This window comes from Parasphingorhabdus sp. JC815, from assembly GCF_040717415.1.
In the GTDB taxonomy this organism is placed as follows: Bacteria; Pseudomonadota; Alphaproteobacteria; order Sphingomonadales; family Sphingomonadaceae; genus Parasphingorhabdus.
Genome location: NZ_JBFEFM010000001.1, coordinates 114,212 through 171,882, shown reverse-complemented (window position 1 = coordinate 171,882; position 57,671 = coordinate 114,212). Strand labels below are relative to the sequence as shown.

53 protein-coding genes (2 of these 53 running past the window's edge) are annotated in these 57,671 nt (G+C 50.2%); 34 read left to right on the top strand and 19 right to left on the bottom strand.

What is annotated here, in order from left to right; all coding sequences use genetic code 11:
• Positions 1-612, top strand: the final stretch of a protein-coding gene (locus AB1K62_RS00825; protein ID WP_367000472.1) for a helicase HerA-like domain-containing protein. It extends 969 nt beyond the left edge of the window; the window shows 612 of its 1,581 coding nt (coding positions 970-1,581); its start codon lies beyond the left edge, outside the window; the stop codon is at positions 610-612.
• Positions 613-657: 45 nt separating this feature from the next.
• On the opposite strand, the gene AB1K62_RS00820 is transcribed toward AB1K62_RS00825, so the two are convergent.
• Both AB1K62_RS00820 and queF read right to left on the bottom strand, forming a co-directional pair.
• Positions 658-1,062 (bottom strand): thioesterase family protein, encoded by a 405-nt coding sequence (locus tag AB1K62_RS00820; protein ID WP_367000471.1) that lies wholly within the window; start codon positions 1,060-1,062, stop codon positions 658-660.
• Between the two features lie 121 nt (positions 1,063-1,183).
• Entirely contained in the window at positions 1,184-1,654 is a 471-nt protein-coding gene (gene queF, locus AB1K62_RS00815; RefSeq protein ID WP_367000469.1) for a preQ(1) synthase, read from the bottom strand.
• Between the two features lie 104 nt (positions 1,655-1,758).
• Here queF and AB1K62_RS00810 point away from each other — a divergent pair, with 104 nt between their 5' ends.
• The 4 genes from AB1K62_RS00810 to AB1K62_RS00795 all read left to right on the top strand — a co-directional run bounded on the left by AB1K62_RS00810 (position 1,759) and on the right by AB1K62_RS00795 (position 6,753).
• Positions 1,759-3,225 (top strand): hypothetical protein, encoded by a 1,467-nt coding sequence (locus AB1K62_RS00810; RefSeq protein ID WP_367000467.1) that lies wholly within the window; start codon positions 1,759-1,761, stop codon positions 3,223-3,225.
• A 192-nt stretch (positions 3,226-3,417) separates the two neighbouring features.
• Positions 3,418-4,254, top strand: a complete 837-nt coding sequence (gene sseA, locus AB1K62_RS00805; RefSeq protein WP_367000465.1) for a 3-mercaptopyruvate sulfurtransferase — start codon at positions 3,418-3,420, stop codon at positions 4,252-4,254.
• 4 nt (positions 4,255-4,258) lie between these two features.
• The gene (gene metC / locus AB1K62_RS00800; protein ID WP_367000463.1) at positions 4,259-5,461 is read left to right on the top strand and encodes a cystathionine beta-lyase; all 1,203 of its coding nucleotides are present in this window, start codon (positions 4,259-4,261) and stop codon (positions 5,459-5,461) included.
• Complete coding sequence (locus tag AB1K62_RS00795) at positions 5,458-6,753, top strand: mechanosensitive ion channel domain-containing protein (protein WP_367000461.1); 1,296 nt, start codon at positions 5,458-5,460, stop codon at positions 6,751-6,753. Before metC ends, AB1K62_RS00795 begins: the two co-directional genes overlap by 4 nt.
• Positions 6,754-6,757: 4 nt before the next feature.
• Here AB1K62_RS00795 and AB1K62_RS00790 read toward each other — a convergent pair whose 3' ends face one another.
• Complete coding sequence (locus AB1K62_RS00790) at positions 6,758-7,126, bottom strand: hypothetical protein (protein ID WP_367000459.1); 369 nt, start codon at positions 7,124-7,126, stop codon at positions 6,758-6,760.
• A gap of 258 nt (positions 7,127-7,384) precedes the next feature.
• On the opposite strand from AB1K62_RS00790, the gene AB1K62_RS00785 reads away from it, so the two are divergent.
• Complete coding sequence (locus AB1K62_RS00785; protein ID WP_367000457.1) at positions 7,385-8,155, top strand: TorF family putative porin; 771 nt, start codon at positions 7,385-7,387, stop codon at positions 8,153-8,155.
• A gap of 148 nt (positions 8,156-8,303) precedes the next feature.
• On the opposite strand, the gene AB1K62_RS00780 is transcribed toward AB1K62_RS00785, so the two are convergent.
• Positions 8,304-9,449, bottom strand: a complete 1,146-nt coding sequence (locus tag AB1K62_RS00780) for an epoxide hydrolase family protein (RefSeq protein ID WP_367000455.1) — start codon at positions 9,447-9,449, stop codon at positions 8,304-8,306.
• 112 nt (positions 9,450-9,561) lie between these two features.
• On the bottom strand, positions 9,562-10,431 hold the full coding sequence (locus AB1K62_RS00775) for a 3-hydroxyacyl-CoA dehydrogenase NAD-binding domain-containing protein (RefSeq protein WP_367000453.1): 870 nt from the start codon (positions 10,429-10,431) through the stop codon (positions 9,562-9,564).
• 90 nt (positions 10,432-10,521) lie between these two features.
• Between AB1K62_RS00775 and AB1K62_RS00770 the strand changes: the two genes are divergently transcribed.
• On the top strand, positions 10,522-11,649 hold the full coding sequence (locus AB1K62_RS00770) for a DUF1176 domain-containing protein (RefSeq protein ID WP_367000451.1): 1,128 nt from the start codon (positions 10,522-10,524) through the stop codon (positions 11,647-11,649).
• A gap of 12 nt (positions 11,650-11,661) precedes the next feature.
• Here the strand turns inward: AB1K62_RS00770 and egtD are convergent, their stop codons facing one another.
• From egtD to gluQRS, 5 genes are all read right to left on the bottom strand, one after another.
• Positions 11,662-12,621, bottom strand: coding sequence for an L-histidine N(alpha)-methyltransferase (gene egtD, locus AB1K62_RS00765; protein WP_367000450.1), 960 nt, complete (start codon positions 12,619-12,621; stop codon positions 11,662-11,664).
• Positions 12,622-12,672: 51 nt separating this feature from the next.
• Positions 12,673-13,872: an ergothioneine biosynthesis protein EgtB gene (egtB, locus tag AB1K62_RS00760; RefSeq protein WP_367001998.1), complete on the bottom strand. Its 1,200-nt coding sequence runs from the start codon at positions 13,870-13,872 to the stop codon at positions 12,673-12,675.
• 150 nt (positions 13,873-14,022) lie between these two features.
• Positions 14,023-14,601 (bottom strand): cob(I)yrinic acid a,c-diamide adenosyltransferase, encoded by a 579-nt coding sequence (locus AB1K62_RS00755; protein ID WP_367000449.1) that lies wholly within the window; start codon positions 14,599-14,601, stop codon positions 14,023-14,025.
• Positions 14,602-14,613: 12 nt separating this feature from the next.
• Positions 14,614-14,844: an HIG1 domain-containing protein gene (locus AB1K62_RS00750; protein ID WP_367000448.1), complete on the bottom strand. Its 231-nt coding sequence runs from the start codon at positions 14,842-14,844 to the stop codon at positions 14,614-14,616.
• A gap of 9 nt (positions 14,845-14,853) precedes the next feature.
• Positions 14,854-15,744 (bottom strand): tRNA glutamyl-Q(34) synthetase GluQRS, encoded by an 891-nt coding sequence (gene gluQRS / locus AB1K62_RS00745; protein ID WP_367000447.1) that lies wholly within the window; start codon positions 15,742-15,744, stop codon positions 14,854-14,856.
• Positions 15,745-15,841: 97 nt separating this feature from the next.
• Here gluQRS and AB1K62_RS00740 point away from each other — a divergent pair, with 97 nt between their 5' ends.
• Positions 15,842-16,408, top strand: coding sequence for an HNH endonuclease (locus tag AB1K62_RS00740; protein ID WP_367000446.1), 567 nt, complete (start codon positions 15,842-15,844; stop codon positions 16,406-16,408).
• A 97-nt stretch (positions 16,409-16,505) separates the two neighbouring features.
• Positions 16,506-19,223 carry a phosphoenolpyruvate carboxylase gene (gene ppc, locus AB1K62_RS00735; RefSeq protein ID WP_367001996.1) on the top strand — a complete coding sequence of 906 codons (2,718 nt, stop codon included), beginning with the start codon at positions 16,506-16,508 and terminating at the stop codon, positions 19,221-19,223.
• A 40-nt stretch (positions 19,224-19,263) separates the two neighbouring features.
• Here the strand turns inward: ppc and AB1K62_RS00730 are convergent, their stop codons facing one another.
• Positions 19,264-19,527: a DksA/TraR family C4-type zinc finger protein gene (locus AB1K62_RS00730; RefSeq protein ID WP_367000445.1), complete on the bottom strand. Its 264-nt coding sequence runs from the start codon at positions 19,525-19,527 to the stop codon at positions 19,264-19,266.
• Between the two features lie 844 nt (positions 19,528-20,371).
• On the opposite strand from AB1K62_RS00730, the gene AB1K62_RS00725 reads away from it, so the two are divergent.
• Entirely contained in the window at positions 20,372-21,697 is a 1,326-nt protein-coding gene (locus tag AB1K62_RS00725; protein ID WP_367001995.1) for a DNA methyltransferase, read from the top strand.
• On the top strand, positions 21,694-22,062 hold the full coding sequence (locus tag AB1K62_RS00720) for a DUF5681 domain-containing protein (RefSeq protein ID WP_367000444.1): 369 nt from the start codon (positions 21,694-21,696) through the stop codon (positions 22,060-22,062). Before AB1K62_RS00725 ends, AB1K62_RS00720 begins: the two co-directional genes overlap by 4 nt.
• Positions 22,063-22,403: 341 nt before the next feature.
• Here AB1K62_RS00720 and AB1K62_RS00715 read toward each other — a convergent pair whose 3' ends face one another.
• The 4 genes from AB1K62_RS00715 to AB1K62_RS00700 form a co-directional block, all read right to left on the bottom strand.
• Positions 22,404-23,543, bottom strand: coding sequence for an RHS repeat-associated core domain-containing protein (locus tag AB1K62_RS00715; protein WP_367000442.1), 1,140 nt, complete (start codon positions 23,541-23,543; stop codon positions 22,404-22,406).
• A 241-nt stretch (positions 23,544-23,784) separates the two neighbouring features.
• Positions 23,785-24,108 carry a hypothetical protein gene (locus AB1K62_RS00710; RefSeq protein ID WP_367000440.1) on the bottom strand — a complete coding sequence of 108 codons (324 nt, stop codon included), beginning with the start codon at positions 24,106-24,108 and terminating at the stop codon, positions 23,785-23,787.
• 1,084 nt (positions 24,109-25,192) lie between these two features.
• Complete coding sequence (locus AB1K62_RS00705) at positions 25,193-29,545, bottom strand: RHS repeat-associated core domain-containing protein (RefSeq protein WP_367000438.1); 4,353 nt, start codon at positions 29,543-29,545, stop codon at positions 25,193-25,195.
• 146 nt (positions 29,546-29,691) lie between these two features.
• A complete protein-coding gene (locus tag AB1K62_RS00700; RefSeq protein ID WP_367000437.1) occupies positions 29,692-29,913 on the bottom strand; it encodes a hypothetical protein in 222 nt (73 codons plus the stop codon).
• Between the two features lie 595 nt (positions 29,914-30,508).
• On the opposite strand from AB1K62_RS00700, the gene AB1K62_RS00695 reads away from it, so the two are divergent.
• The 12 genes from AB1K62_RS00695 (at position 30,509) to AB1K62_RS00640 (ending at position 46,844) form a co-directional block, all read left to right on the top strand.
• Positions 30,509-34,090, top strand: coding sequence for a hypothetical protein (locus AB1K62_RS00695; RefSeq protein WP_367000436.1), 3,582 nt, complete (start codon positions 30,509-30,511; stop codon positions 34,088-34,090).
• 461 nt (positions 34,091-34,551) lie between these two features.
• Positions 34,552-36,636 carry a TonB-dependent receptor gene (locus AB1K62_RS00690; RefSeq protein WP_367000435.1) on the top strand — a complete coding sequence of 695 codons (2,085 nt, stop codon included), beginning with the start codon at positions 34,552-34,554 and terminating at the stop codon, positions 36,634-36,636.
• Positions 36,637-37,770, top strand: coding sequence for a PepSY-associated TM helix domain-containing protein (locus tag AB1K62_RS00685; RefSeq protein ID WP_367000433.1), 1,134 nt, complete (start codon positions 36,637-36,639; stop codon positions 37,768-37,770). It begins immediately after the preceding gene.
• Between the two features lie 278 nt (positions 37,771-38,048).
• Positions 38,049-38,171 carry a pentapeptide repeat-containing protein gene (locus tag AB1K62_RS00680; protein ID WP_367000431.1) on the top strand — a complete coding sequence of 41 codons (123 nt, stop codon included), beginning with the start codon at positions 38,049-38,051 and terminating at the stop codon, positions 38,169-38,171.
• An 87-nt stretch (positions 38,172-38,258) separates the two neighbouring features.
• The gene (locus AB1K62_RS00675) at positions 38,259-38,555 is read left to right on the top strand and encodes a pentapeptide repeat-containing protein (protein ID WP_367000429.1); all 297 of its coding nucleotides are present in this window, start codon (positions 38,259-38,261) and stop codon (positions 38,553-38,555) included.
• A gap of 392 nt (positions 38,556-38,947) precedes the next feature.
• Positions 38,948-39,181, top strand: a complete 234-nt coding sequence (locus AB1K62_RS00670; RefSeq protein ID WP_367000428.1) for a DUF3489 domain-containing protein — start codon at positions 38,948-38,950, stop codon at positions 39,179-39,181.
• Positions 39,181-39,639, top strand: a complete 459-nt coding sequence (locus AB1K62_RS00665) for a DUF2924 domain-containing protein (protein ID WP_367000426.1) — start codon at positions 39,181-39,183, stop codon at positions 39,637-39,639. Before AB1K62_RS00670 ends, AB1K62_RS00665 begins: the two co-directional genes overlap by 1 nt.
• Entirely contained in the window at positions 39,632-41,248 is a 1,617-nt protein-coding gene (locus AB1K62_RS00660) for a recombinase family protein (protein WP_367000425.1), read from the top strand. The genes AB1K62_RS00665 and AB1K62_RS00660 overlap by 8 nt, the downstream gene beginning before the upstream one ends.
• An 895-nt stretch (positions 41,249-42,143) precedes the next feature.
• Positions 42,144-42,305 (top strand): hypothetical protein, encoded by a 162-nt coding sequence (locus tag AB1K62_RS00655; RefSeq protein ID WP_367000423.1) that lies wholly within the window; start codon positions 42,144-42,146, stop codon positions 42,303-42,305.
• 12 nt (positions 42,306-42,317) lie between these two features.
• Positions 42,318-42,944, top strand: coding sequence for an SOS response-associated peptidase family protein (locus AB1K62_RS00650; protein ID WP_367000421.1), 627 nt, complete (start codon positions 42,318-42,320; stop codon positions 42,942-42,944).
• 388 nt (positions 42,945-43,332) lie between these two features.
• Positions 43,333-45,846 (top strand): hypothetical protein, encoded by a 2,514-nt coding sequence (locus AB1K62_RS00645; RefSeq protein ID WP_367000419.1) that lies wholly within the window; start codon positions 43,333-43,335, stop codon positions 45,844-45,846.
• Positions 45,843-46,844, top strand: a complete 1,002-nt coding sequence (locus tag AB1K62_RS00640) for a hypothetical protein (protein WP_367000417.1) — start codon at positions 45,843-45,845, stop codon at positions 46,842-46,844. The genes AB1K62_RS00645 and AB1K62_RS00640 overlap by 4 nt, the downstream gene beginning before the upstream one ends.
• 370 nt (positions 46,845-47,214) lie before the next feature.
• Here the strand turns inward: AB1K62_RS00640 and AB1K62_RS00635 are convergent, their stop codons facing one another.
• The 3 genes from AB1K62_RS00635 to AB1K62_RS00625 form a co-directional block, all read right to left on the bottom strand.
• Positions 47,215-48,039 (bottom strand): DNA adenine methylase, encoded by an 825-nt coding sequence (locus AB1K62_RS00635; RefSeq protein ID WP_367000416.1) that lies wholly within the window; start codon positions 48,037-48,039, stop codon positions 47,215-47,217.
• Positions 48,040-48,220: 181 nt separating this feature from the next.
• Positions 48,221-49,267 carry a phage portal protein gene (locus tag AB1K62_RS00630; RefSeq protein WP_367000415.1) on the bottom strand — a complete coding sequence of 349 codons (1,047 nt, stop codon included), beginning with the start codon at positions 49,265-49,267 and terminating at the stop codon, positions 48,221-48,223.
• Positions 49,268-49,292: 25 nt separating this feature from the next.
• Positions 49,293-51,152, bottom strand: coding sequence for a terminase family protein (locus AB1K62_RS00625; RefSeq protein ID WP_367000413.1), 1,860 nt, complete (start codon positions 51,150-51,152; stop codon positions 49,293-49,295).
• A 161-nt stretch (positions 51,153-51,313) separates the two neighbouring features.
• Between AB1K62_RS00625 and AB1K62_RS00620 the strand changes: the two genes are divergently transcribed.
• The 11 genes from AB1K62_RS00620 (at position 51,314) to AB1K62_RS00570 (ending at position 57,558) form a co-directional block, all read left to right on the top strand.
• The gene (locus tag AB1K62_RS00620; RefSeq protein ID WP_367000412.1) at positions 51,314-52,156 is read left to right on the top strand and encodes a GPO family capsid scaffolding protein; all 843 of its coding nucleotides are present in this window, start codon (positions 51,314-51,316) and stop codon (positions 52,154-52,156) included.
• 42 nt (positions 52,157-52,198) lie between these two features.
• Positions 52,199-53,320 carry a phage major capsid protein, P2 family gene (locus AB1K62_RS00615; protein ID WP_367000410.1) on the top strand — a complete coding sequence of 374 codons (1,122 nt, stop codon included), beginning with the start codon at positions 52,199-52,201 and terminating at the stop codon, positions 53,318-53,320.
• A gap of 93 nt (positions 53,321-53,413) precedes the next feature.
• Positions 53,414-54,229 (top strand): phage terminase small subunit, encoded by an 816-nt coding sequence (gene gpM, locus AB1K62_RS00610; RefSeq protein WP_367000409.1) that lies wholly within the window; start codon positions 53,414-53,416, stop codon positions 54,227-54,229.
• Positions 54,230-54,352: 123 nt separating this feature from the next.
• On the top strand, positions 54,353-54,847 hold the full coding sequence (locus AB1K62_RS00605; RefSeq protein ID WP_367000408.1) for a head completion/stabilization protein: 495 nt from the start codon (positions 54,353-54,355) through the stop codon (positions 54,845-54,847).
• A complete protein-coding gene (locus AB1K62_RS00600; RefSeq protein WP_367000406.1) occupies positions 54,844-55,053 on the top strand; it encodes a tail protein X in 210 nt (69 codons plus the stop codon). The genes AB1K62_RS00605 and AB1K62_RS00600 overlap by 4 nt, the downstream gene beginning before the upstream one ends.
• A 2-nt stretch (positions 55,054-55,055) precedes the next feature.
• Positions 55,056-55,433, top strand: a complete 378-nt coding sequence (locus AB1K62_RS00595) for a hypothetical protein (RefSeq protein ID WP_367000404.1) — start codon at positions 55,056-55,058, stop codon at positions 55,431-55,433.
• Positions 55,420-55,548, top strand: coding sequence for a hypothetical protein (locus AB1K62_RS00590; protein WP_367000402.1), 129 nt, complete (start codon positions 55,420-55,422; stop codon positions 55,546-55,548). The genes AB1K62_RS00595 and AB1K62_RS00590 overlap by 14 nt, the downstream gene beginning before the upstream one ends.
• On the top strand, positions 55,538-55,990 hold the full coding sequence (locus AB1K62_RS00585) for a D-Ala-D-Ala carboxypeptidase family metallohydrolase (RefSeq protein WP_367000401.1): 453 nt from the start codon (positions 55,538-55,540) through the stop codon (positions 55,988-55,990). The genes AB1K62_RS00590 and AB1K62_RS00585 overlap by 11 nt, the downstream gene beginning before the upstream one ends.
• Positions 55,987-56,622, top strand: a complete 636-nt coding sequence (locus AB1K62_RS00580; RefSeq protein ID WP_367000399.1) for a hypothetical protein — start codon at positions 55,987-55,989, stop codon at positions 56,620-56,622. The genes AB1K62_RS00585 and AB1K62_RS00580 overlap by 4 nt, the downstream gene beginning before the upstream one ends.
• On the top strand, positions 56,615-57,076 hold the full coding sequence (locus AB1K62_RS00575) for a phage tail protein (protein ID WP_367000397.1): 462 nt from the start codon (positions 56,615-56,617) through the stop codon (positions 57,074-57,076). The genes AB1K62_RS00580 and AB1K62_RS00575 overlap by 8 nt, the downstream gene beginning before the upstream one ends.
• A 5-nt stretch (positions 57,077-57,081) precedes the next feature.
• The gene (locus AB1K62_RS00570; protein ID WP_367000395.1) at positions 57,082-57,558 is read left to right on the top strand and encodes a phage virion morphogenesis protein; all 477 of its coding nucleotides are present in this window, start codon (positions 57,082-57,084) and stop codon (positions 57,556-57,558) included.
• 5 nt (positions 57,559-57,563) lie between these two features.
• Here the strand turns inward: AB1K62_RS00570 and AB1K62_RS00565 are convergent, their stop codons facing one another.
• A protein-coding gene (locus AB1K62_RS00565) for a type II toxin-antitoxin system HicB family antitoxin (RefSeq protein ID WP_367000394.1) crosses the window boundary here: on the bottom strand, positions 57,564-57,671 show its 3' portion. It continues 225 nt past the right edge of the window; only the last 108 of its 333 coding nucleotides appear in the window; the start codon falls outside the window, past its right edge; its stop codon occupies positions 57,564-57,566.

Genomic DNA, 57,671 nt, shown 5'->3' with positions numbered 1-57,671 from the left:
CGGGTGCAACATGCGCTGCGTGCCTATACGCCGCGCGACAAAAAAGCGATTAAAGCCGCAGCCGATACTTTCCGTATCAACCCCGATCTAGATGTAGAGGAAGCCATTTCGCAATTGCGGGTAGGTGAAGCGTTAGTCTCCACATTGATGGAAGACGGCGCCCCCTCTATCGTGGAGCGGACAATGATCAAGCCGCCACGCTCTCGTTTGGGACCACTAACCGCTAAAGAACGGGCGATCATAACGTCGATCTCTCCCTACGAAGGAAAATATGACGAAGAAGTAGACCGCGAATCCGCCGAAGAAGTTTTGCTCGCAAAAGCAGCCAATGCAGCGGAAGTAGCAAAGGAAATCGAAGCGACCAGCAAAGAAGAAGTGGCAAAAAAACCACGCAAAACCAAATCAATGTGGGAAAAAGCTACATCAGCCGCTACCAGAGCCGTAGTCAGTTCTGCCGCTCTCATCGTTGTATCAAAGATCACAGGCAAGAAATCACGAAGCAACCCGGCAGCCAGAGCAGCAAGTGCCGCCGCAGGTTCGATTGGTACCAGCCTGGGCGGTTCCATGCTGGGCAGCTTTGCTCGCAATATAATGGGTGGCCTGATGCGTTAATATTGCACATCTTGCGCGGGTTATAACCGCGAAACAAATGCCTTGTTACTTGGGGCCGGTACCAAAAAAATTAGCCGCAATGTCTTTTGCAATGCGCATCGGCCGTAATGTTTCAGCATCAACACAGCACCAACTCGACTGGACTTCGGCCAGAACATCTTCGCCACGCCGTATAATCGTACTGTAAAAAGCACGCGCGCCGTGGACTTTTTCCAGCAATACTTCGGCAATCACATCATCGTTCAAAAATGCGGGCTTCCGATAAGTTATCTCATGCTTCAAAGCTACCCACAAATGGGTCGCAACCGCTTCCGACGGGGCAATTTTCTGCCAGTGGGCAATCACTGCATCCTGAACCCAGGTCAGGTAATTGGCGTTATTTACATGGCCCATGAAATCGATATCATCGGGCTCAATAGCGATATTATGCTGATGGGGGATGCTGGTCATACTTTGATAATAAGGTCTACCGACCGCGATTCATAGGGGCGGAAAGAAAAAACACCATATTAATATGATAAATTACTATGTTCCAGCCAATAAAAATACCTGAATATATGAGAATTACGGATCAGCCGCGTCCCCGATAGGACGCAACCCCCTGATCCGGGACCCACAACCCTTTGGGCGGTTCTCCTGATTGCCAGAATACATCGATAGGAATACCACCTCGGGGATACCAATATCCACCAATACGCAACCATTTGGGTTTCATCTCGCTGTATAGCCGCTGCCCGATACCTACGGTGCAATCTTCATGAAAGGCGGCATGGTTGCGAAAAGATCCCAAAAATAATTTGAGCGACTTGGATTCCACGATGGTTTTATCCGGCGCATAGTCAAGTACCAGATGAGCGAAATCGGGCTGTCCGGTCACCGGACAAAGTGAAGTAAACTCCGGTACAGCAAGACGAGTCAGATACAGCCCATCTGTCCGCGGATTTGGCACATAATCCAAGACTGCTTCTTCAGGTGAGCCGGGTAATGCGCTATCTTGACCTAAAAATCGGGGGGCGCCGTCTAATATGTCTTTATCTGTCATGCAGATCATTTAATGCACGAGACGGCCTATGTCATCCCTGTAAGGATATTCATTTCCGGTTCAGTGGATAGAGCGAAATAAACAGATCAGGGTTCATAAATGCTATGACATTAGATAACATGGGACAAAAATTGCGCGTAAAAACGCTAGCATTGATGGTGGCTAGCGCGCTTTGCCTGCCTTCTGTTCAGGCTCAAACTGTGCCAGGACAAATGACCGATGGTAGTTTGCGCCAGTTACCTTCGGTTAGCGAATATTCCCTTCCACCGGGTGATAGCGGGAAACCGGCTGATAGTGTCGTTCAGGGACCGGTTGAAGAAAATAGTCCACCGCCCCGTCCAGCAATCCAACCTGATGGCGCGCAAACTACGTCGTCCGTTGTTAGGCCGGTACCCGTACCTCCCACACCAAGTACAACTACCAATCCACCTGACCAAGACCAAAGTCAACCGAGCCAAAACCTAGCTACGCCGCAGACAACCTCTGTAGATAATGAGTTGCCAGAAACGGTGGTCAGGCCAATGCAGAGCGCCCCATCCTCGGATAGAGAGCAACCACAACCCGAGGCAACGACCGGTCAGCCTAGCCCAATCCCGTCTGATGACCAATCTACTGGCCAATCCCCAACTACTGGTCAATCAATAGCCGACAATGCGCCAGAAACAGCATCCCTTGAAGATTCTCAGACAAATGGTTTTGGCACCAATCGCCTCTTTTATTTTAGTGGGGCTTTAATCTTTATATTGCTCGCCGCATTGGGGCTTTATTTCTGGCGGAGCAAGAATTCCGTGCCTCATTCCCGAGGAGCGGTGTTGAAGAACTCCGCTTCTGCGCCTGATAAAAAACCGGCATCTGAACCGCGCAAACCGGCACCAAAAATATATTCCCCGCCCAATCCGGCAGAAACCCGAAAACCAGCAAAGTCTAGCTCGGCTTCATCCGACGGGTTTATCACGTCCAAAATTAGCGCCAGTTCTGACAGGAAATTGGCACCAAGGACGATACCTCCCGTAGCTCGCCCAATCCCGCAGGCTCCGTCTCCTCAGTCAGTAATTAAGCAAACAAACCTTGCAGAAGAGACATCGCTCGCTGACAATTTACAAATCGACTTTACTGCCGACGGAGCATCCTGCACTTTGCTGAATGCGGTGTTGAACTACACTATCAAGCTGACCAACATATCGGATCAGGATTTGACCGATATCCGCCTGTCAGGTGCAATGGTGCAGGCGGAGACAGAAAATATCCGGCATAGCACTACGCAATCGGGGGAGATATTGCACAATATTGAAACGCTGTCTGCCGGTGATACTGTAACTCTTAGCGGTGATATCCGCACACCATTACATGCCATCCACCCCATTACTTTCAGAAACCAGGCTCTTTTCATTCCCTTGGTCCATTTTTACACCGTATATAAAGATAGCACAAGCTCACCGCATCAACTGCGCTCGTCCTTCATTATAGGCCAGGAGTATGAACCACCACGCACCAAAATGGCACCCTTTCGGCTTGATCAGGGACCGCGTAATTTTGGCCCTGTTGGAGAACGCCTATTGTTGTCTAGCTAATTCCTTGAGATCCACCTTGCCAACAGAAAAGTGATTTCTTCCAAACATCACATAAGCGGTGGATTTGGCGAGCAATGCAATATAGTTTCAACCACTTGAGCACGAATCGATATTGATCGTTATAAGTGATCGACAATGATTGGCATTTTGAAGCAGAGAGGCTGATCTCTCCGCTGGCACAAGGAGCATATAATGGAACTGCTGGTAACAACCGATTGGCTTGCTAACGAACTGGGCGCGTCGGATTTGCGTATAGTTGATGCCACGAAATTCATGCCCGATGCCGGACGCGATCCGGCAGCAGAATATGAAGCGGGGCACATTCCTGGCGCGGTATTTATGGATCTAAGTGAATTGACCGATAGCAGTAGCTCGGTTGAAAATATGCTTCCTCCTCCCGAGAAATTTGCCAGCCGTATGCAATCCCTTGGTCTTGGTGATGGTAGCCGCATTGTCATTTATGATGATAGCCCGCTAAAAAGCGCCGCGCGTGCTTGGTGGATGCTAACTATCTTTGGCGCACATGAAGTTGCGATACTCGACGGTGGCCTTGCCAAATGGAAAGCAGAAGGCCGTCCACTGGAAACCGGAAAAGAAGCACTTCGACACCGGCATTTCACTGTGTGGAAAGACGACAAGGATGTCCGCACAAAAGCTGATATGCTCGCCAATCTGCATAGCAAAAACGAACAGGTGGTTGACGCACGCCCCGCTGACCGTTTTTCGGGCACGGCAGAAGAAACGCGGCCTGGCCTTAAAGCCGGCCATATTCCGGGCTCTGTAAATATCCCGCACAGCACGTTGTTCAATGCCGATGGTACATGGAAAAATGCTGACGAGATCAAATCCGTATTCGATGATGCCGGTGTTGACCTAGACAAACCGCTCGTAACGACCTGTGGTTCCGGTATTACCGCAGCAGTGGTTTTATTTGCAGCAGTTTTGGCAGGTGCCAATAAAACTGCCCTATATGATGGCAGTTGGGCCGAGTGGGGTGCGGACGCAGATACACCCAAAGCTACCGGCTGAAAAATTGTCCGATAACCAGGACCCGTCCGGCAATAAACCGGCGACACAGGCAGTTACCAGCGGCAGACACAAAAAATGGACTGGCGCTGTAGTCAATCCACCTGTCTGGCGTGCCAGCACGCATCTTTATGACAGCGTAGCAGATTTGCGTGGGGGCCTATCGGCCAATGAAGATGGACACTTTTTTTATGGCCGGCGTGGTTCCCCTACACAATGGTCTCTGGCCGCAGCTCTTACAGAAATGGAACCGGGCGCGGCTGGAACCATGCTCTACCCTTCAGGTGTTTCAGCTATCGCCTGTGCAATGCTGGCGGTCCTTAAACCGGGCGACGAAATATTATTAACCGACAATAGCTATGACCCCAGTCGCAGTTATGCGGACGCGTTCCTGAAACGCATGGGCATAACTGCGCGATATTATGACCCCATGATAGGGGCAGACATCCAGTCGCTGTTCACCGAGCAGACCAAAGCGATATTGCTTGAAAACCCGGGAAGCCTGACTTTTGAGGTGCAGGATGTTCCGGCCATATGCAGTGCTGCGAAACAGGCCGGTATTGCAACGCTTCTGGACAACACCTGGGCAACATCACGGTTTTTTCCGGCGCTTCATTATGGTGTTGATATATCTATTGTCGCTGCGACCAAATATATTGTCGGCCACAGCGACGTGATGATGGGCGCAGCGACTACCCACGATAAATATTGGACACGGCTACGCCGTACGGCTCAACAATTGGGTCAGGTCGTTTCTCCTGATGACGCCTATCTTGCAGCACGCGGATTAAGGACTCTGGAAGTCCGGCTCAAACAGCATGAAAAATCGGCTCTGGCAGTGGCGCAATGGCTAAAAACCCGCCCCGAAGTCGGAAAAGTCCTGCACCCCGCCCTGTCTGATTGTCCTGGTCATGATATCTGGAAACGTGATTTCAACGGATCATCCGGTCTATTTTCGTTCGAGCTTACAAAAGGTAACGAACAATCCCGCGCAGCCTTTATCGATGCACTGGCCTTATTTGGTATAGGTTATAGTTGGGGTGGTTATGAAAGCCTCGCTCTGCCCGTTGATCCCGGCAAACACCGCACTGCGACCGATTGGACCATGAAAGGCGCATTGGTGCGGCTTCATATTGGACTGGAAGATCCTGATGATTTGATAGCGGACCTTGCCAAAGGGTTTGAGCAGTTTAGCATAGCGTCATCATGATGCAGAATATTATCGCCTCCATCAAAAATCTTGTACCCGATACATCGCAAGATTTGCAAGTTATCGAGAGCGGGACGGCTACCGGACTGGTAATATTCGCACTGATCGCGGGTTGGTTGCTTAGCAAATATATCGGCCCAAAGTTACGAAATATCTGGGAAACGCGCGCCGGTTATGAGAGTGAACTCGCCGGACGACGTATCCGTGACATGATCCGACGCACGACCACCTTCATATTATGTGGTTTTTTTCTTTCAATTTGGGATTGGTCGCTCATCCCTCAAGTCATCTTTGGTCTCACCATTGCAATCACACTGGGCCTATTTACCAATGACCTGATCCGTGGTGTACGGATGCCAGACTGGCTTGGCACAGTCATGGGTATTACGGTTTTTTTATCCAGCGCCCTTGGTCTGATCGGGAATTTTGATCGTATCACTCTGGCATTGGACCGTGTTGGGTTCAATGTTGGCACCAACCGTATCTCGCTCCTCACTATTGTCACGATAATCATGACCGCAGTTATTCTGCTAGCTGTAGCGCGCGTTTCGATGAAAATGATTAGTCATGTCATTTCTAATAGCCAGCTAGACGGCGCTCAAAAAGTGCTCGGACAAAAGCTCGCCACTGTCGCCATCCTGGGCGTGGCTTTCATGCTCGGACTCGATGTTCTTGGTATTGACCTTACCGCATTGGCCGTTTTCTCTGGTGCATTTGGTTTGGCGGTTGGTTTCGGGATGCAAAAAACCATCGGTAATCTTATTGCCGGTATTATCCTGCTTATGGACCGGTCAATTAAGCCGGGCGACATCATCGCGGTCGGTGACAGTTTCGGTTGGGTCAACAAAATCGGTGTTCGGGCTGTCTCCATCCTGACCCGTCAGGGGAAAGAACATTTGATCCCCAATGAAAATCTTATGACGCAAGAAGTCGAGAACTGGTCCTATTCCAACAAAAATATTCGGATCAGCATACCGGTTGGCGTATCATACAATAGCGATATGGATCAGGTCATGGAATTGATGGAACAAGCCTGCGTCGATGTCCCCCGTATTCTGAACAATCCCAAACCCGTCGTTCGTATGGTGGAGTTTGGCGAGAGTAGCGTCAATTTTGAAATAAGATGCTGGATCAATGATCCCCAATCAGGGGTAGGTAATTTCAAGTCTGCCGTGCTCAAACGTGTTTGGGATTTATTCAAGGAACATAAAGTCGAGCTACCCTTCCCTCAGCGCGATGTGCATATCAAATCGCTACCTGAAAAAGGCGAACTTCAAATTTCTCCTGAATGAATATTTATTTTTGCAGCAGCTCGAGAGTCCGGCGTCCCGACATTTGGATTTCATGCATCAGTCGCTGAGCTGCATAATCACTTCGCCCGCTGCCAACATTATTTACCTGTAGCAAAGCCTTCGCGCCAATACGCGCCATTACCGCTAGATCATCACACCCCTGGTCAAACCGCCTCCGCGTCATCGAGAAACTATGGCGATAGGCCGTTTCCATCACATCAGGATCAGCCAGAACGAATGACGGCGTTGCCGATGAACCAGCCATATTCGCGACCCAGCAAGCTACAGATTCAACTGCTTTCAACCGGGCAAAACTTTCTGCAAAAGCATCATCCCCGTTATTATTACGTTTGATAGAATCAATTTTCGACATGTTTCCCAAGATATAGCTTTATGGTTAACAAAGTTTATACGCAGGGAAACTCCGGTTTCGTTAACCGGATGTGGCATGATTATCACATTATAGCAGTATGTTACTTTAGCTGTTATTTTTTTGTTGTGCAGCGCAGCAAGATAAGGCAGTTTTCTTTACATGTTTTGAGATTGTCTGCCGCTGGCGGCGCTAGCGCAAAAAAGACAACCGAAACACCATCCAGGAGGGACGATACGCATCAACCAGAAAGGGAATCCTATGCGCACGTCCATTATAACCACATACTTCAAAAATGCCCAAACCGGTATATTCGGTTTTTCGGCCATATTACTGGCATCTATAGCACCGCCTGCCCTTGCCCAAGAAGGCAGCGGTATAACTATATCTGGCAATGCCACATTAACCTCTGATTATCGCTTTCGCGGCCTGTCTTTATCCGATGGCGACATCGCTGCTCAGGGCGGTATAGATGTTGCTCATCAAAGCGGATTTTATGTCGGCGCATGGGCTTCTTCTATTGAAGATAGCCCCACCTTTGGTCACACTGAACTTGACCTTTATGCGGGGTGGACAGGAGAAGTCATGTCCGGACTGAACCTTGATGCAGGGCTGCTTTATTATGTTTATCCGAATGGACAAGGAGGCGCAGCCGGACCAAGTGACTATTTTGAACCCTATGCTTCGGTTTCCACAACTTTGGGTCCGGTTCAACTCGCATCAGGTATCGCTTATGCTTGGAAACAAAACAGCCTTGGCAACCGTGACAATGTCTATATTTATACAGGAATTTCCGGCGGTATTCCCAATACACCGGTTTCACTTAACGCCAGTATTGGCATAAATGATGGTTCATTGGGTAATCCGGTTGGCGTTATCGGTGACAACAATTATATCGACTGGAAACTTGGTGCCGACTGGGCAGTGACCAAAAACCTGACGGCCAGCGTGGCATATATTGATACAGATGCACCATCGGTCAATAATTTTACCGATAGTGCCGTGGTGTTTAGCTTGGGTGTAGCCTTTTAAATCCTCACGGATTTAAATTTAAATGATATTCCTTACGATTGAAAAAGCCGCCCGAGGATATGGGCGGCTTTTTTACTGTCAGTAATAACAGCAGCCAGATTTGATCAACTGCCATCAGTCGACCACTAACCAACGCCAGTATCTGGCGTTACAGGTTCATGCTACCAAAACAGCTACGCACTTCCTCAACAAAAATATCCGGGACTTCCATTGCCGCGAAATGACCACCTTGTTCCGGTTCACTCCAATATTGTAAATTTTTGAACCTTTGCTCTGCCCATCGGCGTGATGGAGTCATAATCTCATCCGGAAATATGCTGCATCCGGTTGGCAGACTAACCGGATCAATATTGGGATTACCAAAACTCTCCCGGTACAAACGGGCAGAAGAAGTGCCTGCGTTATTCAACCAGTATATCATGACATTATCCAGCAGATGATCACGATCAAAACTGTCATCAGGCGTAATTGCGCCATCGGCCCATCCCTGAAACTTTTCAACTATCCACGCCATTTGCCCTACCGGAGAATCGGCAAGGCCATAGCCTAATGTCTGCGGCTTGGTGCGCTGAATCTCTGCATAGCCGCCGCCTTGTGTCTGATAATACGCAAACCGTTCAAACGCCGCCTGCTCCTGCGGTGTCGGATTTTTCAGCAACTCTTCAGAAGGCGAACCGACAACCACAAGGTTGATATGAATCGCCGCGCAATGGCCCAGATTCTGGACACCAATGGCAGACGTCACTATCGCACCCCAATCACCGCCTTGTGCAAAATAGCGGTCATAGCCTAGCCGCGTCATCAATATATCCCAAGCTCCGGCAATTTTTTCTGCACCCCAACCAGTCTCAACAGGTTTGCCTGAAAAACCGAAACCGGGAAGCGAGGGAACAACCAGATGAAATGCGTCCTTAGCTTCTCCACCATGTGCGACAGGGTCAGTCAGCGGGCCGATAACATCCATAAATTCAATTATCGAACCCGGCCAGCCATGCGTCAGGATGAGCGGGCGGGCCGTTGTTTCGGGCGAGCGGATATGCATGAAGTGAATATCCAAACCATTGATCTCTGTCATATGGTGTGAATATTTGTTGAGCAGAGCTTCGCAACGGCGCCAGTCGTATGACTGGCGCCAATATTCGGCAACCTGCTCCACATAAGCCAGCGGTATGCCCTGGCTCCAATTGTCCACAGGCTCTTTCTCGGGAAATCGAGTCATTGCGAGGCGCGTTTTCAGATCGTCCAATGCCGTTTGTGGAATATCAATTCTGAAATCCCTGACCATATCGCTCATTACATTCTCTCCCAGTTGATCCGGCTTTTTTCGCCAGCTTATATGGACAATCTACATTCCTGAGCTGCATTGCCAATCCAAATTGCGCGATTACACTGCTGATATTGCCCACTTACATAGTTGGCGTTGGCGTTTCTCCCGAATAGTCATAAAAACCTTTCCCGGTTTTGCGACCTAACCAACCTGCTTCGACATATTTTAACAAGATCGGAGCCGGGCGATATTTCGGATCACCGAAGTCATTTTGCAGCACCCTCAAGATTTCTAACAGTGTATCAAGCCCGATCATATCTGCCAGAGTGATCGGCCCCATCGGGTGACCAAGACCAAGTTGAACCCCGCGATCAATATCTTCCATAGAAGCAGTGCCTTCACCCAATGCAAAAAAGGCCTCGTTTAACATGGGAAGCAGAATCCGGTTTACGACGAAACATGGCGAATCTTTCGCTAGCACGGCCTGTTTACCTACTGCTTTTACATATTCGTTCGCCATGGCCACGCTTTGGTCACTGGTCGCTAAACCGCGAATAATTTCGACCAACCCCATCAACGGAACCGGATTGAAAAAATGAACCCCTATAAAACGGGACGGATCTTTGACAGCCTGTGCCAGCCGCGTGATAGATATAGAAGACGTATTGGTCGCCAAGAGCGCCTGATGCCCGAGAATCTCAGATGCAGCTCCAAAAATCTGACGTTTTACATCTTCACGTTCCGTTGCGGCTTCGATGATAATATCCGCATCTGCCATTGGATCTAACGTGCCGATTGTTTCAATCCGGTCTAGCGCGGTCTGAGCGGCCTGTTGCTCAATTTTTTCTTTATCGACCAGACGATGCAATTGTTTAGCAATACCGGCTTTGCTCTTCTCGGCAATCTCCTGATTCATATCCGACAGATAAACATGATAGCCCGCTTGCGCGGAGACTTGTGCTATGCCAGCACCCATTTGTCCTGATCCGATGATACCGATTGATTTCATTACTATCCCTTTTAATTGTCGTTACCTGGCTGTTAATATTGACATCATAAGGCACTAGCGATTGTCGATCAAACTGGCTAGATTACAATTATGGCAACTATTATTTCCACTATCAGCTTTTGGACGCTTTTCCTCGCTACGACAGCGAGTGCATCACTGCCTACCCCTGTACCCGGAGAAATCAGAAATTACAAAGACTGGTCGGTGGGCTGTGACAATGGAGGAAATTGTCAGGCCGTTTCGTTGGTGAATGATGTAGCTGGCGGCGGATTTGATAGCTGGGGCGGCCCAGTTGTCGTTACTCGCACACCTGATACTGATGACAATTTAAAGATCCGGGTGCTGTTTCAGAACGATCATATAGATCGTTATCAAATGCTTGTAGATGGCCGTTTGATTGACACCGGACCACTGGTTGAAGGTGACTATCCAATAGAGATTGTCGGAAAAGACGCGGTCAAAGTATCCCAAGCGATAATCAAAGGTAATAATTTACAGGTTATTGGTCCCAATGGCGAGAATTTGACAACGGTATCGCTTTCCGGTTCAGCAGCTGCATTGCGCTATATGGATGTCCAGCAAAAACGCGCCTATACCCGAACAGCACTCGTATCAAAAGGACGACGGAAATTCAGACCGCTCAAATCCGAGATACCAACAATAGTGATCGATCAATGGGCTCCCGCTAACCGTATTCCCGCAACGATAGAAATTGTTGATCTGATCGAAAACTCTGTCTGCAAAGATGAGCGCTTTGGCGTTGTCGAGGATCAAATTTATCCGATGGGACAAAAAGGTGACCGATATCGCGCGCTGGTCCTTATATCTTGTGGCTCTGGCGCCTATAATGTTTCAAGCACTGCTTATATCGGTGAGATCAAGGGTGATGAGAAAGATGGGGCGACTTGGGCGTTCCGTCCTGCGACCTATGATCTACAGCCCGGATGGGGCGCAAAGGGACGTCCACCTTTGCTGGTCAATCCTGATTGGGATGAAGAGCATCAGATATTGAGCAGCTATGCCAAGGGTAGAGGCCTTGGTGATTGCGGCAGTGCAGAGCGATATATTTGGGACGGCCAGCTGTTCCGCTTGATCGAAGCCAGCGCGATGCGGGAATGTCGCGGTGCTTATGAATGGATCACCATATGGCGCGCCAAATATCAAAATGGCAAAGAATTAGCTCAGCAAAGTCCTGCCTCTGACAATATTGTGGAATGATCCTTGGGTGGATTACGGAGCGTTCTTAAACGGATGGGCTTCAGCCAGAACCAGCGAGAAATAATTCTTTTCATCGCTCCATTCGCGCACCGGTGACCATCCCCCTGCCCGCAGCATCAAACGCGCATCTCGCAGACCATATTTATGGCTGTTTTCGATATGAATTTTCTGCCCTTCGGTCATTGTAAAGCGGCTATTATCTATCGCAAAACGAACGTCGGACAGGGCCTCAAGATAAATCTCTATACGCGCATATAAGTCATTCCAGACCGCAATATGCCGAAACTGGTCAACGGGGATATTACCACACAGCTCACGGTTGATCCGGTGCAATAAGTTTAGCGAGAACTGAGCGGTTACTCCGGCGCTGTCATCATAAGCATCAACCAAAATGTCGGCATCCTTGATCCGGTCAAAGCCAATCAGCAACTGCGAGCCTGTGCCCAAAGTTTCCCGCATAAAGCGTAGCAAGTCAACCGAGGTCCGGGCAATCATATTGCCGATGGTCGAGCCGGGGAAGAAACCAAGTTTCGGCATGCCGGATACTTCATCAGGTAAGTTCAGCCGCCGCATGAAATCGGCTTCCAGAGGGTATATCGGAAGCTCGGGAAACTCGGTTTGCAATTGCGCCGCGCTAGCCGCCAAAAACTCCCCCGAAATGTCGATTGGCACATAGGCGGCAGGCTGTACCGCACGCAAAACATGAGGAGTTTTCACCGAACTGCCTGAACCAAACTCTATCACAGCGCGCCCTGCCCCACTTATCTCCGCGACCTCTGCGCTATAGCTTTCCAGTAATTGGGTTTCGGTCCGCGTAGGATAATATTCAGAAAGTTCAGTTATTTCTTCAAACAGCTCCGACCCTCGGCGGTCATAGAGCCATCGGGCCGGAATGGCATAGCTTTGCTGCTCAAAACAGTGCAAAACATCCTTTTTGAAGGCCGGATCAACCTGACTGATTGTCATATCCATTAGATAGCCGTCCTTGGCGGCAGGTGAGTTTTTGAAATTAAAGACCTCGGCTCAAATATCTTTTGCAAGGCGAAGACCCGTAAATTGCCAGCGCTGATGCGGATAAAAAAAGTTGCGATAGCTATCACGGATATGTCCAGGCGGTGTCGCAACACTTCCACCCTTTAGAACAAATTGGCCGGACATGAACTTTCCATTATATTCGCCAACTGCTCCCTCGGCTGGCTTAAAGCCCGGATAAGGACGATAAGCACTGCCAGTCCATTCCCAGACATCACCGCTGCCCGGCAAGCCGGTTCTCGCTGCAATCTCCCATTCAGCTTCGGTCGGCAGACGCGCGTTGGCCCAACTCGCATAAGCATCGGCTTCATAAAGGCTGATATGGCGGACCGGCGCGCATAAAATGAGATCGCGCCACCCCTGCAAGGTAAATTCTTCGGTAATACCGTCCCGTTCGCGCCAGTACAGCGGCGCAGTGATTTCATTCTCCTGTAGCCAAGCCCAACCTTCGGATAGCCAATATAACGGATCTGCGTAGCCACCATCTGCGATAAATTGTTGCCACTCTTCATTTGTCACCGGGCGATCGGCAATGGCATGTGGATGCAACATCACTTCGTGGCGCGGACCTTCGCAATCAAAAGCAAAATCCTTGCTACCGTGCCCGATCGAATGAATGCCTGTTGCCCCCTCAATCCAGCCCAGCGGCGTTTCGGTAAAGGCCCGTCGCGGTTTTGGGTCCAGCAATGCGGGACCAAGCGGATTACATGAAAACAAGTGCAATATGTCAGTCAGCAACAGTTCCTGATGCTGTTGTTCGTGATGCAGGCCCAGTTCAACCAGATCCAATGCCTCAGCAGAAAAACCTGCCATTGCCGACAGCATAGCCGCATCAACATGAGAACGATAATCCAGCACCTCCTCCAGAGAAGGACGGGTCAAAAGCCCCCGTGCAGGCCGTTGATGTCGCGGGCCTTCAGCCTCATAATAGCTGTTGAACAAATAGGCATAGGCTTCGTTAAATAGATAATAATCTTGCACATTGTCGCGCAGCAGAAAAGTTTCAAAAAACCAGCTTGTATGCGCCAGATGCCATTTAGCCGGTGAAGCATCTTCCATCGACTGGGCGGTGGCATCGGCATCACTCAATCCTGCAATCAGCGAAACGCTGTAAGAACGAATATTCCTGAACCTGTCTGCAAGACCCTGCCAACGAGAGGAATCTGCTGAATTAACAGAATGCGCCTTAATGGTATTGGCTTGGTCAGCGATCAATCCTACTCCGTTTTATCGGCAATCTACAGAACATAGGACGAACGAGCGTAGCGTCAACCAACTAAATTACAACATGGTTTATTGGATTATATTATTTAAAACGCGTATAAATGATAGCAAAGCGGATTAGCGCGATGCTCCCGGAACCCATAAAATATCAGCTTTGCCGCCATTATTCAGCATCCTGCCAAGGACAAAAAGATAATCCGACAGGCGGTTCAGATAAGCCAGAGCCAGCGGGTTAATTGCCATCACCTGTGCAGCACCTACGGCAGTTCGTTCTGCTCGCCGGGCAATAGCCCGCGTCAAGTGAATGGTAGCAGCGGACATATTGCCGCCGGGAAGGATGAAGCTAGTCAACGGGTCAATATTCTCGTTGATCGTATCTATCTCGTTTTCCAGACGCTCAACTTGCGATGATGTTACACGAAGTACCATTTCCGAAGGAGTGAAATCATCGTCACTTTCAGCCGGAGTCGCAAGATCGGCCCCCACATCGAACAGATCATTCTGGATCATCTGCAAAGACTGTAAAAATGACGCATCATCAATCTGACACATGGCAGTGCCAATAGCGCTATTCAATTCATCAACATCGCCGATAGCCGCCATTCGCGCGTTATTTTTGGCAATGCGTGACCCGTCAACAAGGCCAGTCGTGCCGCCATCGCCCGTCTTCGTATATATTTTGTTTAGCTTAACCATCCGGTTGTAGTTTTACCCCTGACCACCGGCGATAAGTATAAGTAAAGCCACCAGAATGATTGCGATCGCCTGATATTTTACGCGAGCGAACATCATTTCATTCTGTTTCTTGTGCGAAGCAGTCACACCTTCGCCATCCACATCATCCGGCTTCATATTAGCAAATGCAATCAGTCCGCGAACCAGGGCATAAATAACGGCGCCAGCCGCGATCAGGATTAGCAATATCAATATATAGGTCATCAAGCGGTACTAGGCTTTTGACAGCCCAATTCCAACAGGGAAAATATTTTTTCGTAATCGACCCGCTGCTTGTAAGCCATCCTCTCCATCTGCACGTAATTGAGCCAAGGAGTCAGAATCTCGGCTTTTTGACAATTTTGCTCCCGTTTCATCAACTAGAACGGAGTGATGCACATATTCGGGTGTAGGCAACAGTAATAGCGCCTGCAGCAAGCGGTGGATGTGAGTAGAGCTGAATAAATCTTCACCGCGAACAACATGGGTAATCCCGTCACGCGCATCATCGAGTGTAACAGCCAGATGATAGCTAACCGGATTATCCTTGGGAATGATCACAACGTCGCCCAACGCTGCTGGATCAGCCACCTGTTCACCGCGCAGACCATCATGCCAGGTCAGCTTGCCCGTTAAACCAAGTGATTTCTTAATATCCAATCGCCAACAATGGGGTTCTCTGGACGCTCTTTCTTTCGCTATATCTTTATTTAGGCCACGGCAAATACCCGGGTAAACCGGTCCATCCGGTCCTTCTTCCAATTTGTTGTTTTGCCGAATTGTACGCATAGAAGACCGTGTACAAAAACATGGGTATAATAGTCCTTCTTGCTTTAACTGCTCCGCAGCTTGGGCATAGCTATCAAGTCTCTTAGATTGGAAAACCACCTGACCATCCCAATCAATTCCCAACCACCGAAGATCATCCAGTATCGCATCAGCATACTCCGTTTTGCAGCGCCCGACGTCGATATCTTCAATTCTAAGTAGGAACTTACCGCCCCGCTCGCGCGCAAAATCATAAGCATAAAGGGCAGCATAAGCGTGACCCAGATGTAACAAACCATTGGGGCTTGGCGCGAAACGTACTACTATATCATGATTTACATACACTCTTGACGTCATAGTAAAGATAATGTTCTTTGCATGTCAGTTGTAATAACCATGACATGTTCTTGCGGATTAAGGGCGGACAGTCAAAGACAAAGGGAGTAGTTAGACTATGTATCACCCTGATATGTTACGGCACCCCGAAAGCTGTCCATCCTTGGTATTGAATGCGGATTACACGCCCTTATCCTATTACCCGTTAAGCCTGTGGCCGTGGCAGACAGCAATAAAGGCGGTTTTCCTTGACCGGGTCAATATCGTTTCAAGCTATGAACGCGAAGTACATAGCCCCAATCTTAACATGCAGATTCCGTCTGTTATTGCGCTGAAAAAATATATTAAACCTTCGGAATATCCTGCGTTCACCAGATTTAACCTGTTTCTACGGGATAAATTCACCTGCCAATATTGCGGCAGTGTTGATAATTTAACCTTCGACCATGTCATTCCACGCCGCCAGAAAGGCCGCACGACATGGGAAAATGTGACCACCGCTTGCTTGCCATGTAATTTAAAGAAGGGCGGCCGAACACCTCAAGAATCCCATATGCAGCTTTCAAATAGACCGATTAAACCGACCAGTTGGCAGCTTCAGGAATATGGCCGCGGATTTCCGCCCAATTTCCTGCACGAGACATGGCATGACTGGTTATATTGGGATATTGAACTGGAAAGTTGAATGGATAATTAGAGCGGCCAGCCATTATCATTGGTGGCGATTTCAACTCTCTAAGGATTTTCTTGACCATAATGCCACAGCCGTGCAGCAAGGTAGCATGACGGATAAACGCTCCCAGAACTCATACTTAGCCCCCTCTCTGATTGTTCGGCAAAATCCCGACATTAAATATCTTGGAAAATTATTGGGCGATGTGATCCGCGCTTATGGCGGCGAAGATTTATATCGCCGGACGGAATATATCCGCTCTACCAGTGTTGACCGGCATCGCGGCCTGGCTGATACCAGCGCAATTGATCCGGGACTAGATGCATTATCACTTGATGAAACAACGGACTTTCTTCGTGGTTTCATGTTATTTTCACTACTCGCCAATCTTGCAGAGGATCGTCAAGGCGTGGCCGCCGAAGAAGGTGCCAGCGTAACCGAGGCCATTGCAAAGCTGGCGGACGAGGGAGTTAATAAGAAAGCCATACTCGCTTTACTCGACAATGCCTTAATCGCGCCGGTGCTAACGGCTCATCCGACCGAGGTGCGGCGCAAAAGTGTGATCGACCACAGAGCACGTATCGCTGAATTACTGTTAATGAAAGACGCTGGTGCGGATACTACGCCAGAAGGTGATGCACTCGATGAGGCGATCTTGCGGCAAATTGCTCTGCTATGGCAGACAAGACCTCTTCGCCGGGAGCGCCTGTTCGTGACAGACGAAGTGCAAATCTCGCAAAGCTACATGCGCGATGTATTTCTTCCCCTATTGCCGAAATTATATGACAAATGGGAGAAAGTCTTGGATGCAAGGCTCCCGAATTTTTTAAAACTGGGAAGCTGGATAGGCGGTGACCGCGATGGCAACCCCTTTGTCGATGCCGATGCGATGCATGAAGCCTTGTCACGCGCTGCTGAAACCATAATTGGTTACTATCTAGCCTGTATTCACTCCATGGGCGCAGAACTCAGCATTTCTACCGAACTTGCCACGGTTCCGGATGAAGTCATTGCTCTGGCCGATGCCAGTGGTGATGATGCACCCAGCCGCAAAGACGAACCGTATCGACGCGCTCTTTCAGGCATCTACGCTCGGTTATCAGCGACCCACTTAAAATTATGTGGCCATGTTCCCGGGCGCCCTTCCTCTATCACAGCAAAGCACTATGACAATCCGCAGCAATTACATAAAGATCTTGTCACACTTGCTTCCGGACTTAGCGCCAGTGGCAAAGATACATTCACATCTTCAGGAGCGCTTGGACGCCTGATCCGCACCGTGGAACTATTCGGGTTTCATCTTGCTACGCTCGATATGCGTCAGAACAGCAGAGTGCATGAACGGGTCATAGCAGAATTGCTCGCCAAAGCGGGTGTGGAAGCAGATTATCTCTCGCTCGACGAAAAAGCCCGCGTCAAAATCCTACGTCAGGAACTGACAAATAACCGCCCATTGGTAAGTCCATGGATAGATTATAGCGAAGAAACTGCCAAGGAACTATCCATATTACGCGCAGCGGCAAAGGCACACGACCAATATGGTCCTGAAGTGATCGTTAATTACAATATTAGCAACGGCGAAACAGTTTCCGATATATTAGAAGTTTACATACTCCTGATGGAAGCAGGCCTCTATCACGCGCCCGCTCACGATGATGATCTGCCAATCTGCCCGATTATGGCCGTCCCCCTGTTCGAGACTGTCGCCGATCTGGAGAATGCGCCGCAGGTAATGAGTGATTTTTTTGCGCTGCCGGAAATGCAAGCACTGACACGAAGCCGCGGCGCACAGGAAGTGATGATCGGTTATTCAGATAGCAATAAGGATGGTGGCTATCTTACCTCTACATGGAGCCTGTTCAAAGCTAGCGAGGCGCTGACACCTGTGTTTAAAAAAGCCGATGTGAAAATGCAGCTTTTCCACGGTAGAGGCGGAGCTGTGGGCCGCGGCGGCGGTTCGGCTTTTGGCGCAATCAGAGCGCAACCAAAAGGAACCGTTGATGGCCGTATCCGCATCACTGAGCAAGGGGAAGTCATTGCCGCAAAATATGGCACAATGGCAGTTGCAGAAACCAATTTGGAAGCTATCACATCCGCGGTATTGCTTCGTTCGCTAGAACCTGATCCGTCTGATCAGAAAGTTCATGCCGTTTTTGCTGATGCAATGGACCAGATCTCCCAAACCGCTTTCGCGGAATATCGCGACTTGGTATACGGCAATGATAGTTTCCGGACCTTCTTTCGCCAGATGACACCCTTGACCGAGATCGCAAAACTTAAAATCGGTTCGCGCCCGGCCAGTCGTACGAAAAGTGAAAAGATCGAAGATTTGCGCGCCATTCCTTGGGTCTTCAGCTGGTCGCAGGCGCGGGTTATGTTACCGGGATGGTATGGTGTCGGACAAGCGCTGACAGCTTTTGATGATATTGAAAAATTAAAAGACATGGCGCAAAGCTGGCCCTTTTTTCAAGCTAGCCTATCCAACATGGAAATGGTCCTCGCCAAATCCGACATGGGTATCGCCGCGCGCTATGCTACGTTGGTTGAGGACGAGGACATGCGCGAGAGTTATTTCAATCGTATACGTTCAAACTGGGAAAAAACACGCGACATATTGCTGGAAATTACCGATCAGCCACATCTGCTTGCCAAAAACCCGTCACTTTTCAACAGCATCGAACTGCGCTTGCCTTATATCGAACCGCTCAATCATCTACAAATAGAGTTGATGAAACGAATGCGTGCCGGAGAAGAGGATCCGAGGATTGGTGAAGGAATCCAATTATCCCTTAACGCCATTGCAACAGCGTTGAGGAATAGCGGTTAAGATCAACTGCAACTATCTGACAGCACTCCACGCTATGCGTTTACCGTAGCTGACTATCTTTGCTGCCACGGCGATTGATCCCAGCATTAGTCCGGGCTGCATCGCGTTCTGACTGACAGGCAAAACAAGTCCGTGTTCCAGGTAAAGCTAATCGCCGTGCCTCGGGGATTTCTTCACCACATTCCACGCAATATTTTGCTGCATCTCCCGATGGCATATCAGCCCGAGCGCGCTTCACTGCGTCGGAAACCGTGTCATCAATCTGATCCTGAACCGCACCATCGCGTGTCCAACCACCTGCCATGTGAGTTCTCCACTTTTATCAATGTATGAAAGCTATGATATGGGGATAAAATACTGGATTACAAGCATCTGGCGGTGCCGGGACATTGCCATGCACATCAACGCAAATGCAGTCGGATCACGTTATCCACAATTAAGGCGTCGACGCTGATGTGCAACGATACGCCTTGAAATCAGTGGTGCCCGACGCAGTCTGTAGCGAACGGGTCTCAGTGGCGATTTCCCTGTTATTAGAAATTTACAGGAAAATAACGGCTTTTTGGCCATCAAATACCCAAATCAAAGCCCTGAACGGCAGCCTTCGTGCGGGTTACAGGTGCATTTCCCTAAGAACTGGAACAGGGAAAATCCCAAGAATAACAGGGAATGCATTTCTTCGTATATGGGAACAAAGCTATTTTAGGCGCTCTTTTTTGCCACCCACCAACCTATTAGCCGGGATATTATTTTCTAAAGCGGGATAAAGTAGCTCTTAAGTGGGATATCAGTTCGCGATAACGGGATGATTTTTGATTAACCGGAACAAGACGCGCCTTAAGTGGGATTCCATCTTTCAATCCGGGATGAAGTTTCATTTTATGGGATTAGAATGCCGGTATCCGGGATACAATGTTCTGCCCAGATTATCCCCGAAGCCATCCCCGATTATTTTTCAATTATGGCAATTGCCACCTGACATGTTGCAAATTTTTGTGATACGCATTGGTACATATCGGGAACAAATAGAAAGGACAAAGACATGAATATTCATATCACACGTGCGATCCAAAACGGATCATGCACTCAAAAACACATATCTTCGAAAAGGAAAATTCATGTCCCGTACCACATAAGAAAAAGCAAACATCTTTGCTGACCGGATTGTTCAGCGCAGAATTGCCGAGCTTAGACCACAAAAGCGCAATGCGCGTACGCACAGCAAGAAACAGATCAAACAGATTGCAGCGAGCATCGAGAAATTCGGATTTACCAACCCGGTGCTACTCAATGACAATTCAGAAATTCTGGCAGGCCATGGCAGGGTTGAAGGGGCAAAGCGTTTGGGCTGGTCCACTGTCCCTACTATTGAGCTTTCGCATCTTACGCCCATTGAGCAGCGCGCCTATGTGCTCGCGGATAACAAGCTAGCATTAAATGCAGGCTGGGATGACCAGCTGCTTGGTCTGGAACTGCAGAACCTGAGCGATCTCAACTTCGATGTCGAGATAACCGGGTTCAGCATTGCCGAAATCGATATGGCCATTGATGGCATTGAGCTCGGTCAGGATGATGAAGGCGATGTTGATGATGAAATCCCCGAGCTTCAGGACAAGCCGGTCACGCAGATGGGCGACCTTTGGCAGCTTGGTGATCATCGGCTAGTCTGCGGTGATGCGCGCGATGCAAAAGCCTATGAGCAATTGCTGGACGGCAAAGCGGCCGACATGATTTTCACAGACCCGCCCTATAACGTCCCCATAGATGGCCATGTCAGCGGTCTGGGCAAAAACAAACACCGGGAATTCGCCTTTGCCAGCAGCGAGATGAGTGAAGAAGCGTTTACGCAATTCCTGATTGACACGCTCAAGCCTGCAGCCAATGCCGTCAAGGACGGGGCCATTGCTTTTGTCTGTATGGACTGGCGGCACATGAGCGAGATACTGGCTGCCGGTAAAGCCGTCTTTGACGAAATGAAAAATCTCGTCGTCTGGGCGAAAAGCAATGGCGGTATGGGCGCGTTTTACCGTTCGCGGCATGAACTGATATTTGTGTTCAAGCAGGGAACTGCGGCACATACCAATAGCTTTGGTTTAGGCGAAACTGGAAGATACAGAACCAATGTCTGGGAATATGCCGGAATGTCGAGCCGGGGCAAGGAACGTGATGAAGCGCTTGCTATGCATCCAACCGTCAAGCCGGTCGCGCTTGTTACCGATGCCATCAAGGACTGCTCGCGCCGCAAGGAAATCATACTCGACCAGTTTGGTGGTTCAGGCTCCACACTGATTGCTGCAGAGCGCACAGGCCGTCATGCGAGGCTTATTGAATATGACCCGCACTATTGCGATACGATTATCCGCCGCTGGGAAAAGCTGACGGGCGAAGACGCCCTGTTGGTAGCGACCGGGGACAGCTTTCGGGAAACTGAGCAATGTGGAATAAATCCTCCAGTTCTGGAGGTGCTGTCATGAGCAAGAAACACACAAACAAAGTGGGTTACGGCAAACCGCCTATATCGGGTCAGTTCAAGAAGGGACAATCTGGCAACCCCAATGGACGTCCGCGCAAGGAGAAGCAGGCGGAGCCGCTTTATCATCCTGCCGCACATCCAACACGCGAACTTATGAGGTCGGAAGCCTTGAGGCCCGTCACGACACGGGAGGGCGATCAACAAGTTCAGATGCCGGCCAGTCAGGCTGTTATCCGGGCCTTGGGCATTGCTGCAATCAAGGGCGGCCCGATGGCGCAGCGGACTTATCTCGATATGGTGAAAGCGGAAGACGAGCGTACTTTTATCCACAAATTTTCCTGCTGCATTGCTAAATCCAAGGACTAAAGCGGCTTTTCTTGATAATCCATATACCTGTATTTTACCGTCGTCTGCGCTTAGTACTATAGCGATAGAACATAAATCTTCCTTATTTTTCTGCAAAAAATGCAAAATTGATATTCAATAGTTCTGATCAAAGAAATCAATAACGCGCAGGCCAATGAACCTCAAAATCACGGCGAATACCAGAATTCCTAGTGCAACCTTCAAATCATTGAAGGAGTACCCCCATCCCAAATGTAACAACAAATCTAATGCATAGATTAAATTTATGAAACCAATAACCACCAAAGCGATCAATGACATTGTCCTGAAGCCGGAGCCTATCTTCTTTTCTCGCGCTCCCATTACGGACATCCCAGCGGCTTGGTAGCCGCTGTCGCTGTCTTGCCCGCACCGACGGCAAGATACCCACCCATGCCCGCTCGGGGTCCGCCGCTGATTGATGCACCGCTCCCATACAACGATATTGACGCTTCTCCACCTTCAGGGAATGCGAGACCGCCTTGAGACACGAAGCTGTCTTGAACCCCCGTAGTCAGAGGTCCGCTGTTAATCCCTGCTATGCCTGAAGGCCCTGCACCCGCAAAGAAACCCAAGCCCGCAAGACCCAAACCCTGAGCTCTGCCGTAAAGTTGAGCACCGGCAAGTGGATTCCAAGAGTTGTTAGGCGCCAATGGCAGAGCAACCCCGACTTCAACATTCCCACTGACACCAAAGGACGCCAAAAATCCGGTAACAGAAAATTGGCCACCGAGGGTAAGCCTTGGGCCGCTACAGGCGGGGCTTGGACTTTGCGGCGGCGCTTCCGGAGAAGGAGGTGGTGGTGGCAGGCCGCCACCACCGACGCCACCTGTATTACCGCCCAAAGCCCGTGCGTCAAAAATAGCTCTGAGTATTAATTGATTGGAAAATCGGTTTAGTTGGCACGTAGAATTACAAAGTTTTGGTCCGGTCACAACTATCGTACTCCGCTGACAGATTTCGTCACATTCTACATCCTGTTCCCCGCCCTGACCTTTAAGCCCACTCGGATCCACTGCATTAACTGGGTCACCAGACACATAGGCATAGAGGTTCATGCCGTCGCCGTAACCGATAGGGTCTGTTTGCAGGAACCGGCCCAGCGTGGGGAAGTACATACGGGCTTTGTAATGATAAAGGCCGAGTTCCGCAATCCACTGCTGCCCCGTATACTGGAACCGGCCTGTGTCGGTTGAGGCCGGGATGCCATATTCATCATAGCGGTTGATATTGATAACCGCGTCTGCCGCATTGCTCTGCGCGATCACACTGCCGCGCTCGTCCTTGTGCAGATAGCGTTTGTCCGATGTGCCGCTGCCTTCATACCACAGGATCGGATCATCACTGCCGTCACCGTGAACGTAGCGCCGCAGGATGGTGGAGCCATTGGCGGCATATTCGGTAATCAAGTCCGCCCCGTCATAGCCCATCCGAACAATGCTGGTGCCGGTTGTCTGGTGCATCCGTGACCGACGTGACGCGCTGTCGTAGTGATAGCTTGTGATTACAGTTGCTAGTGATTTGCCAATCCGATGCATGACTTGCTACCAACTCACTTATGCACACCCCAAAAATTGTATGTAACACACTGATCTGTCCGAATTTCTTACCGGCGGACCGCTGCGTACGGTGTGCACGCCAAATTCCCCAGTGCGCAGGCGCGATCCGGTCCCTGGCCCGGGAAGGTTAATGGAAACCTGGTCGTCATAATTTATGGGAAAGCTCAAGAGAGCCATATTTGAAGCAGTAAATAGGAAGCGTCTCTTCAATTATAATAGTTGAGGTGTTGATAAAGTATACGCACTCATGATCTTTTGTAAAAACTGGAATGGCTTTTATCTGATTATCTATTCCCAATTTTTTAGCGTTTGGGAAATAAGAAGGGTGTTCAGAATTAGCCAGTTTCAAAGCCTTTTTATAGATTTGATCCGTCGAATTATAGTGATGTAGACTAACACTGTTCTCGCCTCTCTCTCCGCATGCTCCCAAAAACATGGCAATCAATATGATTGGAAATGATTTTGTCATGGCAAGGCACACCTGAATGTTCCATCATCCACATCGTAAGCTACGATTGGATACTCTATCCTTCTAGCCTGTGCGCGATCGGCAGGAGATAATCTCGGTGCTGCGTTCCTATGGGTATGGAATACAATGCGCGGCGAACGAACAAGCCCAGCTGGCCCCGCATCCGAAGCGCCAGAGTTTCGGATATGTCGAGGATTGGAGAAAATCTCCGGACCGAACCATAATGCAGGACCAAATGCAAAACTGTGTTCATAGCCCGTAGTTGCATCGCCAGCTGCCGCATCTCTGAGCGTATCAGCAAAGTCGGGATTGCGCACCGCATCTCGAAATGCAGGGTTAGTCAAACAAGCTCTTGGTCGGCATCCTTATCACTTTGCGGCCCTCTTCCAAGTTCGCACCTTAGTCCTGTCACTTGAATAGAGTTGGAGTGAAATCTCGCCTTCATTGATCGTGATGTAGTTGTAAATCGGTTCGCCCTGGAACCGCTCGACATTCACGATGCAGCCTAACACCCGCGTCAGCCTGCATCAGCCCCATCCGCACCAACCCGCTAACATCGCTTGATAATAACCTACGGGCTACCCGTGTGGGGTGTGCGAGACTTAGGGACTGAGGGCGGTCCTGTGTGCATTGGTTGTTGACGGGGCTGAGACGCTTGGCGGGATACCTGTCGGAACACCGCCGCCGATAGGCGGAACCCATCAGGCCATCCGATCTGCAGCGTTGCGTCCGGAGTACTCGTGAGATTCTATAAACTGCACAAGCGCGATCCGGCAAATAGGCCGGAACAATCAATGAGGAACCCCACCCTTCCTATTTCCTTTAAGTCTCTCGCGTCGAAATGTAATCGCCACACACAGGGCAAGGATTTATGACGAATGGGAAAAAAAATATTCCATAGCTGGTCACAAATCCGTGGCCACACTTTCTAGGCACCAGCGCCAACTTCACATAAAAGCATAGCGCAACAAAGCAAAGAAATAGCCAAACATACCTTATTAGGCCATCTAAAGTGACAATCGGAACAAGCCCAGATGCAATGACTATGCAACACGCAAGCAACTTAATATTATGCAACTTAGGGTTAATCATTATTGCAACCTAGGCTAAGTGTGTCGCCTGAACCTTGCGTCACCCTTCCAGAAGCTGGGAGGCCAGGACCAAATGTGACAGATGCTCCAGCGAACTCTTTGTTGTCGTTAACAATGAAACTTCCGGCAACGCCTAAGATGCTAATTTCAATCTCAGTGAATTTTCCTCTGAGCGCGGACGGGTTTGTAAATAGCCCGAAGCTAACTCCTGCAGACACATCAACCCCATATGTCTTTCCCGCTGAACCATATAGTCCGACATCTCCCGATCCAAGATCAACAGCAGCACCGCCTTCTACGCTTCCACCGAAAATTAATGCTAAATCGCCCGCACCGCCAACTGTGAAAGTAGGTCCCCCCTCACATGGGCCATCATCATTTTGCGGCGAATAATCTGGACTTTTAGAATTACGCGCATAAAAGGCAGAGTGACTTATGCTTCCATTGAAAAAATATTGGCCCCCTGTCGATGTAAAACCGGCAACGGTTACTTTTGCTGGGACAAAATAATAATTACCACCTTGTTTTCCACCAGCATTATTCGGTACGCTATATATGATACTGTTCACAAACCAGCTACCTCCCGATGCTCCGTCTCTTTTCTCGCATAAACGCGACCCTGTGCAACTTCTATCATATACCCCAAGCCCAGTAGGATCCACTCCATTAACCGGATCGCCTGATACATAGGCATAGACATTCATACCATCACCGTAACCGATGGGGTCGCTTTGGAGGAACCGGCCTAGGGTGGGGGAGTACATTCGGGCCTTGTAGTGATAAAGGCCGAGTTCCGCAATCCACTGCTGCCCCGTATACTGGAACCGGCCTGTGTCGGTTGAGGCCGGGATGCCATATTCATCATAGCGGTTGATATTGATAACCGCGCCTGCCGCATTGCTCTGCGCGATCACACTGCCGCGCTCGTCCTTGTGCAGATAGCGTTTGTCCGATGTGCTAGCACCTTCATACCACAGGATCGGATCATCACTGCCGTCACCGTGAACGTAGCGCCGCAGGATGGTGGAGACATTGGCGGCATATTCGGTAATCAAGTCCGCCCCGTCATAGCCCATCCGAACAGTGCTGCTGCCGGTTGTCTGGTGCAGCCGGCCATAGGGGTCATAGGACAGCGTTATACCGGCCCCTGCGCTCACAAGACGGTTCTCCACATCATAGCCATAGCTAGATACGCTATCGGAAGCCAGATTGCCATTAGCATCATAAGTGAGCGATAACGCACCTGCTGTGGTCAGTTGGTTCAGGCCGTTGACGCCGTAGCTGCGATCCACATTATAATGCCCGTTCCACGCATAGCTGTCATTGCTGCCCGTCAGCTCGGCAATCTGGCTCGCCGGATTATACTGGAACGTGGTAGTCAGGTCATGCGCGGTTCCGGCCAGATTGCTGGTCAGGCCGGATAGGCGCGACAGCGGATCATGCGTATAGCTTGTCACCGTCCCGTTGCCATAGGTCATGCCCGTGCGGCGGCCCTGCGCATCATAAGCATAGGTAGCCAGCGCCGCAGCGCCGTTTTCCTTGATCTGGTACAGCGAGCCATCATCCTTGTAGCTGTAGCTCACATAAAAGCCGTCATTATAGGTCATCCGTGACCGACGTGACGCACTGTCGTAAAGATAGCTTACGGTTCGCGAGCCGCCGCCGGTGGTATCAGTCACGCTGGTCAGACGCCCCAGCGCATCAAAGCTGTTCGTGAGCCCCAGGCCACCTGCTGATACCAGCCTCGCGCTTGTCTGCCGCCCCGCCAGATCATAACCATAATGGACATCATTCGCGCTGCCCGGAAGGTTCTTGTGCGTCACACGGTTCAGATTGTCATAACTGTAATTGATAATCTGGCCATTGCGGCGACGCTGGCTTATGACGCTGCCATTTGCGTTGTAACTGTAACTTTCATAATCGGTTGTGGAACTGATCCCCGCTGTCGTCTTGCTGGGATATTGTGTTTTGTCGAGCCGGTCATGGCCGTCATAAACATAGGCGGTGGCATTGCCTTCACCGTCTGTCACGCTCTCGGCAAGGCCGTTATTTGTGTAGACGGTTGTCACCTCATCAGATTGTGCGGACGTGCCCACCGCGGTCTGCACCTTGGTCACCTGACTGGCGAGATTGTAAAAGTTTTTGGTAATCCGGTCGGGGCCGTGGACACCTGTTGTACCCAGACTACAGGCGGAAGAAGGCAGAGACGCAAACGCCGCCGGGTTCATCCGGGTTGCCGTACATAATAACCGGCCTCTTACATCATAATCATATTGCGCCACCGCCTCGGTTGTTGAACCTGCGACCAGCGTATCGCGAACTTTCCTGCTGTTCACGTCATAGATCGTATCGACACGGTCAAGGACGGTAATGCTGTTAATCGCTGTATCGCTCTGGCTAGTCGCCGTGCCATTTTCGATTTTCGTCAATCTGTCCGAAGCATCATAAGTATAGCGAACCGCACGGCGCAGCATTGGCCCCGCGCCATCGGGGTCCGGGCCAATGGTTCCGCGTGCGCGGCCTTTCAAATCAAAATAGCTGCGCACTGTGTCTACGCTGCCCGGAAGTGGACCATCCACGGTCGTTACCTGATCAAGATAATTATAGGCAACACTGTTGGTCGTGGAGATGGCTCCGTTCCCGGACGCTGTCGTAACTGTAACCGGTTTTAGGTTGTTCGGGTCATAGCCGATTGTGACCTTGGTTTCATTCGCGCTGCCAGCGCAGGTCGCGGCTGCGGCGCAGCTCATGACCTGTGTGACCTTATAGACCGGCACAGTCTGCGCGACCAGCGTTCCACCAGAATTTTTCGCTTTCCCGAAAAGAGCGGTATAGACATAATTGATCTCTACACGCGGCTGCCCGGCAGATGCGGCAGGCGCTTGAACCTTGGTCACCTGACCATGGGTAACATTATAAGTATAATCAATCCGGTTCCCCAGCGCATCTTCCGTCCACAATGGCTTGTTGCAGGTGGGATTAGCGGTGCACGAAGCCGAATAACCCGCTTTAGTCACAATGTCGGCGATACCTGATCCCGGTTTTGCAACAAGACGGGTTTCTGTAATATTGCCTCTGCTGTCATAGGTGATCTGACTATAATTGCCTTCAGGTAAAGTGGTGCGGGTTAAGCGGCCCTTGGCATCGTAAAGATAGCTCGTTGTTCGATTTAATTCGTCTTTAACCGATATCACGCGCCCCGACGCGGTATCACTCACAAAGACTTTCGCGCCGCCGCCCGGCTGAGCCACCGTCGTCGTCCGGTTCCCGCCGCTGTCTGCGTAGCTATAACCATAGCTTAGCCCAAAGGCGGTTAGCCCGCTTACCTTACCTGCGCTATATGTAGCGCTTACCAAGGGACTTGCGCTGGTTGGCGGCGTAATCATCGTTACGCCGCCACTGCCGCCGTAGCTTGTAGTGGCACCAAGTTCGTCGATGACCTGCGAATAATCATTGGCATATTGTTTCCTGGGCCAAGTATTCGCAAATGAGCATGTATTGGAGGTAGGGCTGCAATATTCAACCGCATTATTGAGCGCGATAGCCTCTTTCAGCTGGTTCCAACCAAATACCAGATTGGTATTCAGAAAAGCCTGCGTCTGGTTGATCGCATAATGCAGCTTGATCTGGTAACTGCTGTTCGAGGTAATGGATTGCAGGCGCACATGATATTGTATTGGTTTTGAACAGGTACTTGCAGAGCTGGCACTGACGCCGCTGCTCCGAGATGCAAAAGACGGAGGCTTCTGCTGAAGGGCTTCGCTCTTTTCATTTGTTTCAGGTTCAGACCCGGCACTTCGAAAGTCAGGGTTGGGGCCGCCACCACTGCCTCCTCCTGGACAAACCTGGGCATAAACATAATGGAATTTTCTTTCGAAACCTGATGGATTAGATAACTTGTCGATGACACCAAGCCTTAAGTTACCATAATAGCGCGCACTGCCTGGATTGGTAAAAGAGGCTACCGTCCCATCGCTCATTGTATAAGTGTAAAAATTGCCATTCCCGCTGGAAATCAATGTGGATCCGCTACCCTCGTCGGACTGGTATACTCCGCTTATCAATGTAAAGTTTTCTGTGTGATCCCCGATACTGACCCTGCGAGAAGTGCCGCCACCCTGGCCATAGCTGACAGTCCCGCGAAAAGAGGGATACCAGCCTGTGCCGGAATTAACCGCAGAAAATGATAAGCCTCCATTGGCCGGATTCCCAATATTCACCTGTTCCTGCCGGACATTGAAAAGACTGGTTGTTACATCGACGCCATTTATATCGCTGTTGTCGACAGGAGGAGCATTGGGCGGCGGACTTTGTGCGAAGGACGGGGCCGCGAATACAACTAGCATTAATACGGCAAAACAAAGGTCAGAGAAAAATAACGCGATATATGTTTTAAAACAGAACCAGAACCGGGTGACCGCCTACATTGTAACATTAGCACCATAATATCGCCCCCATCCAAATCAAACGCACGCCGGATTGTCAAAGAAATTTATGGTGGGTTGGCCGATCCTGTGGTTTTGACGCGCTTGCGGTTATTTGCCTTGTCATGTTCATAATCGGTTGTGACGCCGTTATTCACAGTCCCGGTGCGCTCGACTTTTACCAGTCGTCCTTTAGCATCATAGGTGAATTTTTGGGTCTCTGATGCATCGGCCTGTGAAGCTAAACAAATAGCCGCAGTGCCGGCGGCAATCGCGAGAGATTTATACATTAGCACCTCCTCACGAGTTCTGAGAGACGGCAGGTTTGTTGAATTCAGATAGTTCTCACGCTTTAGTTATCGGGTCAATCCAGATGCCTTGACACATTCGGCCGCGTTTTTATGGCCAATTTTCGTTTACTAAAATGGATTGGGAATCAACATATTGGATATTATCAACCTTTTCGGGAGACCACAGAACGTCTGATAATGGGCCGATTTCGGACAATCTGGTTTTGGTGACTAGAGAACTGAAGCAGTCTTCTAAATATGGGTCCGAGACAGGCGGGACTTTGCCCTAGCCTTAGACCATGGACTACGTTTCTCTCACTCCCTCCTTTCCACTTAGCAGAATTGTTCCTATATCGTTCGCCACAAAACAGGATGATTAGCGCAAATGTTTGAGGTAATAGGGAGCCACATTCAACTTCTTGACGACAGGCAACTGCGCACCCTCGTGGCGAGACTGTGCTTGGCCGAATTGCGATCAATGGATTCGCCGGTGTCAGGAGTCACAGCGGGAGGCAATCAGAATGCGCCTGACGGTGGCCTAGACGTTCGCGTAGAACTGACGGGGGAGACCTTCTCAGGCGATTTTATCCTGACTGTGCCTTTGGGATTTCAAGTCAAGAAACCAGACATGGGACCAGCAGCCATTCAGAAAGAAATGCGACCTGAAGGTTCGCTACGAGCCGTTATTGGTGAGTTGGCAGATTCGGGGGGCGGTTACATCATCGTCTGCTCCAACGGCTCTGTCGCAGATAAGCCGCTTCAAAATCGCAAGGCTGCAATGCGCGCTGCGCTCGATGGCCACCCATCTGCCGACCGCCTAACTGTCGATTTTTATGATCGAGACCGATTGGCTGGTTGGGTGAATTGTTATCCCGGCGTCTCAGCATGGGTGCGGGAGAAGATTGGGTCGCCGCTATCGGGTTGGCAGGCTCTAGGCGATTGGTCAGGAACACGAATTGGCGGCGATGGCGACTTCATTTTCGACGACACCGCTTGTCTCGTCGATGCTAGAGGAAAAGAGCAATCGGTCTTACCGATGATCGAAGGCATCACCCAGCTTCGGGCTATACTCGCTCAATCAGGGCAATGTGTCCGCCTTATCGGCATGTCTGGCTTTGGAAAGACACGGTTGGTGCAGGCTCTATTCGAGAGTGAAATCGGGTCTGATCCCTTGGACCCCTCATTGGCGATTTATACCGACTACTCAGAAACACCAGACCCAACCGCTCGCCAGCTTGCTTTAGGCCTAGTTGAGAGAGGCCAGCGGGCGATCTTGGTTGTCGACAACTGCAATCCTCAAACTCACTCCGATTTAGCAAAAATTTGCAGCAGCAAAGCGAGCAAGGTCAGTTTGATAACCGTCGAATATGATGTGAGAGACAATGAGCCTGAAAGGACAGAGGTGTTTCGGCTGCAGTCTGCTTCAAGCTCGACATTGGTTGAATGGCTGAAAGCTACTTTCCCCCACGTTACTCAGGTGGACCGGGATCGCATTGCCGAGTTCAGCGGCGGGAATTTTCGTGTAGCTGGCGTTCTGGCTGAAACGGTCAAGAGAGGTGATACCTTAGGCGACCTTCGTGACCGCGAGCTATTCGCGCGCATCTTTGTCCAGCGAAATATGGACAACGATTACTTGTTGAATGCGGCTGAGGCCTTGGCATTGGTCTATTCGTTCGATGGAACTGACACCTCTACCGAAGGCGAACTGGCCAACATTGCGACGCTGGCAGACGTCGACACGACGAAGCTCTATGGCTTCGTGGCTGAACTCAAGCGTCGAGGAATTGTTCAATCGCGAGGGCGCTGGCGGGCACTCTTGCCGCATGCGGTTGCAAACCGATTGGCGGCGCAAGCTCTTGAGCGCATACCGCCAGCTACGTTCGATGATTTCTGTCGAAATTCCAACCGCCGATTGCAAAGGTCGATAAGCCGACGGTTAGGCTATTTGCATGACAGCGATGATGCCATCGCAGCTGTTGGTCGTTGGCTGCAAGCGGACGGGCCGGTTGGTGACTTGCTCTGCGGCGATGACGATACTCTGCAAATTCTCAGGAACATTGCGCCGGTTGCGCCAGATGTTGTTTTGGCAAAGATCGAGCAGGCCATTGCAGGCACAGATTTCCCGGTCATTATTGACCCACGTCGATCTGGCCGTTGGCAGATCGCAGCAATTCTCAAATCGTTAGCCTACGACCCCCAACTCTTTGACCGAGCGGCAACTACTTTGGCAAAACTCGTTGCAAGCGAGGCGGTAAACGAAAATCGAAATTCGGCTAAAGGCTTATTCGAGGAACTGTTCCATCTCCATCTTTCAGGGACTCAGGCACTTCCTGCACAACGGAGACGGTTCGCCGAACACCTCTTCGAGCGAACCGACTTTGAGAGTAAACCTTGCGGCGAGATCGCCGTTTCTGCGCTACTGAAATCTCAAATGTTTTCGTCAACTTCCAATTTTGACTTTGGCGCACGGCCTAGGGATTTTGGTTGGCACCCTTCTATCAAGGGCGAAGTTTGGAACTGGTTCAGCGAAGCAATTAATTTGGCGGTTAAGCTGGGCCTCGAGCCCGACGAGAGACCGGCAATGCGTAGGATTCTGGGCGGTGCTCTGCGAGGCATACTACACATTGAAGCTTGCTTGGATTCAATCGAGGCCGCCGTTACTGAATTTCTCAAGGACGGTGAGTGGATCGAGGCTTGGCTGACTGTTCGAAGCGCAATGAAATTTGACCAAACCGGGTGGAGTCCGGCCGTTCAAGAGAGAATATTGAACGTCGAAGCCCAACTTCGACCTACCGACCCGCTCAATCTGGCGAGAGCATACGTGATTGAAGCACAAGGGTCAGGGTATAGTCTCGTGGACGCCGATCAGGAGGATGGAGAGAACCCTTCAGCCGCTTACCATCGTTTGGCGGATAAAGCAGAAGAACTTGGACAAGAGCTTGCGACACTTCCTGATGTCTTAAGCAGTTTCTTGCCCGAAGTTATGGGCGAAGGGCAGGCGCCAAGAGCGTTCGCTTTCGGCAGGGGGATGGCTAATTCGGGAGTTGATCGAAAAGAGATATGGGATCAGCTTTGTAATGCCCTTGCAGACGTGCCGGTGGGCCGGCGAAGCGCCAGCGTCATGGGCGGCTTCATTTCTGTTATTGTAAAGCGCGATCCTGAGCTGGGGGCACATTTTTTAGATGCCAGCTTGGACAACGCTGACATCCTGCCTCACTTTGTCTATCTGCAAGGTGTAGCCGGTATAGACTCTGCTGCGATTGCGCGGTTGAGGCAGGTCATTCGCGACCAAAAGCTCGAAGCACACAGCTTTTATGCGTTAGCCAACGGCTATGTCGCGTCAGCACCACAATCCGAATTGCGTGAACTGCTGCGTGAACTTGCTACGCTTGAAGGCGGGACAGCGATGGCGATTGAGATTCTGCAAATGGCCTTCTACTGTCACAAATCCGATGGCGTCGACGTTGATAGTAGGTTGTTCGATCTCGGCCACCAGCTTCTTTTGCAGACAGATTATAGCCGAGACGGCGATACGCGAGAGTATAGCATACAAGAGACGATCAAGGCCTGTTATGTTGGCCCTGCAGGCGAAGCTTACGCAGTTGAGCTTTGCCGTCATTTGTTAGGCTTGATCGATGAGGGCTCAGTTTGCTCGTTTCAACTCGATCATGTGATTGATGCGCTTTTCAAGGTGCAGCCAACCGTAACGCTTGACGAGTTTTTGCTCAGCAACCCAGATGATGTCGATCATCCGATTTTCGGCAGCTCGCCAATATCAGGCCAGGGGCCGCTCGGAAAGGTAGATGACCGCGTTTTGTGGGCTTGGGCTGAAGTTGATCCTCCAGTTCGTTACCCTCTCTTGTGTCGAGCACTCGATCTCTTTTCAGGCGAGCGTTACGGACAGGATACCGGTTTGTCGGAGACGTTTGTTGAAGCTATCGAACGCGCTCCCGATCGCGCCACGTTCCTCGCCAATTTCGATAGGCGGTTGAGTCCTAGTGGCTGGTCCGGGAATCTATCGGCCATCCTGGATAGTCGCGCCGAGTTCCTTGCGCCGTTGCTAGAACATTCGGACCCAGCGGTATTCGCATGGGCGACTGAACAGCGAAGGAAGCTAGGGATGCGTGCGGATGCTGAGCGTAAGCGCGAAACCGACAGAGAAGAGAGTTTCGAGTAAGGCTAATTTTCGTACCTCCATCGTCCTTTTTTAGGGGGTTGCGGTATATGGCCATACGTTGAGATTACGCCATGAAGCTGCTGCCGGGTCACTTCTGGAGCAAGGGCTGCTTTCTGGCGTAGTGTGCCGCATCGGGAACGACCGAAATTGGGGCGCATTTCGGACCGACTGTAGTTAGGCCTACTGCGGATAGGCAGGTTCCGGGAAGACGTTCGCTAAATGCTGCCATTACGCGGTGTGTTATTTATGTCATTCTCAAGCAACAATTATGTCCTCATACCGGATATCAGACGCACGTATTGTGGCGGTAATTATCCAAACACTTCAAAATAATCCCCGCAGTTCACACAGATAATAACAATTATGCCATAATTTCAAAAAAAGTATCAATCAAGTCAACTTCTATTGACATTGGTTCGCATTAGCATCTAACGGACCCTCATATTTAAATGGGGGACCAAATGTTACGTTGTTCTAAATTCGTTTTGTTAAGTGCTGTCTCTGTTGCCGCGTTGACGATCTCTCCTGCCAATGCTCAGGACAGCTCAACTCCTGAAATACACGAAAACGTGCAGTCAGAGCAACGGAATGTGATCGAGCATGGAATCGTGGTGGTTGGAAAGCTGACTGGCGCAGCTATTGATCGTGATGAACTCGACCTACTCCAGGCATCGGACCTGAAAGATATATTCCGGCAAGTGCCTTCAGTCTCTGTCGGCGGCTCGCTCGGTATCGCTCAAAAAGTCTATGTGCGGGGTCTTGAAGATTCTCTGATCAACGTAACAGTTGATGGGGCTCCACAAAGCGGTTCGCTGTTTCACCATATTGGTCGTGTAAATATTGAGCCGGAACTTCTTGAATCGGTCGAACTGCAAGCAGGTGCCGGAGAAGCGACCTCTGGCTTCGGGGCTATCGGGGGGGCGTTGCGTTTTCGGACTCGTGACGCTGCTGACATGTTAGAGTCTGGTCGAGATGTAGGTGGAATTGTCAAAGCCGGATGGTTCTCCAATAATGGCTATAAGCTCTCCGCGACACTTTATGCGAAGTTAATCGGCGATATTGGCATTGTTGGCTCCTATGTATATTCCGACCGAAACGAGTTTAAAGATGGTGATGGCAACCGTGTACGCGGCACAGCTGCAGAGCAGCAGCTCGGATTTGTTAAAATAGGCGGAGACCTGGGTTCCGGTCATAATTTTTCCGTAAGCTACGAGCATCGTGACGAAGAAGGCGAATTTGGTGCGCGTCCCAACTGGCCTGTGCTGATCGGTGATCGCCTGTTTCCCGCCAAGGGCACACGTCAGACGGTAATCGGAAATTACAGGTATGACTCTGGAGGCGCTGTAAGTCTGGAAACCACTGGATATTGGACCCGTGCCAAGTTCGAACTGGACCGTTCTGACCGATGGGGGCTTTATGGTGCGGATATCGAAAGCTATGGGTTCGATGCTCGTTTCCGGACGAAATTTGCTGGTCACGATGTCATATTCGGGATGGAGCACCGGTCTGACCAGGCGTCGAGCGCATATCTCGCAGATGATGCAATGTGGCAACCTTGGGCCTGGGACCCCAATGTGGGTCAATTTGAGGAGCGGGGCGATCTTTTCGGTGTCTATGTGCAAGACCATTGGCAGGTTGTTGAGCCGTTGCTTCTAAGTTTCGGTGCTCGTTACGATGCCTATGATCTTGATGTAGTAACATATGGAACGGGCACCAAAAGTGATGGCATTTCTTTCAATGCAGGCGCTGATCTGGAAATGCTTCCCGGACTGACGTTGAATGCAGGCTATGCAGAAGCGTTCCGTGGCAAAGAGATTGGTGACGCATTCTCGCTCGAACACCGGCCGGGACGCGATATTCTACAACCCGGCCTGAGACCGGAAACTGTCGCAAATTTTGAAGTTGGCGCAAGTTTCGAACGAAATGGTTTCACTGCATCCGCTGCCTATTTCGACATGAAGATCAAGGACGTCATTCTCGATCAACTCTATAGCGGACCGTTTCCACAAGACGGTATCTATTACGAGAATGTCGGTGATTTTACTTCGGACGGCATCGAGTTACGAGCAGGATATAAGTACGGTCCATTTGGTTTCAGTGGCTATTACAATCATTATGATTCGAGGATCAATGGCAATCGGATCAATGGTTATGAGCAAATTGCGCTAGGGAACACAATGGGTGACAATTGGAATGTATCCGCCAATTACGACCCGTCGCCATCACTGGGGTTTATGGCCAGCCTGACCCGGTATGAAGCGGTGCGAGATCTGGAAGTATTGTTTCGCGACGCTGATCTCGGGTTCGTCCCAACAACCGAATTTATTGATAAGCCAGCTTATACTGTAGTCGATCTATTCGCACGCTGGCTTCCCTTTGATAGTGATCGTTTGTCCCTGAACGCCGCGATCTATAATCTATTTGATAAGCGGTATCTCGCACATGCCAGTGTGGGTGACTATACCGCCATACCGGACTATGAAATTGTTTCAGGCTTGTCTGAGCCGGGACGCAACTTCCGCTTAACGGCATCTTATCGTTTCTAAATGCAGCGACGGATTGGTCTGAAACTCTGGCATTGCTGGTTCGGAATATTGGTCGGCGGGTGGCTAATGCTGCTCGCCGTCACCGGCGTTGCGATAGCTTGGTATGACGAACTTGATATAGCATTAAATCCCGACTTGCGGCTGACGGAAATTAGTGACCATGCATCCATTTCCCTCGATGTTGTTCTTGACAATGCAGAAGCGGCCCTGCCCGGTTTCTCCGCCAATAATATCATGCTGGCTCCGGCCAATGGCAAAACGCATTGGTTGTTGGGCCGACAGTCTTTGCCGGATGGTGCTAGTCTTCCGATGCAGGTTTTTGCCGATCCGGCGACGGGCACCATCACTGGCTGGAGAGTAAGCGGCGGATTACACCTCGATCGCCAGCATTTCCCTGATCTGCTTTACGGTCTGCATACAGAATTATTGGCGGGTGAGACAGGGGCGACATTTATCGGGATTATCGGCCTTCTTTGGTTGCTTGACCACTTACTCGCTGTTCCCCTAGCATTCCCCAAGCTGCAAAAATGGCCTGCGGCATTTCAGCTTGCCGGCAAAAAAGGCAGCTTGCGCAGGCTCTTTGACTGGCACAGAGCTATGGGAATGTGGTTATGGCTGGCAACATTCACGATAACCTTGACAGGGGTCACTCTGGCATTTCCTAACGCCAGTCGAGACTTGATACGACAAGTGTCGCCCGTCAGCGAACGATTGCACGAATCGATGCCTGAAGCAGAAATCGATGAGGTCACGGTCGGATTGAACGACGCGATTGCAAGAGCAGGCCCTGGACAAGTTCACAGCGTAAGAATATTGCCTTCGGTCGGTCAATACGCGGTCCGGACATACGATCAACGCGATCCAGATAATCAAGGGCGTATGTGGACATATGTTGACATGGCCGACGGATCAATCACCGGACAACGTCATGATAATGGAGAGACCGGTGGCGACTTGTTCTTTGCCTGGCAGTATCCCCTTCATTCCGGCCATGCAGCTGGGCTCGGAGGCCGGTTATCGGTGACGCTCGTCGGTCTGGCCACGATTTGGCTATGCATCAGCGGCTTACGGCTTGTTTGGCGTCGTCGGAATAGCCGGGCACACGTAAAGAATGCTACTGCTTTTCCAGCTTAGCCATTTTCAGGGATAAGAAAAGTGGAGATCGTCTAATACCGCCGGTGACGCAGGCGAGAGCAGTTTGCGATGCAGTATTGAAATGGCTATTATCAATTACCACCGCCTACCTTGAGCGATGTGTGCCCAATATCCTGACGCTTCCCATAAGAGGATACCGCTGGCCGGATCAAGACGACGCAGTTACAAGCTTGGCATAGATGACTTTTCACTGACAAGTCGATCTGCAACAAGACAGTGGCCCGTATGAACTGCAGGCTCTGATCGAGCCAAGGACGTTGAACAATTGTAAACTCGAATATGAAGACCTGTCTAAAATAGATCTTTCTGGCGAGAAGTTCGAGCTATGCAATTTGCGGAGCACTAATCTTGCTGGAGCAAATCTTGAAGACACCACATGAAAGTCCTGCCATGGAGGCTTTGCGAATTTTACAGGCTGCAATCTATCCGACGCTGTCTCTAACGTTAGCGATTTTAATGACGCTTCGATGAAGCGTAGCACTTTTGAGGACGCGAGCTTCGAGCAATGCAAGCTCACTGGAGTCGATTTTTCTGATGCAGAAGCCATCGACCTTAGCTTTAAGGAGACATTGCTAATCAACGTAAAGAGGATAGGCATTTCGTTCAGGAAAGTCAATCTCGAGCAGCTGGACTTTTCACAAAGCGACCTTCGACAATACGACTTCTGGACGTCCTCAGTTGACAGCTGTAATTTGCGCGAAATCATGATGGACGATGCGCGCTTTGAAGGCGTTGACCTTCGCAAGTGGTATCCGCCTAGGTGACGCATCTCGATTTAGGGGCCCTACGATTCCTCATGAATAGGCAGCGCAACTTCTAAGCGAATTCGGCCTAATGGTCTGCTAATAGCACATTGAAGCTCGGAAGGGTCTTTCCGCTTCCCACTCATTTCTTGCCGCTCAAGCGTGAGAAAATTCTAGACACCTACTAGACACCTAATGGCAGCTTTTAGGCGCGAGCGCCTGCCTCCGGAATGACGACAATTGGGGCGCAAAGCAGTCATTCTCTAATTATTCGACTGGACTTCAGCGCTTAATCGAGCATTGCTATTTGCGTCGCGACAATTATGACGACACGCCGCCCGCCATTTAGCGATCCGCGGCTTTGGTCAGTGGGAGCACCGGACGGTCCGGCGCCTGCACAGGAGACCCAAAAAATGGCAATATCAAAAACCACAACCAAATCCTCCAAAGTCATTGCGCTACTTAGTCGCGGCAGAGGTGCGAGCATCGATGAGATCGGCAAAGCGACAAACTGGAAACCCCATAGCATCCGGGCCTTCCTGACTGGCCTTCGCAAGAAAGGCTTTGTCCTCGCGAGAGAGCATCAAGGGGAAGAAGACACGGTATATCGCATCACATCTGACCCAATCGTCAAGAAGGCGTCCTGATGAGCGCCTTGAACACACGACTGGAGGAACTAGCCGCCATGCCACCAGCCCAGCTTCGATCCATATGGAGGGATACATTTCGCCGACCAGCACCTGAAATACCGCCCAATCTCTTGCGGCGGTCAATAGCCTGGCGATTGCAGGAGCGGGTGCATGGTGGATTGACGCCTTCTGTCAAAAAGCGAATTGCCCAAGTGCAGAAACAGTTCACAAAAACAAACGTCGCGGGAACTCTTCCGGATATCGCGCTCAAGCCCGGCACAAGGCTGGTCCGGACATGGAAGGGTGAGAGTTATCATGTGTTCGTTGGCGAAGACGGCTTTGAATATCACGGCAGACAATATCGTAGCCTCAGCCCAATCGCGGAGGAAATTACTGGCGCCCATTGGTCTGGTCCGCGTTTCTTCGGGCTAAAAAAGCGAAGCGGTTTCAAGCCAAAGGCGTCGATCGATGACTGATGTGAAAGGCAAGACACACTGCGCGATCTACACTCGTAAATCGACCGAAGACGGCCTGGAACAGGATTTCAACAGTCTGGATGCTCAACGTGAGGCCTGCGCTGCATACATTTTGAGTCAGACCCATGAGGGGTGGGAAGGATCTTCGGAGCTCTATGATGATGGCGGCTTCAGTGGCGGGTCAATGGAAAGACCGGGCCTTAAACAACTTTTGCAAGATGTGAAGGCTGGCAGAGTTAATGTCATCGTTGTGTACAAGGTAGACCGCCTGACCCGAAGCCTCGCGGACTTTGCAAAGATCGTCGAAATCCTTGATGAACATGATGCAAGCTTCGTAAGTGTTACCCAATCATTCAATACGACCACCAGCATGGGGCGGCTTACGCTCAATGTTCTCTTGTCCTTTGCGCAGTTTGAACGCGAAGTGACGGGGGAACGCATCCGCGACAAGATTGCAGCTTCGAAGAAAAAGGGAATGTGGATGGGAGGTCCGGTTCCCCTTGGCTACGACCTTGAGGATCACAAGTTAATTGTGAACTGCAAGGAAGCACGAACTGTCCGCCATCTGTTTCGGCGCTATTTCGAGCTTCGATCATTGACGCAACTGGTCGATGAGCTCGCCGTGCAGGGTTACCGCACCAAAAAGCGCGCCTACAAGGATGGCAGGACTGTTGGCGGGATTACGTTCCGCACAGGGTCACTTGCTCAATTGCTCAAAAACCCCATCTACGCTGGCAAGGTTCGTCACAACGGGAATATCTACGATGGCAAGCATGATGCGATAATAGACGAAACTCTGTTCGATGAAGTGCAAGCCATCTTTGGAACCAATCGAAGAAATAATGCAATGGGCAAGAAAGCAAAGAACCCCAGTCTGCTCGCTGGCAGGATCATTGATCCAGACGACCGGCCTATGACCCCAACTCATGCCTGCAAGGGAGCAAAAAGATTTCGCTACTATGTATCGCGTCTTGCACCAGGAGAGGACAAGAATAGTATCTGGCGGTTACCATCTGGAGAAGTTGAAAGGCTGGTTACGGACACACTTGCCAATGCGATCTCAAGAGCTAGGTCAATATCCGGCGAGGCGAAGGCCATCCAAAATCGTATCGCAATTAATCGCGAAATCGCTGATCGACTAAAAAACGGAACTATTCAGGAGAAGCGCAAGATATTGATTGACCAAAAGGTCGAGGTGCATATCCAAGAGGCCCAGGTCGTGATCAGTTTCCGAATGTCCGATGGTGCTGAAAGAATGGAAGTTCAGCTCAATGCAAAACTGGCCAAGCAAGGGAGGGAACTGAAGTTGACCATTCCGGCCACCGGAACAAACATCAAACCCGCACCCAATCCAACATTGCAAAAGCTGGTAGCCCAAGCTTTCGCAGCTCAAGATCTCCTGCTCAACGGCAAAGAAAATCCTGCGCTTGCCAAATACAGTCGGCGCTATCTAGGACAGCTCGTTCGCATCTCATGGCTGGCACCGGATATTATCGCATCCATCATGGATGGCACTCAGCCAGCTGATCTTACCGGTCGCAAACTCACCCGCGCCAATGCGATCCCACTGGATTGGCCTAGTCAGCGAAAAATGTTCGGGTTCACCTGATTTTCTGCCCAAAATCACCATCTGCATCTGACAGCCACAAAATGGCCTTATGAGACGATTGGGCATACTGGCGCCGTTTCGCGACGGACAAATGGTCTCTAGCAGCCGGTGCTGAAGCTGGATTTGGACTAAGCCACTAAAAAATAGCATGAATTTGTGTTTTCAACGCCACAAGTAAGAGACAGCCAAAAATCGGGAAATGCCTGGTGCCGCTTAGAGGACTCGAACCTCTGGCCCCATCATTACGAACGAAGCTCTCTCCCGCAAATCTGCGGTTTTTTAGCAAATGGAGTACCGGTTTTTGCCAATATAGCCCCTTTTAGTTCTTTCTACGTTCTCCCTACCGGTACAATGTGTACCGGTAGAGTTTTCGATGCCCGCGCTCGACCCATTGATAGCGTCATATTGCATCACAGCTTTCCCCGTCACAGTTCATAAGCCAATCCGAAGGCGTTAAACAAAAATCGGCAGTTGTGCGTGGGCAATTCTAAGGTGCAGGGTATGTGCGGGAAACACGTAATAAACGTAATATTTGCGGATTTCTGCGGGTTATAGACGTAATTTATTTGTAATATCAACGTAATATTATTACACTTATTATCTGTAATATTATTTTATAATAAATCTATACATATCAATGAGATAACATCCTCGCATATAAAATATTACACAATATTACAGTTTCTTGTAATATTTATTTCCCTATTTTTCAATGGCTTGCACCATGTTTCGATGGGATGTTACAGATATTACGTGTTTCCCGCCCCCACCCCCTTCCCTAGCTATTAGCCGGGAGCAGTTGATGTGCGTCGAAATCGTACAAAGAAGCCCAAAGCGGAGCGTGGGGGTGAGCGCGGCGCGATGGGTCTGCCGGAAGTGCGGCAAACTCCGATGGTTGACTGGCAAAGAGTTGCTGAGTCGCCAATCGGCCAAGTTTCTATATTTGGAAGATATCGAACGGCGTGCACGGTGTCGCCAGCGCGGCTGCGGCGGGCTTGTGCGTATGGCCATGCTGGGCGAAGGTGAAACTACTGGATTTATTGGCGGTATTGCATGATAAACCTATTTCATGTGCAATCGGTATCAACAGGCTGAAACAGACGCGGCAAGACAGGCGTTGGAAGCGCTTGAGACCGAAGAATTCAATTCTGCCGGATCAATCATCCATCCGCAGGGGCAAGGTGAGATCATTCGAGTTCTGGACGGGAAGCGAACGATTAGCCAGATGACATGGGGCTTTCCGCTCATATTAGCAGCCTCCCGAAAACGCGCAAAGGAGCAGGGTAAACAACCCAAGCCCAAACCAGTGAACAATGCACGATCTGATAAGCTATCGTCATCATTCTGGAACAGATGGACAGGTCCAGAGTATCGATGCGTGATCCCGGTTACACGCTATGCGGAAGCTTATGGGACGAAGGGCAGCATGAAAGAGGCTTGGATCTCTATTCCAGAGCAAGAATTCTTCCCAGTCGCAGGGCTATGGCGACCCAGCGATGAATGGGGCAATTGTTATACGATGATCATGACGGATGCAGCCGGAGAAGCGGCTAAAGCACATAGCCGAATGCCGGTTATTCTGGAGCGGGATAGCGTAGATACATGGCTAAGCGAGTCCATGGAGCAGGTAGATGAATTATTTAGTCCATCTGGGCCGGTTCATATAGATTGGACGGATCATCTGTGGAAGCGTTGATTGAGACCAATGTTATATATCGATTCACTTAATAATTTCAGACGTTGAAGTAAAAAACTTCTTCCCAAAGACCTACATTAAACCGCTATATTGGTACATAAGGAACCGAAGACTCACCTCGCTTAAATTTTTCAGTATCGACCCGTTTAAACGAATGTACGCTAACCTTGATCTGATAAGGCATGGCCATTTTAGGCTTGAAACGATATTGCCACTCGGAAGGAAAGTATATGAACGGCAGAAATTTAATAGTTTGCGGCGCCTCATAAATTACTCCCACCCCAATGGCGCCAGTCTTATTGAATATCAATATAGAGCTGTGGAATCCTCAATACTTATGCAGTTTCGCGCTTGCGCGAACGTCTAAAAGAGTGAACATTATAGCGTCATGTGGAACTGGAGAAAAATTATTGGCCCAATAGGCAACCTTGCAGTTGCCAGAGCACAGAAGCTCACAGTTTTTTGGACTGCAAGAAATGTGCTCTCAAGACTAAGATTTCAAATAGACCGAATTTCCAGCTCGCTGAAGCGAGACGCGGAAACCTTATCCTACACAAGCTCCGTCTACAGGGAGCTTTTTTCGATCAGCTTTAAAGGCATGATCGCTTCATGCCTTTTCATACTCATAGCTGAGCTTATCGAGATCATCGCGCATCCAATTGTAGTGAAACATACGCCAGATCTCATTTCGCTCTCGCCTGATGCATCCGATTTTCTGGCGATGATTGGGCAAATTGGAGCTGTATTCCTTAGCATTTATTTTGCCACTTTCGGTATCATTCTCAGCTCAAGCTACAGCCATATCCGAAATGATGTCGTCGACCTTATCCTCAGAGAAAAGGTCAACAATGCCTATTCATCTTACCTGATTAATCTGACAATACTCTCCCTAATATCTGTCGCCCTTTCTTATTTAGGGTACGCGACGGGATACATCATCTTTATGACCGTTTTAGTGGGTGGCGTCATAGCGGTCCTTTGTATCTTTCAGCTAGGCAAGAGACTATTTCTGTTTTTCGATGTTTCAAGATTGGTTGATGCTGAAATCTTGCCTGAGGTTACTCGGCTGATAACGGAAGTATCCCGATCTCGAAGAAGGTCTATCCATCTTGATTCGCACCGACGAAAAGTCGTTGCTCAACGACTGGCAACCCTTCGCTATCTTAGCTTCAACTCAGAAAGGAGCACCAGCCAACACGCCATACCGAACACGCGGGTAGATTTCGCATACGCGAGCTTATTGAGGTTCTATGCGTCCGAGCGCCCCAGAATTCCTCAGGATAGTTTTTGGTTCAAGAGAATCTCAAAGCACCCCGAGTGGTTCTTCGAGAATGACTCAAATACTAGTATGGCGCTTCAATCCGACATGCATCTGTCACCCAAAGAGGAGATCGACGCGAGATGGTTCGAAGATAAATTACTTGATGGTCTTTTAGCTTCGTTCGAAGAGTGTTTAAAGCAAGGAGACTATTCTGCTGCCTACAAGACTCTTCAATACGCTCAATTTGCCAATGAGGCTCTCGCCGCAATGTTCCTTCCTGACGAAGGGATAGACTTCTTAGAACGATTTTCGGATTGTCTTCGCAGACATGAAAAAGAGCCAGAATTGCCGTTTACAGATGAACGTAAAAGATCTCGCTTTGAAGAGATTTCACTCCACCTTAGCTTAACACACGCTTCCTACATGTTTGCCTACGAATATCTCAGGTTAGCAATTCTCTTTGCTGAAAAGCTACCGACCAAGGTTGGAGCGATTGATTGGAAGAAGCCGGATTTCAGTGGCTTCCCGTCTCCATTGCTCGAACGACTACAAAACACCAAGCTTCGGCTCGATTTTGAGAAAACCGTCGAAGGACGCGCACTGATGCCGAATCGCTACATAACACAGCTGGTCGCAAAGGACTTCACAAATGCCATTTCGCTTGGGATTGAACGTATTATATCGGACATGAAGAGAACCACTTCCGGAGTGGTTGCTTCACTCGTCGCAGCAAAAAGAGAGTATGTCGCTACCCCTATCCTATTGAGTTCTTTTCGATCGGTCACTCAGTTCTCCCATTTCATTGACCTTTTAGAGAAAAATCTGGAAGCAATTTACAAACTGGAGACTTATCCCGAATATGAGATCACTAAAGTCAATACAGCTAAGGCGCGTGCGGAATTAGTAGAGTTGAGGTCTGAGCTTATTTCCACCTTATGCTCAATGCCAATCATTAGATATTTGGCAGACGATCTGGGTGAAACTGAAGAACTGCCAGATTACTTCGGTCACAGCTATTTCATGCTCGCAGAGGAGTGTTTCAAAGCATGCAAAAATAATAATTCAGACAGTTTTAAAAAACTATTCTTTGCATTTGGTATATTGGCACAATTATCGTTTTCCCGTTTTGATAAAAAAAGAGGAAAGGTCAGCGATGAGCATTTTATATCAATATTGGGGACAATAGCTGAAGACCTTCTGACTCTCACCGGATATGCATTGGTATTTGCGGAGATACATAAAAGCCATGACTTCAAATCCCACGCTGAAGAAGTATGGGAAAAGCTGCTTCAGAGTACGAAGGATAGACAATGGTACCTCCGCTGGATCATACAGATTTTCTCTACTTACAAGGCCCCCCCCTTTTTAAGCACTCCCCGCAACCTAATTAGGTCTCAATGGGGAATGCATCTGCAACAGACTCTGCGCGATTTAGGATTTGACGATGGAATGGGTTTCGGTCACGAAGGACGAGAGCACCCCAGCCCGATTGTGCGGAGTATTGCAGGTATCGGCATGAACCAACCTGGCGAAGCTGCAATCTATTTTGTTCTTAAGAACAAGATAGAGGGGGATTTCGAGCTTCCTCAGAGTGTAGAGGACTTCAAGTCTGATTATGAACGGCAGGCAGGTCGAGAATGAAAATAACTTTTGGCCAGCCCCCGGAATGGTTTCCCCCAGTTAAATTAAAAGGGTTAGAACACGTATTTCTGCGTGAACCAATTGATGGTTACCGTAGCCAATATATTCACATGTTCTTGCAAGACATGCAGCAGCTGGTTCCTCTCGGATCAAGAAGGGAGCGGGACGCCTATTTCGATATAGAGACAAACGACCAACAGTTAGCTATAAAGACTTTGGCAGCGCTCGACCGTAAGTATCGATCTACTCATATGGCAGACGCCCTACGCCATATTCTGTCGTTCACTGCCATGGAGCTATTTCAGGCTGGCCGCTCGGTAATCGCACTGAGAACCAAATTAGACGAATATGAATGGAATATCACATCAGTGCACCCAAGTGCGAGCCGGATCGTTTCTCTAGGTCCATTTTTGATCCAATTCTTACCCGAAAGAGACAACGGTTATTTCGGAAAAGACGCTGAAACCTACTCACGTGAGATACGGATCCTTAATAGAAAAAGTGTTTTATGCATCGAGCTACCATCAACTCTCAAGCGATTTAAAGAAAAGTTCCTAAAAAGGTTACAGTTGCTGAGCAACCTCGCGAATCCCGATACCGATAAGCTTTTTCCGCCAATCTCTCTTGAAAACCCTAACCCCCGAAAAAATATATTAGATTTCTCTGCGTTCAGAAAAAACTTTGACATCGCGCTCTTCCAAACGATCAGAGAAACCGGCTGGATGGCAAGAAATTTCACTGGTGAAGAGAAGTCAGATTTTCTCACATCGGTTTGGAGGCTGAGATTTAGGAAATTCCAAGCCACGCTTCGGATGGAAATCATTCGTCAATTGAATGAGCAGATACCGAACATTATCCGTCAGAGTAGTCCTGACTTCGAGATGTTCATACGAGAAAAAGGTTTGTTGACGCCCGATGAGTTAACAAACATGGAACGACAGCTCTATGCTGGAGATATCTCATTTGAGGAGGTCATCGATTCCACTTTCAGTCTGTGATACCGTAGGAAGCCTCGTTGCGGAGAGAACCGTGAAATATAGCGATAACCTTCAGAATTATCGTGAGACTCTAGATGCCCATATAATCGTTTTTCGAAAGGTAGTTCTTCCTCATTGCCAAAAAGCAGCTGACATACCGCATTGGTACCAGAACTGTTGTTGAAAATCGAAATCCATAAATCTCACTCATTGTCACAGATTATCTATGAGCACAGTTCATAATTGATGCTTACTTGTTAGCCGCACTTATATAATCGATCAGGTAGGTGATTTATGAACTCGCCAATACCTCACACAATCTCGATATATAATAATCGGGCCAATAGCGATGCCATCAGCCCGACTTTCGTTCTTCCCTTCCGGACGCAGCCTAATTACTAATAATCAACTCACCGAAGGTTTTGGCATTGCTGTTTCCAGCCAGCGTGTAACGGACGCCGACCTCTTCCATCGAAAACCCATTGAACAAAGAACGTATTTCCGGATGATCGTTGATCGATAAGATAAACCGGCCTTTGATCCCGGCCAATAGTTTTGCCATCTCCTCAAATTCCTCGCGCCGGAACATGTTTTTTCCATAATCATCTTCGCAGCCGAAATATGGTGGGTCGAGATAGAAGAGCGTGGCGTCACGGTCATATCGCCGGATGAAATCAGCCCATGGCAATCGCTCTATCGTCACGCTGGATAGTCTGTCATGAACGGCCTCAAGCATCGGCTGCAATTTCGTCACATCGAAACGAGCGGCATTGGCAGGTGACACGCCGTAATTGCTGCCAGTCACTTTTCCACCAAATACCGTCCGCTGAATATACAGAAACCGCGCAGCGCGCTGCATATCGGTCAAGGTTTCGGGATCCACACGCGATAGCCTTTCGAACTCTGCCCGCGACGCAATCTGAAAACGCATCATTTCCAGAAATGAGACGTAATGCACCTGCAATATCCGGAATAGGTTGTGGACCTCGGCTGACCAGTCATTGATCACTTCGGCTGTTGGCCTGCAATCCCTTCGGAAAAACACGCCGCCCATGCCAACAAATGCCTCTGCATAGGTTCGATGCGGAATATCCGCTATTTTGTTGCATAACCGCTTTGCCAGCATCCTTTTCCCGCCGATATAAGGCGCGACAGGCCGTACCGGTTTAACTGGCTCCAGATTGTCTCCGGCTTGTAATTTCAGACTCGCTTTCATTTCATTTGTTCCATATTTGCTCCCCTGTCGCATCGGTACCGATTCGGCAGGCGGAGTGGCCCGATCACGCCCATGGGCGATCCGGTCTGGTCATGGCGGGTCTGATCCGTCGGTTAGCGGCGCTGGAACGCCGTTACCTCCGCCTCACCGATGTGAAACGGAAATATTGTGGGGCTGGTCGCTAAGCAGCAACAACCCTGCTTTTCGGCACATAATCCCTGAACCGCAGCACTTGTGCCCCTGCCCAGTCATTGATTTCGAGCATCCGCAGCATGATCGGCTCTATCTCGTTGTCGAAAAATATATCTGTGGCTGTGCCAACATCGCCAAAGCCCCCGTTATTTTGTGGGATGATGCCGATCAATTGCGGTGGGACTCGGTGCGCTGCCAGCATGTCGTCGCGGGTAATATTCTTGATGTTCGAAAATTCGTCCTTTGCCACTACATCGGCAATCGGCATGATCTGGATGCCGTCCTTTTTGCCGCCGGGAATGTTGACGAACATATTCTTGAAGTTGCCGACACCTTTGGCTGACTGCAGCCGCTCCCGCAGCTTGGTCACAGTTTCGGTATCGGCCAAAGGTTCGCTGACATAGAAAACAAACCCGGCATGAGCGCCGTTTTTATAATAGCGCCGACGAAACAAGGTCGCATTTTCATTGAGCAGGCCGGATTGCAGCGCGGACAGCCATTCAGGTATGCCATAAACCTCCTGCAGCGGTTCGGGCTGCATTATGTGATACACGCTTCCAGTGTCAAATTCGTGATGGCCCATGCCAACTTCATGCTTGATCCACCAATAAGCGCCCTCCTCCACGCCAACGCGGGTATGGACCGCTGGCGATGTCCGCAATCGCGCAATCCCGCCAAGACGGTTTTTCCGAGCCTCGACATAGCCATTGCCCATTTGCAGAAAATCCATGGCCCATCGTTCAAAATTAGCCCGGTCGAATTGCGGTGTCGGTACAAAATGCTTCATCAGCAAATTGACTTTCAGTGCTATCGCGCTGCGATGATGAGCCGACATATTGAATGCTTTGGCCAGATTGATCATAGGCAGTGGCGGTTCGTACCAGTCAGCGTTGCGGTACATTTCAAAATAGGACCATAGGTCGCGGCCATCGATCACGCTTTCCGGATCCCCAAAGGTGAACATTGACACATCCTTGCCCGTCGCGGTGCCGCCTTCTCCGGTCGTCTGGTCAGCGGCTGTAATCAAGTCGGTCATTGCTTATGCTCCATTGCAAAAATCGTTAATCAAGGAAATCCACCGTCCCGCCGCCTGATCCGGCCAGCGCTGCATTCATCGGTTCATTGGAAAGCGCGTGCATGATCGCCCAGGCAATGTCGGCATGGCCTATCTGCCCGTTACGCATGGCTGTATAGGTAACTTTGTTGCCGCCGGTGACTTTGGGCCGGATCGCCATAAAGCTGGCCGAAACATCCGACCATCCGCTGTCAAATTCGATACGGCTATTGCGGAAAATATTCTGGGCTTTCTGAACAAGCGCCGTTTTGACCGCTATCGAATATTCAATGCGGCGAACGGTCGGGAACCATGCCTTCACAAGTTCATATACCGCTTGACCAGCGCCGGTGGTATCAATGCTGATATCCGTAACAGTATAGCGCGACGCCGCTTTTTTGATCGCATCGGCCTGCCCCTGAAAATCTAAGCCGTTGAGGCGCAGTTTTTCCAGAACCCGGAATTTCCCGCCTGCCGATTTCGGCGGCGCAAGTATCGCAAGTGCCGCATCATCACGTCCGTTCTTATTGGGATCATAACCGATCCAGACCGGATGATTGCCAAAGGGACGGGGAGCAGCCGGAAGAAAATCACGCCATTTGTAGAAGCTATCGACCCGTGCAGGATTGATCATCGAATATGGGAAGCTGGATGCGCTATCGTCAATAAACTCGCATTCGTATAAATTGGCGAATTCCTCTTCGCTCAATTCTGCGCGCAATTCCTCCTCGTCGAAAAACTCCGACATCCCGCCTTTGGTCGCTGCGGCCAGCGTTAATATCTGGCACCAGCTCCCGTCCGGCATGATCGTGCCTGCCGCCAGTGCGCGTTTGGAAATGTCGAAACGCTTTTGCTTGCCCTTTGCCTTGCCCTTATTCCACTGCTCACCTGACCAGAAAGCATAGGCTTCATGGGTGATCGTGCTGGGCGTAGAGAAATAGGTGCGCTTATACATTTTGTGGGTCGCCATTGCCGCCGCCACTTTGTTCAGCTCGGCAAAGCCGTGGACCCAGAAAAACTCGTCAAAATAGAAATCACCATGCTCACCCTGCGCGGTTTGTGCATTGGTAGAGAGAAAATATAGACCGACCGGTTCGTGACCTTCGCCCAGATCGATCATGATCGGATCGCCCTTCAGGTCGACCCCGGTCACTTTTTTCACCCATGCGACGATGTATCGGCGGAAAATCAGAACCTGCCGCTTTGATGCGGAAAGGAATATCTGATTGCGGGCGTGGCCGCTGCGATATCCCTCGCGGATTTTCATCAGGGCTTCACGGGCAAAATACCAAGTGGCACCGGTTTGCCGGGATTTTAATATTTTGCGGGTGCGCTGGTCGCGCTGATCCCACCAAATCCTCTGATGTTCGAAATTCTTTTCGTGGAAATCGGCTTCCAGCAAATCCCACTGTTCGTCAGTGAGGAAGTTTTTGCGTTTTTCCGCGCGCTTGGCCACCGCCTTTTCGTCATTGCGTGCTAGAATTTTGGGGTTCAGATCCGCTTCTTTGCCGGTTTCCTCATATTTGCGGATGCGTGCGCCGCGTTCCAACTGGCGCATCAGGAAATCGACCCGCTTCATATCTCCTTCGTTGAAATCCGGCTTGTCGATATAAGCGGCAATCCGCGCCTCAATGCGGTCTTCAACAACATTAAGTGGTGAAGCATCATCCCATTTGTCGCGGGTTTTCCAACTGCTGATCGTGGTGCGCTTTATTGATAACTCGTCCGCAATTTCGGTGACTGACCATCCGCGCCAGTAGAGCGAGCGCGCCTCGCGCCGGTCATTCCGGTCGGCTCTGTCGAACACATTCACCGGCGGCACGGCGTTAATGTCGGTTTTCCGGTCAATTTGTGCAGGTCTGTCCATCGACCGTTGCCATGCACTAACCGCAGGCTCTTTTACCTTAGCGCGCTGTTGTAAAGCCGGTTCTTACAACATCACCCAGTTGCATAGATGCGCCTTTTTCGGCCCCAAGGCATCACGACAAGCGGTATTTCGCCCATTGCACAACCCGGAGCCACGAAGCCATGAAAACCAAGAAATTTCTCCTCGCAACCGCCGGTTCGACCGTAGACGGTCGTAATATCGATGACAAAATGATCGCGGAAATGGCCAAAAGCTATGACCCGAAAACCTATGGCGCCCGGCTGAATATCGAACATATTCGCGGGCTTGGAACCGAAGGGCCGTTTCGCGCTTATGGCGACGTTCTGGAACTCTCTACCGAAACAGTGGACGTGAATTTCAACGGTACAAACGAAAAACGGCTTGGCCTATTTGGTACGTTTGACGTTGATGACACCGCCAAGGCGCTGAACGAGGCGGGTCAGAAAGTCTATCCAAGCATTGAAATTGAACCCAATTTCGCGGGCAAGGGCTTTGCTTATATGATGGGCTGCGCCTTGACCGACAGCCCCGCTGCAATCGGAACCGAACGATTACAATTTAATCGTGCATTGCCCGGTGCAATCGAAGTGACGGCTAAGGATAGCGGGATCGAAGCGGCAGTTTTGGAATTTGCCGAAGAAACCAAAGCGGAAGTACAGGTCGGCGGCTTTTTCGCCATGATGACTGAAAAAATGAAAAACATTAACTTTACTTCCGCTTCGCCGGTTAAAACCGATCCGGAACCAAAGGTTGACGCCAATCCTGACGCACAAGCATTTGCCGCAATGACCGCTGTCTTGGGCGACATCACGAAACAGATGGATACGCAGTTTGCAGCACAAAATAGAATGCTGACCAATGGCATCTCTGCGATCAACACGAAATTCGCGGCGCTGGAAACCAAGCTGGAAACCACAGAAGCCCCAAACCAGCATAATCGGTCACTTTCGAACGGAACCGGACAGGTCAAAACCGACTGCTAATCATCCCGCCCACCATTACTGCCAGAGTTTAAGGAACCCAAAATGCACAGAGAAACCCGCGTTCAATTTTCCGCTTATGTTTCGCAAATCGCGCTGTTGAATAGCGTATCGGTGGCCGATGTATCGACCAAATTTGCGATTGAACCGACCGTTGAGCAAAAACTAGAAGAACGTATGAAGGAATCCAGCGAATTCCTGTCCGAAATCAATATGGTCCCGGTTATTCAACAGAGCGGCGACAAGGTTGGCGTTGAGGCCACACGCAGCATTGCTGGCCGAACGGACACCAGCGGCGGCACGAAACGCAACCCGACCGATCCGACCGACACCAAGGCGCAGCATGGGTATTTCTGTCGTCAAACCAACTATGACTGGGCGATCCGTTATGCCAAGCTGGACGCGTGGCGTCACAAGCCCAATTTTCAGGAATTATTGCGTAACGCCATCCTGAAACAACAAGGCCGTGACCGCATCATGATTGGTTGGAACGGCACGAGCGCCGCTGCAACCACGGATCGCGTTGCAAATCCGCTGTTGCAGGATGTCAATAAAGGCTGGTTACAGCATGTCCGGGAAGATGCACCTGCACATGTTCTGGATGATGGCTCTTTGACTGTAAAATCAGACAAGAGCAACAATCCGGCGCTTAAAGCTATCTATGTCAAACCGAATGTGACGCTCTATGACGAATCGCTGGACAATAGCGACACTGGCGAAGCCGATTATTCCTCTCTCGACGCTTTGGTGCTCGATGCGAAGTCATTGATCGAGGAATGGCATCGCGGCGACACCGAACTGGTTGTCATTGTCGGTCATGATCTGGTCGATGAGAAATATTTTAACATTGCCCAGAAAACAGGTGCGACCGCTACGGAAGTTGAGGCGATGGACCGGATTATCCGTTCCGACAAACAACTTGGTGGCTTGCCAGCGGTTCGGGTGCCATTCTTCCCCGCCAACGCGATTATGATCACGCGTCTCGATAATCTGTCGATCTATTGGCAGGAAGAAACCCGCCGCCGCATGATCAAGGACGAACCCGAAGCTGACCGGATCGCTAATTTCGAAAGCGTGAACGAGGACTATGTCGTGGAAGAATATGACCTAGTCGCGCTGGTTGAAAATATCGTCATCGGCGCTGCTCCAGCCCGTCCCGCTCCCTAACACCCGCTAGATCGCTGATCCGGACTTGAGCCATCCGGATCAGCGGTCGCCTTATCGATCAATCGGCTCAAAGACCCCGCAAAGGAATCCATCATGACCAGTCTAGCGCGCCGCACTCGTGAACGTAAATTGGCCCAGCAACTTGCTCAAAGCAGTGGGCAATCCGTACCTTCCGGTATTGCTCCGGCGATGCCGGAGACGGGCGAAGGCGTGAATGAATATAATGGGCTGCTTGCCGCACTCCACAATGATCTGCACGAAATCAGCGATATTCAATCGCTCGATGCGCGCAACCCGGTCAAACTGGAAAAAGCAGTTAAATATCATGATTGGGTCGCTGGCGCATTGCTGGCAGGCCATGAAGAAAAAGCGGTTCAGGACGAAATTGTTGTCACGCAAATGATCTGGGCATTGGATTATGGCGATTATACCTATGCGCTCGATATAGCTGAGCATTGCCTGAAACATGGACTTGCACTGCCCGAACGCTATTCGCGGTCACTGGGCTGTCTGGTGGCCGAACAGGTGGCTGAAAATGCGCTTGTTCCCGATGCTGATATTCCGCTTGATATCCTAAACCGCACCCATGCGCTAACCGAAAAATCGGATATGCCGGATCAGGCACGGGCGAAATTAATGAAGGCTCTGGGACGCGCCCTTTCTAGCGCGGCGGAAGCATTTGATCCGGAAGCGGACAACGCGGTTGCGGGCGGAAAACCGGCTTTGACAGCATCGGCTATCGATCATCTGACTTTGGCCCTGAAACTCAATAAAAATATTGGCGTCAAAAAGGAATTGGCGGCGCTGGAAAAGGAACTTGAAAAAATGGGCGGTCAACCCGCCGCTAGTCCTGATCCGCAAACCGGTGATCAGAAGGGCTCGACCGAACCGACCGACGAAAAGGAATAGCAGTCTCGCCCACGGCGCTCGGGTGGCGGAAGAACGGATCGGCGAAGGGTCGCCTAGATACCGTTCCGGTCTTCCCCACCACCCGTAAATTAACAGGCCGTAAATTGACAGGAAAGGTGAAATATGAGCGGCTTTATTTCCTCCCCCGCACTGCCTGTTGATCCGGTAGACGCCACGGTTGTTATGGATGGCTGGTTCCCCGACATCAGGGTCGCTGACATCCGCTCCAAGGTCCGAATGGGGGAAGGCGTCGTTTCGCACGAGCGATTGTTAGGTGCGATCGAAGGCGCGGCGCTGACGGCCCTGAAGATGCTGTCAAAATGGCGTAGTGCTATTGCTGCCACTGGCATCGCGAGACTTGAAGATATTGACGATATCAGCATCGGCGGAAAGTCCCGGCCAGTGATCATCTGGGAGCGCATTATCCGATATTATACTGCTGCCGAGATTGCCGACCTGTACCGCGACATTTCCGCAACCATCGAAGGCCGCGACCGCGCCGATGAAGAGGATATTTCGGCTGATGGCTATCGCCGCCTCGCACATAATGCAGTGACCGATCTACTCTCCATTGGCGCTGAAACACCGGTGCAGCGTAACATGGTCGACCTAGTATGATTGTCGCGGCAATTGCCGGAGAAACGCTGGACGCCCTCTGCTGGCGGACACTTGGCCGCACTGCAGGTGTTACAGAGCAAGCGCTGGAGCTTAATCCCGGACTTGCTGCTGCTGGCCCAAAGCTGGCCGAAGGTCAGACAGTTATTTTGCCGGAAATCAACACTGCCGCACCGGCTATTCGTGAAACTGTTAATTTGTGGGATTAAGCATGGAAGAATTACGAAATTTTCTATTTTGGTGGCTCGCAGCGCTGATCGCCGCCGCGACCATAGTCGGCGGACGTTTGGGCATGTTTCTGTTCCGCCTCGCAGCCGATCCGCCAGATGATCCTGTATTAGCGCTCCACTGGACGCGCAGGCGGCGTTGGCTTGCGTGGTCAGAACTTTCTGCTCTACCCGCCTTCGCCACCATTTCGGTTACGGCGGTGGAATATTGGGGGCTGAATCCCATAGTCGCCGTATTAATCGCTATGTTTTTGGGCGGTGTCGGCTTTGCAATGTTGCTTGACGGCGCACAATGGCTTTTCCGGAAGCGCCTTGGCCTGCCTGATTTGGGGGCAGCGGGGAAGAAAAATGTCTCCGACTGAAAGCTTCACAATCATCAGCCTGTTCCTGTTTTTACCGCCGCTTGCCAAGGCGATTTGGCACGGTTGGCGGATTGAACAACGTCATCATGAAAAGGGAAACGATAATGCGTCTTAGCCCCCATTTTTCGCTGGCCGAATTTACGTACAGCGATACTGCCCAAAAGCGGAAAATCGATAACACCCCTACAAAGGGGCATATCGCAAAGATGACGCAGCTATGTGAGAATGTGCTTGAACCGGTGCGTGCCCATTTCAATCGCCCCGTCCGTATCACCAGCGGCTTTCGATCACCTGCGCTTTGTATCGCCATCGGCTCCAAAAAAACATCACAACACGCAAAAGGCGAAGCCGCTGACTTCGAAATCACCGGCATTTCCAATTATGAGTTGGCTAAGTGGATACGCGATAATATCACCTTCGATCAGCTCATCCTTGAAAACTATATCCGCGGAAACCCCAATTCCGGTTGGATACATTGCAGCTACCGGGCCGATCGGCTGCGAAATCAGACGCTGACATATTCGCGCCGTAGCTATTTCAACGGATTGGTAGCATGAGCCTCCTCGCAAATATGGCTTTTGGTCTGCTATCCGGTTTCAAATGGCTGGCTAACCTCCTCGCTAAATTATTCCGCTGGGCAGTAAAAAACCCCGGCAATGCATTATTTTGTGTGCTCGTTGCGGTGACAATATGGACTTGGCTCTGCATCATTCCCTCAAAAAATCATGAAATTGCGGTGCAGTCCGGCGCAAAAACGATTTTGGCGAAACGATACCAGGACGAAGTGACCGCTCATAATGCAACCATCATCGGTTATATCGCGGCCACTCGCGCGGCAGAGGAACTGGATAGGCAGAATATCAACCGCGTCGAACGCGAAGCCGCCGTCGTGGCCGAAAAGGAAAGGGAAAAATATGAAATACGCATGGCTTCTTATGCTGGTCGCGCTGACCGCCTGCAGCAACGCATCGAGCAGTTACAAACGACCGGCCTCAATTCCGGCAGTAGCACAGACGCGGCAATGTCCGGTCATCCCGATGCCACCTGCCGCGCTTTTGGAGCCGCCGATTGTCAAGACCTTACTGCCCGAATAACCGATGCCCAGCGCAGCATAGATAAATTACTAGGACTACAGGCATTTTATGCCGGTACGGTGCTAATCGATGTGAATAGCGGCGCTGATGATTAAACCCGACTCTTTACGGACAGCTATAGTTGCTACCATCCCTTCACTGTCCCGCGATGCAGAACGATTACTGATGTTCATCGACCGGGGCAGTGTGCGAGGCTTCATGACCACAGACCGGTCATTTGAATATCGTTATAAGCTGAATATCATCATTACTGACTTTGCCGGATCGCCTAGCATCGTCATGTTGGCAATATTGGACTGGGCGCGTATCAATCAACCGGAATTGACCGTTCCGCCAAACGACGCTTTAACATTCGAAGCCGATATTCTTGACAATAAAGCGGTCGATATGTCGCTTGAAATCATGCTGACGGAATCGGTTAAGATAACGATCAATGAAAATGGCAAGGATGATCTGGAGCATATCGCGGAGCCAGCATTGCTATTTAACGACGACACCGGTCTGTTTGACCCGACCCCGCCTTTGACTGGCCACAGCGTTGAAGACTAACACCCATGGCCGATGATCTGGATGCCTTGGAACCGTGGCTGGAAGGCTATTTGACAAAGCTGAAACCCGCTGCACGCAGGCGACTGTCACTTAAAATCGGACAGGCAATTCGCCGTAGTAATACCGGGCGCATCGCCAGAAATGAAGAACCCGATGGCGGTGCCATGGATCCCCGCTTACCACGAAAACCCCGCAAATCGACTAAGTCCGGACGGGTAAAGCGCAAAGGCAAGATGTTCCGGAGGCTGCGACTTGTCCGCAATATGAAACTCCGCACAGATCCTGAAGGCGTTGAATTGAGTTTCATTGGTGGGGCCGCTCGCGTTGCATCAGAACATCATTACGGACTGGAATCATTTATCGGCAAAACCCATGATGGCCGCACCATCAAGGCCCGTATGACCGAGCGGCGCTTGCTCGGCTTTGGCAATGCCGACCGCGACGAAATAATTGACGCGGCGGCAAAGCATTTGGGTGATTAGCCAACTCATGTCGTGGCTTGATTAAGTACCCGCTCGCCCCACTGATTGATGCTCATACCTGCCATTTCGGCATTTTTAGCAATGCGCGCGTGCAATTCAGGGTTAATACGGAA

Coding starts and splice junctions, on each gene's coding strand:
- AB1K62_RS00710 (WP_367000440.1), bottom strand. CDS start 24,108: ATGACAAAATCATTTCCAATCATATTGATTGCCATGTTTTTGGGAGCA.
- AB1K62_RS00790 (WP_367000459.1), bottom strand. CDS start 7,126: ATGTCGAAAATTGATTCTATCAAACGTAATAATAACGGGGATGATGCT.
- AB1K62_RS00675 (WP_367000429.1), top strand. CDS start 38,259: ATGAAGCGTAGCACTTTTGAGGACGCGAGCTTCGAGCAATGCAAGCTC.
- AB1K62_RS00730 (WP_367000445.1), bottom strand. CDS start 19,527: ATGGCAGGTGGTTGGACACGCGATGGTGCGGTTCAGGATCAGATTGAT.
- AB1K62_RS00705 (WP_367000438.1), bottom strand. CDS start 29,545: ATGCTAGTTGTATTCGCGGCCCCGTCCTTCGCACAAAGTCCGCCGCCC.
- AB1K62_RS00685 (WP_367000433.1), top strand. CDS start 36,637: ATGCAGCGACGGATTGGTCTGAAACTCTGGCATTGCTGGTTCGGAATA.
- AB1K62_RS00600 (WP_367000406.1), top strand. CDS start 54,844: ATGATTGTCGCGGCAATTGCCGGAGAAACGCTGGACGCCCTCTGCTGG.
- egtD (WP_367000450.1), bottom strand. CDS start 12,621: ATGGATATGACAATCAGTCAGGTTGATCCGGCCTTCAAAAAGGATGTT.
- queF (WP_367000469.1), bottom strand. CDS start 1,654: ATGACAGATAAAGACATATTAGACGGCGCCCCCCGATTTTTAGGTCAA.
- AB1K62_RS00570 (WP_367000395.1), top strand. CDS start 57,082: ATGGCCGATGATCTGGATGCCTTGGAACCGTGGCTGGAAGGCTATTTG.
- AB1K62_RS00780 (WP_367000455.1), bottom strand. CDS start 9,449: ATGAGCGATATGGTCAGGGATTTCAGAATTGATATTCCACAAACGGCA.
- AB1K62_RS00715 (WP_367000442.1), bottom strand. CDS start 23,543: ATGCACCAGACAACCGGCACCAGCATTGTTCGGATGGGCTATGACGGG.
- AB1K62_RS00650 (WP_367000421.1), top strand. CDS start 42,318: ATGTGCAATCGGTATCAACAGGCTGAAACAGACGCGGCAAGACAGGCG.
- AB1K62_RS00770 (WP_367000451.1), top strand. CDS start 10,522: ATGGCAACTATTATTTCCACTATCAGCTTTTGGACGCTTTTCCTCGCT.
- AB1K62_RS00785 (WP_367000457.1), top strand. CDS start 7,385: ATGCGCACGTCCATTATAACCACATACTTCAAAAATGCCCAAACCGGT.
- gpM (WP_367000409.1), top strand. CDS start 53,414: ATGACCAGTCTAGCGCGCCGCACTCGTGAACGTAAATTGGCCCAGCAA.
- AB1K62_RS00615 (WP_367000410.1), top strand. CDS start 52,199: ATGCACAGAGAAACCCGCGTTCAATTTTCCGCTTATGTTTCGCAAATC.
- AB1K62_RS00595 (WP_367000404.1), top strand. CDS start 55,056: ATGGAAGAATTACGAAATTTTCTATTTTGGTGGCTCGCAGCGCTGATC.
- AB1K62_RS00580 (WP_367000399.1), top strand. CDS start 55,987: ATGAGCCTCCTCGCAAATATGGCTTTTGGTCTGCTATCCGGTTTCAAA.
- AB1K62_RS00585 (WP_367000401.1), top strand. CDS start 55,538: ATGCGTCTTAGCCCCCATTTTTCGCTGGCCGAATTTACGTACAGCGAT.
- AB1K62_RS00590 (WP_367000402.1), top strand. CDS start 55,420: ATGTCTCCGACTGAAAGCTTCACAATCATCAGCCTGTTCCTGTTTTTA.
- AB1K62_RS00720 (WP_367000444.1), top strand. CDS start 21,694: ATGAGCAAGAAACACACAAACAAAGTGGGTTACGGCAAACCGCCTATA.
- AB1K62_RS00670 (WP_367000428.1), top strand. CDS start 38,948: ATGGCAATATCAAAAACCACAACCAAATCCTCCAAAGTCATTGCGCTA.
- AB1K62_RS00750 (WP_367000448.1), bottom strand. CDS start 14,844: ATGACCTATATATTGATATTGCTAATCCTGATCGCGGCTGGCGCCGTT.
- AB1K62_RS00795 (WP_367000461.1), top strand. CDS start 5,458: ATGATGCAGAATATTATCGCCTCCATCAAAAATCTTGTACCCGATACA.
- ppc (WP_367001996.1), top strand. CDS start 16,506: ATGACGGATAAACGCTCCCAGAACTCATACTTAGCCCCCTCTCTGATT.
- AB1K62_RS00810 (WP_367000467.1), top strand. CDS start 1,759: ATGACATTAGATAACATGGGACAAAAATTGCGCGTAAAAACGCTAGCA.
- AB1K62_RS00755 (WP_367000449.1), bottom strand. CDS start 14,601: ATGGTTAAGCTAAACAAAATATATACGAAGACGGGCGATGGCGGCACG.
- AB1K62_RS00575 (WP_367000397.1), top strand. CDS start 56,615: ATGATTAAACCCGACTCTTTACGGACAGCTATAGTTGCTACCATCCCT.
- AB1K62_RS00605 (WP_367000408.1), top strand. CDS start 54,353: ATGAGCGGCTTTATTTCCTCCCCCGCACTGCCTGTTGATCCGGTAGAC.
- AB1K62_RS00820 (WP_367000471.1), bottom strand. CDS start 1,062: ATGACCAGCATCCCCCATCAGCATAATATCGCTATTGAGCCCGATGAT.
- AB1K62_RS00775 (WP_367000453.1), bottom strand. CDS start 10,431: ATGAAATCAATCGGTATCATCGGATCAGGACAAATGGGTGCTGGCATA.
- AB1K62_RS00660 (WP_367000425.1), top strand. CDS start 39,632: ATGACTGATGTGAAAGGCAAGACACACTGCGCGATCTACACTCGTAAA.
- AB1K62_RS00645 (WP_367000419.1), top strand. CDS start 43,333: ATGTGGAACTGGAGAAAAATTATTGGCCCAATAGGCAACCTTGCAGTT.
- AB1K62_RS00665 (WP_367000426.1), top strand. CDS start 39,181: ATGAGCGCCTTGAACACACGACTGGAGGAACTAGCCGCCATGCCACCA.
- AB1K62_RS00630 (WP_367000415.1), bottom strand. CDS start 49,267: ATGACCGACTTGATTACAGCCGCTGACCAGACGACCGGAGAAGGCGGC.
- AB1K62_RS00625 (WP_367000413.1), bottom strand. CDS start 51,152: ATGGACAGACCTGCACAAATTGACCGGAAAACCGACATTAACGCCGTG.
- AB1K62_RS00635 (WP_367000416.1), bottom strand. CDS start 48,039: ATGAAAGCGAGTCTGAAATTACAAGCCGGAGACAATCTGGAGCCAGTT.
- AB1K62_RS00690 (WP_367000435.1), top strand. CDS start 34,552: ATGTTACGTTGTTCTAAATTCGTTTTGTTAAGTGCTGTCTCTGTTGCC.
- AB1K62_RS00640 (WP_367000417.1), top strand. CDS start 45,843: ATGAAAATAACTTTTGGCCAGCCCCCGGAATGGTTTCCCCCAGTTAAA.
- gluQRS (WP_367000447.1), bottom strand. CDS start 15,744: ATGACGTCAAGAGTGTATGTAAATCATGATATAGTAGTACGTTTCGCG.
- sseA (WP_367000465.1), top strand. CDS start 3,418: ATGGAACTGCTGGTAACAACCGATTGGCTTGCTAACGAACTGGGCGCG.
- AB1K62_RS00740 (WP_367000446.1), top strand. CDS start 15,842: ATGTATCACCCTGATATGTTACGGCACCCCGAAAGCTGTCCATCCTTG.
- AB1K62_RS00700 (WP_367000437.1), bottom strand. CDS start 29,913: ATGTATAAATCTCTCGCGATTGCCGCCGGCACTGCGGCTATTTGTTTA.
- AB1K62_RS00620 (WP_367000412.1), top strand. CDS start 51,314: ATGAAAACCAAGAAATTTCTCCTCGCAACCGCCGGTTCGACCGTAGAC.